The organism is Streptomyces sp. NPDC028711, assembly GCF_055565415.1.
Genome location: NZ_JBVHUJ010000003.1, coordinates 280,838 through 338,508 on the forward strand (window position 1 = coordinate 280,838; position 57,671 = coordinate 338,508).

The 57,671-nt window shown below is 72.1% G+C and carries 30 protein-coding genes and 2 pseudogenes (2 of these 32 running past the window's edge); 19 read left to right on the forward strand and 13 right to left on the reverse strand.

From position 1 onward, the window contains the following. Both pcaDC and ACZ4VK_RS12410 read right to left on the reverse strand, forming a co-directional pair. Positions 1 to 270: the beginning of a bifunctional 3-oxoadipate enol-lactonase/4-carboxymuconolactone decarboxylase PcaDC gene (pcaDC, locus tag ACZ4VK_RS12405; RefSeq protein WP_468351286.1), read on the reverse strand. It extends 981 nt beyond the left edge of the window; only the first 270 of its 1,251 coding nucleotides appear in the window; it begins with the start codon at positions 268 to 270; its stop codon lies beyond the left edge, outside the window. Positions 271 to 769: 499 nt separating this feature from the next. Beyond that, a complete protein-coding gene (locus ACZ4VK_RS12410) occupies positions 770 to 1,159 on the reverse strand; it encodes a VOC family protein (RefSeq protein ID WP_468351288.1) in 390 nt (129 codons plus the stop codon). An 82-nt stretch (positions 1,160 to 1,241) separates the two neighbouring features. Between ACZ4VK_RS12410 and ACZ4VK_RS12415 the strand changes: the two are divergent. Next, positions 1,242 to 1,517, forward strand: a pseudogene (locus ACZ4VK_RS12415) (transposase); the annotation flags it as partial. Positions 1,518 to 1,860: 343 nt separating this feature from the next. Here the strand turns inward: ACZ4VK_RS12415 and ACZ4VK_RS12420 are convergent. Continuing rightward, on the reverse strand, positions 1,861 to 2,376 hold the full coding sequence (locus tag ACZ4VK_RS12420) for a M23 family metallopeptidase (RefSeq protein ID WP_468351290.1): 516 nt from the start codon (positions 2,374 to 2,376) through the stop codon (positions 1,861 to 1,863). Between the two features lie 853 nt (positions 2,377 to 3,229). On the opposite strand from ACZ4VK_RS12420, the gene ACZ4VK_RS12425 reads away from it, so the two are divergent. From ACZ4VK_RS12425 to ACZ4VK_RS12435, 3 genes are all read left to right on the forward strand, one after another. After that, on the forward strand, positions 3,230 to 4,603 hold the full coding sequence (locus ACZ4VK_RS12425) for a TrkH family potassium uptake protein (RefSeq protein ID WP_468351292.1): 1,374 nt from the start codon (positions 3,230 to 3,232) through the stop codon (positions 4,601 to 4,603). Then, complete coding sequence (locus tag ACZ4VK_RS12430; protein WP_468351293.1) at positions 4,596 to 5,315, forward strand: potassium channel family protein; 720 nt, start codon at positions 4,596 to 4,598, stop codon at positions 5,313 to 5,315. Before ACZ4VK_RS12425 ends, ACZ4VK_RS12430 begins: the two co-directional genes overlap by 8 nt. Positions 5,316 to 5,479: 164 nt before the next feature. Next, positions 5,480 to 7,339: an FG-GAP-like repeat-containing protein gene (locus ACZ4VK_RS12435; protein WP_468351295.1), complete on the forward strand. Its 1,860-nt coding sequence runs from the start codon at positions 5,480 to 5,482 to the stop codon at positions 7,337 to 7,339. Positions 7,340 to 7,400: 61 nt separating this feature from the next. Here ACZ4VK_RS12435 and ACZ4VK_RS12440 read toward each other — a convergent pair whose 3' ends face one another. Then, complete coding sequence (locus tag ACZ4VK_RS12440; protein WP_468351297.1) at positions 7,401 to 9,818, reverse strand: RICIN domain-containing protein; 2,418 nt, start codon at positions 9,816 to 9,818, stop codon at positions 7,401 to 7,403. A 508-nt stretch (positions 9,819 to 10,326) separates the two neighbouring features. Next, positions 10,327 to 11,325 carry a LacI family DNA-binding transcriptional regulator gene (locus ACZ4VK_RS12445; protein ID WP_468352026.1) on the reverse strand — a complete coding sequence of 333 codons (999 nt, stop codon included), beginning with the start codon at positions 11,323 to 11,325 and terminating at the stop codon, positions 10,327 to 10,329. A gap of 275 nt (positions 11,326 to 11,600) precedes the next feature. Between ACZ4VK_RS12445 and ACZ4VK_RS12450 the strand changes: the two genes are divergently transcribed. The 5 genes from ACZ4VK_RS12450 (at position 11,601) to ACZ4VK_RS12470 (ending at position 18,087) form a co-directional block, all read left to right on the forward strand. Then, positions 11,601 to 12,527 carry a carbohydrate ABC transporter permease gene (locus ACZ4VK_RS12450; protein ID WP_468351299.1) on the forward strand — a complete coding sequence of 309 codons (927 nt, stop codon included), beginning with the start codon at positions 11,601 to 11,603 and terminating at the stop codon, positions 12,525 to 12,527. Positions 12,528 to 12,530: 3 nt separating this feature from the next. Next, complete coding sequence (locus ACZ4VK_RS12455) at positions 12,531 to 13,511, forward strand: carbohydrate ABC transporter permease (protein ID WP_468351301.1); 981 nt, start codon at positions 12,531 to 12,533, stop codon at positions 13,509 to 13,511. Between the two features lie 119 nt (positions 13,512 to 13,630). Next, entirely contained in the window at positions 13,631 to 14,968 is a 1,338-nt protein-coding gene (locus ACZ4VK_RS12460) for an ABC transporter substrate-binding protein (protein WP_468351303.1), read from the forward strand. A gap of 88 nt (positions 14,969 to 15,056) precedes the next feature. Then, a complete protein-coding gene (locus tag ACZ4VK_RS12465) occupies positions 15,057 to 16,808 on the forward strand; it encodes a glycoside hydrolase family 35 protein (RefSeq protein ID WP_468351305.1) in 1,752 nt (583 codons plus the stop codon). Between the two features lie 247 nt (positions 16,809 to 17,055). After that, positions 17,056 to 18,087: a terpene synthase family protein gene (locus tag ACZ4VK_RS12470; RefSeq protein ID WP_468351307.1), complete on the forward strand. Its 1,032-nt coding sequence runs from the start codon at positions 17,056 to 17,058 to the stop codon at positions 18,085 to 18,087. Between the two features lie 53 nt (positions 18,088 to 18,140). Here ACZ4VK_RS12470 and ACZ4VK_RS12475 read toward each other — a convergent pair whose 3' ends face one another. The 5 genes from ACZ4VK_RS12475 to ACZ4VK_RS12495 are packed head-to-tail and all read right to left on the reverse strand — an operon-like array spanning position 18,141 to position 22,466. Continuing rightward, a complete protein-coding gene (locus ACZ4VK_RS12475) occupies positions 18,141 to 19,577 on the reverse strand; it encodes a cytochrome P450 (protein WP_468351309.1) in 1,437 nt (478 codons plus the stop codon). Then, a complete protein-coding gene (locus tag ACZ4VK_RS12480) occupies positions 19,574 to 20,197 on the reverse strand; it encodes a GTP-binding protein (protein WP_468351311.1) in 624 nt (207 codons plus the stop codon). The genes ACZ4VK_RS12475 and ACZ4VK_RS12480 overlap by 4 nt, the downstream gene beginning before the upstream one ends. Continuing rightward, positions 20,178 to 20,534 (reverse strand): DUF742 domain-containing protein, encoded by a 357-nt coding sequence (locus ACZ4VK_RS12485; protein WP_468351312.1) that lies wholly within the window; start codon positions 20,532 to 20,534, stop codon positions 20,178 to 20,180. Before ACZ4VK_RS12485 ends, ACZ4VK_RS12480 begins: the two co-directional genes overlap by 20 nt. Continuing rightward, entirely contained in the window at positions 20,531 to 20,938 is a 408-nt protein-coding gene (locus ACZ4VK_RS12490) for a roadblock/LC7 domain-containing protein (RefSeq protein ID WP_468351314.1), read from the reverse strand. Before ACZ4VK_RS12490 ends, ACZ4VK_RS12485 begins: the two co-directional genes overlap by 4 nt. Position 20,939: 1 nt before the next feature. Continuing rightward, positions 20,940 to 22,466, reverse strand: a complete 1,527-nt coding sequence (locus ACZ4VK_RS12495; protein ID WP_468351316.1) for a sensor histidine kinase — start codon at positions 22,464 to 22,466, stop codon at positions 20,940 to 20,942. A 707-nt stretch (positions 22,467 to 23,173) separates the two neighbouring features. Between ACZ4VK_RS12495 and ACZ4VK_RS12500 the strand changes: the two genes are divergently transcribed. From ACZ4VK_RS12500 to ACZ4VK_RS12525, 6 genes and pseudogenes are all read left to right on the forward strand, one after another. Then, a complete protein-coding gene (locus ACZ4VK_RS12500) occupies positions 23,174 to 23,773 on the forward strand; it encodes an RNA polymerase sigma factor (RefSeq protein ID WP_389679628.1) in 600 nt (199 codons plus the stop codon). Further along, a complete protein-coding gene (locus ACZ4VK_RS12505) occupies positions 23,770 to 24,132 on the forward strand; it encodes a hypothetical protein (RefSeq protein WP_468351318.1) in 363 nt (120 codons plus the stop codon). The genes ACZ4VK_RS12500 and ACZ4VK_RS12505 overlap by 4 nt, the downstream gene beginning before the upstream one ends. 276 nt (positions 24,133 to 24,408) lie before the next feature. Further along, entirely contained in the window at positions 24,409 to 33,942 is a 9,534-nt protein-coding gene (locus ACZ4VK_RS12510) for a type I polyketide synthase (RefSeq protein WP_468351320.1), read from the forward strand. A 206-nt stretch (positions 33,943 to 34,148) separates the two neighbouring features. Continuing rightward, positions 34,149 to 47,375: pseudogene (locus ACZ4VK_RS12515) on the forward strand (amino acid adenylation domain-containing protein); the annotation flags it as partial. Positions 47,376 to 47,558: 183 nt separating this feature from the next. Beyond that, positions 47,559 to 48,680 (forward strand): flavin-containing monooxygenase, encoded by a 1,122-nt coding sequence (locus tag ACZ4VK_RS12520; protein WP_468351322.1) that lies wholly within the window; start codon positions 47,559 to 47,561, stop codon positions 48,678 to 48,680. Further along, complete coding sequence (locus ACZ4VK_RS12525) at positions 48,677 to 49,123, forward strand: hypothetical protein (RefSeq protein ID WP_468351324.1); 447 nt, start codon at positions 48,677 to 48,679, stop codon at positions 49,121 to 49,123. Before ACZ4VK_RS12520 ends, ACZ4VK_RS12525 begins: the two co-directional genes overlap by 4 nt. A 48-nt stretch (positions 49,124 to 49,171) precedes the next feature. Here the strand turns inward: ACZ4VK_RS12525 and ACZ4VK_RS12530 are convergent, their stop codons facing one another. After that, positions 49,172 to 50,884, reverse strand: coding sequence for a long-chain fatty acid--CoA ligase (locus ACZ4VK_RS12530; RefSeq protein ID WP_468351326.1), 1,713 nt, complete (start codon positions 50,882 to 50,884; stop codon positions 49,172 to 49,174). A gap of 193 nt (positions 50,885 to 51,077) precedes the next feature. Beyond that, the gene (locus ACZ4VK_RS12535) at positions 51,078 to 51,632 is read right to left on the reverse strand and encodes a hypothetical protein (RefSeq protein ID WP_468351328.1); all 555 of its coding nucleotides are present in this window, start codon (positions 51,630 to 51,632) and stop codon (positions 51,078 to 51,080) included. 297 nt (positions 51,633 to 51,929) lie between these two features. Between ACZ4VK_RS12535 and ACZ4VK_RS12540 the strand changes: the two genes are divergently transcribed. Both ACZ4VK_RS12540 and ACZ4VK_RS12545 read left to right on the forward strand, forming a co-directional pair. Further along, the gene (locus ACZ4VK_RS12540) at positions 51,930 to 53,372 is read left to right on the forward strand and encodes a Gfo/Idh/MocA family protein (protein WP_468351330.1); all 1,443 of its coding nucleotides are present in this window, start codon (positions 51,930 to 51,932) and stop codon (positions 53,370 to 53,372) included. A 34-nt stretch (positions 53,373 to 53,406) separates the two neighbouring features. Continuing rightward, positions 53,407 to 54,411, forward strand: a complete 1,005-nt coding sequence (locus tag ACZ4VK_RS12545; RefSeq protein ID WP_468351332.1) for an NEW3 domain-containing protein — start codon at positions 53,407 to 53,409, stop codon at positions 54,409 to 54,411. 85 nt (positions 54,412 to 54,496) lie between these two features. On the opposite strand, the gene ACZ4VK_RS12550 is transcribed toward ACZ4VK_RS12545, so the two are convergent. Further along, positions 54,497 to 55,294, reverse strand: coding sequence for a DeoR/GlpR family DNA-binding transcription regulator (locus tag ACZ4VK_RS12550; protein ID WP_468351334.1), 798 nt, complete (start codon positions 55,292 to 55,294; stop codon positions 54,497 to 54,499). A gap of 311 nt (positions 55,295 to 55,605) precedes the next feature. Here ACZ4VK_RS12550 and ACZ4VK_RS12555 point away from each other — a divergent pair, with 311 nt between their 5' ends. Further along, complete coding sequence (locus ACZ4VK_RS12555) at positions 55,606 to 56,556, forward strand: SIS domain-containing protein (protein WP_468351336.1); 951 nt, start codon at positions 55,606 to 55,608, stop codon at positions 56,554 to 56,556. Further along, positions 56,549 to 57,671: the 5' portion of an ROK family protein gene (locus ACZ4VK_RS12560; protein ID WP_468351338.1), read on the forward strand. 47 nt of this gene lie beyond the right edge of the window; only the first 1,123 of its 1,170 coding nucleotides appear in the window; the start codon lies at positions 56,549 to 56,551; the stop codon falls past the right edge of the window. Before ACZ4VK_RS12555 ends, ACZ4VK_RS12560 begins: the two co-directional genes overlap by 8 nt.

Genomic DNA, 57,671 nt, shown 5'->3' on the forward strand with positions numbered 1-57,671 from the left:
TCCGGCGTAGCCGAAGCGCTGGACGCCGATCGCGTCGAGGGTGGCGAGGAGCCGGTCGCCGAGCTCAGCCACGGAGGTGAAGGGGACGGCGGGCGCGCCGCCATGGCCGGGAAGGTCGAATCGCACGACCCGCCAGTCCCGGGAGAGCTCGGGTATCTGCCGGTCCCACATGTGCCATGTGGTACCCAGGGAGGGCCCCATGACCAGGACGGGTGCCTGCTCCGGCCCGTCAACGCGGTACTGCAGCGTATCGATCTTGGTCTCGCTCACCGGTTCACACCTTCGTCTGTCACGATCTGTCACACGCCCCCTGCGAGACCTCCCCATGCCTCCGCTGCCGGGAGCAGGTCCGCCACGTCCGGATTCACGTACCACTTCTTGGTCGTCTTCACGTTCGTGTGCCCGGCCCGCATCGCAAGCAGGTGATCCGGCACCCCCGCTGTTCGCCAGGAAGGTCAAGCATGACGCCCGAGCATCGTACAGACGGACCCTGCGAAGGCCACTTTCGTCCATGATCTCGCAGGCCCGCACCCGAGCTGCCGGCCGTTCAGCGCGGCGCCGAATTCATCCACAAGCACGTACCCGCTGCTCTCCCACCCTTCGCCTGCTGGCGGGCGCTCCGTCGCCTGAGAAGCCGTTTCCTTTGGTGTTGATGGTGCCCGCCGGGCGGCGGAGGCAGGTAGGGCAGGGTGCCGGCCGCGGTTCACATGGGCACAAGCAGCGGTGAGGGCCGCACTCCCCGCTGGGGTGCGGCCCTCGGTGTGGGTGGTTACGAGGTCCAGCCGCCGTAGGGCACGGTGATGAGTTCCATGGCGTGGCCCGCCGGGTCCATGAAGTACACGCCGCGGCCACCGTCGTTGTGGTTGATCGTGCCGGGCCGCTTCCGGTGGGGGTCGGCGTAGTGCTCGATGCCCCGCTGCCTGATCTGCGCGTACGCCGCGTCGAACTCCTCCTCGGAGACCAGGAAGGCGTAGTGCTGGGGGGTGATGCTGCCGGCGGGGATCGCGGCGAAGTCCAGCGTGACACCGTTGCTCAGGTCGACCGCGATGAACGGGCCCCGCTCGGCGCTGATCTCAAGGCCGAGCAGGTTCGCGAAGAATTCTGCGGACTCCCGGTTGTCCCGGGCGTGGACGATCGTGTGGTTCAACTCGACTGACAAGGAATGCCTCCGAAGGCATGTCCCGACACCTCCATGTCTCACCCGGCCGGTGACCGACACGCGATGTCGCCGTAGATCCTAGGGCCTGCGTGAGTCCACCGAGTCATGGGCCGCCCTGCTACGCGTCTGCCGCCGCCGCGACGGCATGCGCAACCCCGAGCTGGTCATCGGAGACGGTGCCATGGGCCTGTGGCGGACGCTCGCCGAGGTGTTCCCGGCAGCCAGGCTGCCAAGGTGCTGGGTTCGCGAAGCTCGCAACGTCACCAACTGCCTGCCCAAGTCCGCGCAGCCCGGCGCGACGAAGGCGTTGCAGGAGATCCGCGACGCCGAGGACCGCACCCACGCGAAGATGGGAGTCGACCTTCTCCACGGTCAAGCTCGGCACCAAGGTCACGCGAGCACGAGCCGCCGTGAGAGAACGCACCAGGTGAACAGGATGCCCGCGATAACGGTCGCGGCAGCAAGACCATCCGCGCTTCTGGAGGGGTTCCCGGAAATGCGCAGCGTAGGGCGAATGCCGCGGCGGCTCGCGCGAGTACGCCGACGGCCGCGTATCCGGTCCCCGACGCCGCCGAGGGCGATGCGACCACCTGTCGTACGCGCTGTCGATCGGGGAACGGTCGCTCTTCTCCGGCTCGCCACGCCCTCGCCACTCCCGGCGCACAGCGCGTGCGCCGGGAGTGGCGAGGGGACGTGCGCGATCAGGCGCGCGTGTTGACGCTCACGGGCCGCGATCCGGTGGGCGGCGTCCAGCCCTGGAGCGTGGCCGGGATGCCGACGCGGGTGTTGCAGTTGATGACCTGGAAGTGGAGGTGCGCGCCGCTCGCCGCCCCGGTGGCGCCCGACCAGCCGATGATCCGGCCCTGCGGGACCCAGTCTCCCGTGTTGAAGATCGCCCGGTTGAGGTGCGCGTAGTGGGTGCACTGGCCGTTCGAGTGGCGGATGATGACCTCGATGCCGTTCTGCCAGTACGGCGACCAGTCCGAGACGAGAACCGTGCCGCCCTGCGCGGCGGAGACCTCGTAGTTCGCGGGCAGTCCGAAATCCCAGGCGTACTCGTTGTACGGGCCGGTGTGCGAGTACGTGCCCTCGGGGCCCTGGGTGACGAGGTAGGACTCACCCGCCGGGTAGGGAAGTTCGTAGTAGTAGTCGACGGCCGAGGCGGGAGGGGCCGCGATGAGGCCGATCCCTGCGACGGTGAGTGCCGAGCTCGTCATGGCGCCGAGTCTGAGGAGAAGTCGTCTCGCTTTGCGCACTGCACGCCTCCTGTGAAGAGTCTGCATCAGCCCGGGCAACACTGGCATCAACTGACCCGTCGGACAAGGCTGTTGCAAGAACTTGCAGAAAGTCGATGAAGGCCGGATCAGGACGCGGGCGCGCGGACCGACCTCGGCCAGGCGAGCAGCGGCACGCCACGGACCGCGTCGACGGCACCGCCCCGTCCGTCCCGAAGGGCGACCGTCAGGGGCGCGGCCCCGACGGCGAACATACAGAGGTCGGAAGGAGGGAGCGGCCCGGGAGTACCCCGCGATGGGAACGGAGTCCGGCCCCGTCGGCCAGCGGATCCACCCGGACACCACGACCCCCGTCGGGGCCGCCTTCGCCGATACGGCCGTCGGCCGCAAAACCGGTGGCAGGCCCGGTCGGCCCAGGTGAGGATCGCGGCATGTCCGGGGCGATCGCGGGCTCCGAACACGGTGAGGTCGCGTACGAACTCACCCGGACCGAGTGGGAACAGCGGTAGGCGTCAACCGCCGTCCATGGTGGGGGCGGCCGGTTCATGGCGTGGCCGTGATCGTCCCGGATCGACCGAGCCCCGGACGTCCGGGCGTCGTCACGACCACCAGCCCACACCGACCGCCCGCGAAGCCCGGGGAGACAGCCGCGTTCGATTTCGTCCCGGGTCATAGGACGATCGCCGTCCGCCCGCGGCATGACCGCGGCGCAGGCGGCGGCATGCGGCCCTGGCACGGGAGGCGCGGGTAACGTGACGGTCGTCCATCGGTGCGTCGCCGGTACGCCGCCGGTACGAGAGGCATGGCGCATCCGGGAGAAGGAGGCAGGGGAGCCGTGGTCATCACCACGCGTCACCGCGCGCGCTCGTTCTTCTCCACGCATCCCGCCCGGACCGTCGTCCTCGCCTTCGCCGGCGTCGTGGCGCTCGGCACGGTCCTGCTCATGCTGCCCCTCGCGGCCGAGGACGGTGACGGCCCCGGTCTCCTGACCGCCCTGTTCACCTCGACCTCCGCCGTCTGCGTGACGGGTCTCGCGGTCGTGGACACGGGTACGTACTGGAGCGGCTTCGGCGAAGGCGTCATCCTGGCGCTGATCCAGGTCGGCGGCTTCGGCATCATGACGATGGCCTCGCTCCTCGCCCTGCTTGTCTCCGGCCGGCTGCGGCTGCGGATGCAGCTGACGGCGCAGGCCGAGACGAAGAGCCTGGGCATCGGGGACGTACGCCGCGTCCTGCTCGGCGTCGCCGGCACCACGCTGATGGTCGAGCTCGCCGTGGGCGCCTTCCTGGCGCTGCGGTTCCGCTTCGGGTACGGAAACGGTGTCGGCGAGGCCGCCTATCTCGGCTTCTTCCACTCCGTGTCGGCGTTCAACAACGCGGGCTTCGGCCTCCACGCGGACAGCCTCACCCGCTACGCCCAGGACGCGTGGGTCACCCTGCCGATCGCCGTCGCCGTCATCCTCGGCGGCATCGGCTTCCCCGTGCTCCTCGAGATGCTGCGCCACCGCAACCGCGCCCGCACCACCGGCCGGAAGAACTGGACGCTGCACACCAAGCTCACGGTCATCACCTCGGTCGTGCTGCTGGTGATCGGCACGGTGCTCACGGGCCTGCTGGAGTGGACCAACCCGGGCACGCTCGGCGCGCACGACTTCTGGGGCAAGCTCCTCAACAGCTTCTTCCACTCGTCGATGAGCCGCACGGCGGGCTTCAACTCCCTCGACATCGGCGCCATGCACGCGTCCACCCTCCTGCTGACGTGCATGCTGATGTTCATCGGCGGCGGCAGCGCGGGCACCGCGGGCGGTATCAAGGTCACCACCTTCGCCGTCCTGGCCGCCGCGATCCTCGCCGAGGTGCGTGGCGAGCCGAACTCCGTCGTCCTCGGCCGCCGCCTCGCCCCGCACGTGCTGCGCCAGGCCCTGACGGTGGCGCTCCTCGGTGTGGGAATGGTCATGAGCGCCACGCTCGCGCTGCTCTCGGTGAGCGAGGCGCCGTTCGAATCCGTCCTGTTCGAGGTCGTGTCCGCCTTCGCGACCGTGGGCCTGTCCACGGGCATCACCGCCGACCTGCCCGCGTTCGGGCAGCTCATCCTCGTCGTCCTGATGTTCATCGGACGCATCGGTCCCATCACCCTGGTCTCCGCGCTCGCGCTGCGCGAACGCACGCGACGGTACGAACTGCCCGAGGAGCGACCCGTCATTGGCTGACTACCTCCACAACCTGCGCAAGCGGCGCGGCAAGCGGCTCACCGACAAACACCGGCCCACCGGCGACCAGCGGGTCGCCGTCATCGGTCTCGGCCGCTTCGGCAGCTCGCTGGCCAACGAGCTGATGCGCCGCGGCTGGGACGTCCTGGGCATCGACACCGACGCCCGCCTGGTCCAGAAGTACAGCGACGGCCTCACCCACGCGGCCGTCGCGGACTCCACCGACCCGGACGTACTGAACCAGCTCGGCGTCCACGAGTTCTCCAGCGCCGTCGTCGGCATCGGAAGCGACATCGAGGCGAGCATCCTCGTCAGCTCCAACCTCCTCGAAGCCGGCGTCCCCAACATCTGGGCCAAGGCCATCAGCCGCCAGCACGGCAAGATCCTCGAACGCCTCGGCGTGCACCATGTCGTCCTTCCCGAGCACGAGATGGGCGAACGCGTCGCCCATCTCGTCACCGGCCGCATGCTCGACTTCATCGAGTTCGACGACGACTACGCGCTCGTCAAGACCGTCGCCCCCAAGGTGGCCACCGGACAGCCGCTCGGCCGGTCCAGGGTGCGCAGCGAGTACGGCGTGACCGTCGTCGGCATCAAGCGCCCCGGCGAGGACTTCACCTACGCCACCGCCGACACGGTCGTCGAGGAGGGCGACATCATCGTCGTCACCGGCAAGACGGGCGCGGTGGAGACCTTCACCGAACTGGCCTGACGCGCAGGCCGCCATGAGCCCCACCGCCTGCCGGTCGCGGGCGGTGGCATGCGAGTATCCGGCAGGTACATCGACAAGACGGTGCGCCCGGGACGTGAACACCGCACACCGTGAACAGCCGCGTGCCGGCGGGCGCGTTCCGTGCGCCTGACGGACGGACAGAGATGAGATTCACGCGGCTCGTGACGGGAGCCCTGGTCAGCGCCATAGCACTGGTCGGCCTCCCCGCGACGGCAGCGGCGGTCGCGCCCAGCACCGCACCACCGGCTGTGACGGTCGTTTCCTGGAACATCTGCGGTGAGGCCGGTTCCCCCAGGGGAAGTGCCGGTTTCTGTCCCTACCGCCGGCTCATCAAGGACGAGTCGGGGACGGTCATCGGGGACGAGAACGTTCTCAAGGCCCGGGAGATCGCGAAGCTGATCAAGGAGCGGAACGCGGACGCCGTCGTGCTCCAGGAGGTATGCGGCACACCGGCGGGGCTCCCCGCGAACCTCGGCCCGGGAACCCACCAGGCCGAACTCGAGAAGGCCCTCCAGGAGACCGGGACGACATGGAGCTTCTTCTTCACGTCGGCCAGGCGGGGGGACGACACGGCCGACCCCTCCGCTGATCAGTGGGGCAGCGCCTGCAGGGGCGAAGCGTTCGGCAACGGCACGAAAGGCAGGCTCGGCAATCTGATCGCCGTCAAGGGCACGATCAGCGCGGCCGACGCCGAGAACGCCGTCCCGGAGACCATCCCGGCCCAGGACAAGCTGTCGCTGCCGGTCCAGTGCGTGGCACTGGGGGGGAAGTCGGTCGGCGTGTGCAACACGCACATCATCGCGGCCACGAACACGGCCGACCCCCGGGTCCGGGGCCAGATCGCGAACGTCAAGGAGTTCGTCGAGAACTTCCGGGCCCAGCACCAGCTGGAGTACGTCGCTCTGGGCGGTGACTTCAACCGGCCCACCGAACGGGCCTACATCGGCGGAGGCGTCTACGAGCAGGAGCTCAAGCCCCTGACCGACATCTACGAGAACTGCGTCGACGGCACCACCCACCACGGGTGGAACACGAGCGATGAGCACACCTGGCACGAGTACGACCACCTCTTCGTCACCCGGCGGGACGAAGGCAGCGCGTTCTCCTCGTGCGCCATCGACGAGAGCCGGATGGACACCTCGCCGAACGAGGTGGGCGAGCCCGTGACCGGCTTCTCCGACCACGCCCCGGTGGTCGCGCGTCTGGGCGGCGAGCGCGTGGCCGGCGACCTGAGCGGTGACGGCAGGCCGGACCTGGTCGCCATCGACAGCGCGGGACACCTGCGCCTCTACCACGGTGACGGAAAGGGCGGCACGGCGGTCCACCGGCTGAACGGCGTCGCCTCCGGCTACGAGGAGATCGGCACGAGCGGCTGGCTCGGGGCGGCGATCACCCATCGCGGGGACTGGACCGGCGACGGTCTCGAAGACGTCGTGGCACGCGTCGGCACCCAGCTGCGCGTCTACCCGAGCCGTTTCATCGGCACCCGTCTCGCACCTCCCACCGTCGTCGCCGACGGCCTCCCGACCGATGCCCAGGTCGTCAGCGCCGGGGACATGACCGGCGACGGTCACCCGGACCTCGTGGTCTCCGCCGGCGGCAAGCTGTGGCTCTACGAGAACGACTGGGGCGCGGCCGTCCTGCCCGCCGTATGGGGCCCGCAGGAGATCGGAAGCAGCGGCTGGTCGCCCATGACGATCACCGCGCCCGGTGACGTCGACAAGGACGGCCATCCCGACCTGCTCGTCCGCGACACCCGTGACGGCAACCTCTACCGCTACGACGGAAGCACCAGGTTCGGCACGCGTACCAAGATCGGCTGGGCGTTCACCACGACCAACCGGCCACTGATCGCCGGCGCCGCCGACGCGAATCTCGACGGTACGGCCGACATGTGGACCACCACCGGGACCGGCACCCTCACCTTCTACGCCGACGTCGCCGCCGGCACGAACACCGTCGTGGGCACCAGCGGCTGGAACACCATCACCGCCGTGAGCTGACCCGCCGTGGGGGGCGCGGCCGGTCCGGGAGCCTGGTTGCCGCCGGACCGGCCACGGCCCCTCAGGAGGTGGTGAGCTGCTGGTTGGCGGCTGTGCCGCAGCGGTACTGGACGACATCGGCGCCGTCCGCCGTGGAGACGCCGCTCACGTCCAGGCACTTGCCGCTGTGGCGGGCGAGCAGGGTGAGGAAGCCGTCGGACGACCTGTGCACCGACCACTGCTGGTTGGCGCCGCCGTTGCAGCCGTACTGGAAGACGATCGCGCCGTCGGCGGTCGACTCGTTGGTGACGTCGAGGCACCTGCCGCTGTGCCGGGCGACGACGTTGACGTACCCACCGCCCGCCGGACGCAGGGACCACTGCTGGTTCGTCCCGCCGCCGCAGGTGTACTGGACGACCTGCGCGCCGTCCGAGGTGGAGGCGCCGGCCACGTCGAGGCACTTGCCGCTGTGCCGCACGCGCAGCGGCGTCCACGTGTCCGCGGCGACGGAGCGGAGGGTCCAGGACTGGTTGGACCCGGTCGTCGGACGGTAGACGCCGACGGGCGCGCCGTCGCCGGTGGACCGGCCGCTGACGTCGAGCAGTGTGCCGCCGGCACTGTTGACGAGGGTGTGGTGTCCGTCGCCCGTGGTGGACAGCATCCACTTCTGTTCGGCGGAGGTGCCCGGGGTCACCAGCGTGAGGGCGTCGCCCTGGGCCGCGAGCGCCCTGCCGTCGGCGGCGCTGGTGATGCGGTAGGCCGCGGTGTTGCCCCAGTCGGTCGAGGAGAGCTTGGTGAACGTCCACCGCTGCGCCGCGCTGCCGGGGCTCGAGGTGCGCTGGACCAGGGTGCTCCGGCCGTTGCTCGTGTCGACGGTCAGGGCCTTGCCGCTGTTGTCGTTGAGCAGCTGCCGCGGGGCGCCGGTGGGAGCCGTGGTGTCGGAGACGTTCACGCCCGTCGCGGAGGGCAGGACGAACGTCGTGACGGAGCCCGCGCCCACGGTGGCGGTGAGCGTCCTGCCCGCGGTGCTGAGGTCGCTCTCGCGGTGGAGGTTCCTGGTGCCGTCGGTGGTGTAGCGCTGGACGGCGCCGGTGCCCACGTTCTGGAACCCGGCGAGGTTCAGGGTGAGCCGCTGGGGCTCACCCGTGGGGTTGGTGTGGACGACGACCGCGCCCTGGCCGGACGGCCGCAGGGCGGCGAAGGTGTCGGCGTTGTCGGTGTTGATGACGCGGGCGCCCGGTCGGACGAACCTGGTGTAGTTCGCCATCGCCCAGTACTTCTTGTTCTTGCGGAGGGGTTCGGTGGCGGCGTCGGCCGGGGTGAAGTCGGTCTGGATGAGGCCCCAGTTGGAGTTCTCGCGGCCCGGCGTCATGTTCTCGTAGTCCTCGACGGCCTGCCACAGGACCCAGGCGCGGGGCTCCAGCTCGCGGAAGTCGTCGTTGACGCGCCGGGTGAGGTCGAGGGCGGGGCTCATGTCGGTGAAGCTCTGCCCGACGCTGCCGCCGATGTCCACCTCGGACATCCACAGCGGGATGGACGTGCCCTTGGCGATGTCACGGGCTCCGGTACGGCCGCCGGTGCCGTACGTGTGGGTGTTGAGCCTGCCGACGGCGGACTTGACCGCCGGGTCGTAGGTGTCCCAGTCGGTGCGGAAGATGTTCGGGTTGGTCTCGTCCATGGCGGCGAGCGGGGTGGTGACGCCGTCGGCGTTCAGCCGGGCGCGCATGGTGGTGATCATGCGCGCCTGGGATGCGGGATCCCAGTGGGAGCCTTCCTGCCGCCCGCCGGCGCGCCAGTAGTCGGTGTTCGGTTCGTTGAGGGGCGAGAGGGAGTCGAAGGTGACGCCGGTGGCGCTCTGCGCGCGCTTCATGGCGCCGGAGAGGTACGCGGCGAACCGCTCGTACTGGTCGGAGCGGAGGTTGTCGCGGTTCGGGTCCTGCGCTCCGGAGACGAGACCGCTGTTCGTCATGAAGTACGGCGCGGAGTTGGAGAAGGCCTCGAAGGTGTCGGCGCCCCGCGCCTTCGCGGCGGTGACCCACCAGCGCTGGTTGGCGTCGGCGTTCGGGTTCCAGTGGGCGGGGTTGCCCGGGTCCCACCAGTCGGGGGCCTCAGGCCCGGGGCGGTTCCACCAGCCGGGGACGGCGGCGCCGGGCCGCATGTAGGGAGTGGTCTCGGGGCTGTCGCCGCCGCCGATGTTGTAGCGGGCGATGGTGAAGCCGAGGCCGTCCGCGCCGTAGAGGGCGTCGGCGAGCGCGTTGCGCTGGGCGTCCGGCCAGCCTCCGGTCACGTTGGCGAACCAGGCGAGCGCGGTCCCCCACCCCTCGAACGGCTGCTGCTGGTAGCTGGGGTCGGGGCGGACGGTCACCGCCTGCCCGGTCTCGGCCGCCACGGAGGTCACGGGTGTGAGGCCGGTCGCGAGGAGCGCGGCCACGGCGGCGGCGCCCAGGACCGCGCCGCTCCTGCGCACACGGGTCGGGGGTCGTTCACGGGTGGGGCGCATGGTCGGTCTCCCTGAGTCGGGGGTTGCTCGCTGATTGCCGAGGGTGCGCGGCCGGGTGAGGGGTACGGCGGTCAGACGGCCGAGCACAGAGCGCGGTGACCGTCCCCGAGGATGTGCGTCGCATGATCGCGTACCTCGTGGTCTGGGGGGTGTCGGTGGGCCGGCGTCACCGACCGGGGTGTCGGGAGGACCGGCGTGACCGACCGGGGTTGATGTGGCGTCACCGACCGTGGGTGATCGGGCAGTTGGGGCCGACGTGTCCGACCGGAGGCGATCGCCGCGCCTTGCCATGTTCGCGTAAACACGAGCACTTCGGACCAGAGTGTGGAAGCGGTCGCGGGGGCTGTCAAGGACTCGGACGAGATCCCCCCGAAGTGTGACCGGCCGGCATGTTTACGCGAACATGCCGAGCCCACGAACAGCCCGGGCAGGAGAGGCGTTCAGGCCGTCGCCGCGCGGCGCCCGACCCGCGTACCCCCGCCGCCGACAGCCCAGCCGCTCCCCCGGCTCAGTCCAACCGTCCCCGCGCGCCCGGGCCCGCCGTACTGCTCCGCTCCACAAGCGTGGTCGCCACCAGCCGTACCCCCGTCACCTCCTCGCCCGCCAGCTCCCGCAGGACCGCGTCGACGCACCACGCTCCGACCTGGGCGAAGTCCTGGTGGACCGTGGTCAGGGGCGGGATGAAGGAGGCCGCCTCCGGGATGTCGTCGAAGCCGACGACGCTGACGTCGTCGGGGACCCGTACGCCGCGGTCGTGGAGGGCGCGCAGCACCCCGAGGGCCATCTGGTCGTTGGCCACGAACACCGCCGTGCAGTCGGCCTCGTCGGCGATCCGCAGCCCGGCCTCGTACCCCGACTCGGGGGTCCAGTCCCCGCGCAGCACGGGGGGCACCGTGCGCCCCTCCTCGCGCAGTGCCGCCTCCCACGCGTCCGCACGACGGCCCGCCGCGAAGGACTCCTCGGGTCCCGCGACGTGCCACACCGTGCCGTGGCCGAGGCCGAGCAGATGCCGCACCGCGGCGCGGGCGCCCTGCCGCTGGTCCGTGTCCACCACGGGGAAGCGTCCCGTGGCGTCGGAGTCCACCACGACCACCTTGACGTGCGGCGGCAGGGTGAGGGCGGCGGCGTCGAGCAGGTGCACCTCCATGATCAGCACGACCGCGTCGACCGCCAGCTCGTCGAGGCGGGTGAACGCCCCCTTGACGTTGTCCTGCGTGGGCGCGTCGAGCGGGATCAGCGTCACCGCGTAGCCGGCGCGGGACGCCGAGCCGGCGATGGCGTCCAGGGTCCGGACGTTGCCCGTGCTGGTGAGCCCCATCGTGATGACGCCGATGGCCCGGAACTCACCCCTCTTGAGGGCGCGGGCCGCGCTGTTGGGCCGGTAGCCCAGCTCCTTCATCGCGTCGAGGACCTTCTGCCGGGTGGCCTCGACGACGGCCGCGTCGCCGTTGGAGACGCGGGACACCGTCTGCGACGACACCCCCGCCCGCTGGGCGACGTCCGCCATGGAGACGCGGCGCGGTGCCTTTCGCACCCCCCGCCGGCCCTCGTTCGCGGCTGCCGCCGACCGACCGGTCGCGTTCTGCTCGGTCACCCGATGTCCCTCTCCTTCGCTGTCACTTCGTGCTTGACGCCCCTCAGCGGGAATGTCACCATCACGCTACCGATGATTACGTAAACATTTCTCATCGGCCAGCCCTCCCGCCGGGTCGGATCTCGGCCACAGGGCCACCTCGCTCCCCGTCTCCGGACCGCTCGGTCACCGACGCTAGGACCCACGCCATGACGCTTCTGTCGACGCGCGCTACGGCAGCCCCACCGCCCCGCCCACAAGCCCGCCGCCGCCTCCGCAAGGAGGCCCTCGTGGGCTGGGGCTTCGCCGGCCCGTTCGTCGCGGTCTTCGGTCTCGTCTTCCTCGCGCCGATCGGGTACGCCGGATACCTGAGCCTGTTCCGGGACCGGCTCATCGGCGGCACCTCCTTCGTCGGTCTCGACAACTACGGCGAGGCCCTGACGGACCCGCGCTTCTGGGACGGCCTGATGCGGGTCGGTCTCTTCCTGCTGATCCAGGTACCGGTCATGCTGGGCATCGCGCTGTTCGCCGCCCTCGCGATCGACAGCGGCCGCCTCTACGGCAAGACCTTCTTCCGCGTCTCGATCTTCCTCCCGTACGCCGTCCCCGCCGTCGTCGCCAGCCTCATCTGGGGCTTCATGTACGGCAACCAGTTCGGCCTGGTCGGCAACATCAACGACACGTTCGGCGTGACCCTGCCCGACCCGCTCTCGCCCTCCCTGGTCCTGGCCTCGATCGGCAACATCGTCACCTGGGAGTTCGTCGGTTACAACATGCTGATCTTCTACTCGGCCCTGAAGGTCGTCCCCCGCTCGCTCTACGAGGCGGCGGCGATCGACGGCGCCGGGGAGTGGCGGGTCGTGACCTCGGTCAAGCTGCCGGCCATCCGCAGCGCACTGGTCATCGCCACGATCTTCTCGATCATCGGCAGCTTCCAGCTCTTCAACGAGCCGAGCATCCTGCAGAAGCTCGCCCCGAACGCCATCACCAGCGACTTCACCCCCAACCTCTACACGTACTCGCTGTCCTTCGCGGGCCGGCAGCACAACTACGCGGCGACCGTGGCGATCGTGATGGGCGTGATCACCGCGATCATCGCCTACGCGGTCCAGCTGCGCGGCATGCGGAAGGGCTGAGCCATGACCACCCCCATGACCACCTCGGCGGCCGAGCCCACTCCCTCCGCCACGGAGCCCCGGACCGGCGGCGCCCCCTCCACGCACCGCACACGCCCCGCCACGGGCAGGCGCCGCAAGCGGCTCCCGCACACTCCGCTCCACCCGCGCCCCAGCATCCCGCTGACCCTCGTCACCGGCCTCGTCCTCGTCTACACCCTGCTCCCGCTCGCCTGGCTGGTCATCAACGCCACCAAGAGCCAGCGGGGACTACTCGACTCGTTCGGCCTGTGGTTCGCCGAGGACTTCAACCTGTGGGACAACATCACCCGCACCGTCACCTACGACGACGGCGTCTTCGTCCGCTGGCTGCTCAACACGATGCTGTACGTCGCCGCCGGCGCGGGCGGCGCCACCGTCCTCGCCGTCCTCGGCGGCTACGCCCTCGCGAAGTACGACTTCCCCGGCCGCAAGGCGGTCTTCGCGGTCGTCATCGGAGCCGTGGCCGTCCCCGGCACCGCCCTCGCGGTGCCCACCTTCCTGATGTTCAGCAACATGGGCCTGACGAACACCCCCTGGGCCGTCATCATCCCCTCCCTGATCTCCCCCTTCGGGCTCTACCTCATGTGGGTCTTCGCCGCCGAGGCCGTCCCCACCGAGCTCCTGGAGGCCGCGCGCATCGACGGCTCGGGCGAGCTGCGCACCTTCTTCACGATCGCGCTGCCCCTGCTCGTGCCGGGCACCGTCACCGTGCTGCTGTTCTCCATGGTCGCCACCTGGAACAACTACTTCCTGCCGCTGATCATGATCAAGGACCCCGACTGGTACCCCCTGACCCTCGGCCTCAACGCCTGGAACGCCCAGGCCCAGACGGCCGGCGGCGAGGCCGTCTTCGACCTCATCGTCACCGGTTCCCTGCTGACGATCGTCCCGATCGTGGCCGTCTTCCTGCTGCTCCAGCGGTACTGGCAGTCCGGCCTGGCCGCGGGCAGCGTCAAGGAATGACAGCCCGCCCCGTGCACCGGCCACGGCGCCACTCCGTCGTACCCCCAAGGGAAGCCTGACCCGTCCCGTCCCCTTCCGGAAGTCCCTCCCCACCCGCACCACCGACCAGGAGCACCTCCATGCGTACGCACACCACCCGCAGACTGCTCGGCGCACTCGCCGTTCTCGCCACGCTCTCGCTGACCGCCACGGCCTGCGGCTCCGACAGCGAGGACACCGGCGCCGGCGGCTCCCCGAAGGACATCAACGCCGCGCTGGAGAAGGGCGGAAAGGTGACGGTGTGGGCCTGGGAGCCCACGCTCGAGAAGGTGGTGGAGGACTTCGAGAAGAAGTACCCCAAGGTCGACGTCGAGCTGGTCAACGCGGGCACCGGCGACAAGCAGTACACCGCCCTGCAGAACGCGATGGCGGCCGGCTCCGGCGCCCCCGACGTGGCGCAGGTCGAGTACTACGCCCTGGGCCAGTTCTCCATCGGCAAGGCCGTCGAGGACCTCGCCCCCTACGGCGCCCAGAAGTACGGCACGACCTTCACCCCCGGCCCGTGGAACGCGGTCACCGACGACAAGGCGATCCACGCCCTGCCCATGGACTCGGGCCCGATGGCGTTCTTCTACAACAAGAAGGTCTTCGACAAGCACGGCATCGAGGTGCCGGCCACCTGGGACGAGTACGTGGAGGCGGCCCGCACCCTCCACAAGGCCGACCCGAAGATCTTCATCACCAACGACACCGGTGACGCCGGCGCCACGACCAGCCTCATCTGGCAGGCCGGCGGCCGCCCGTACCGGACCGACGGCACCGACGTCACCGTGAACTTCGACGACGAGGGCACCCGGAAGTACGCCGCCACCTGGCAGAAGCTGCTCGACGAGAAGCTGGTCTCGCCGGTCAGCTCGTGGAGCGACGCCTGGTACAAGGGACTGGCCGACGGCTCCATCGCCACCCTCTCCATCGGCGCCTGGATGCCGGCCAACCTCACCTCCGGTGTCGCCTCCGCCTCCGGTGACTGGCGGGTCGCCCCGCTGCCGCAGTGGACGAAGGGCGAGAAGACGACCGCCGAGAACGGCGGCAGCTCGCTCGCCGTGCCGAAGGCCGCCAAGAACAAGGAACTGGCGTACGCCTTCACCGAGTTCGCCACCACCGGCGCCGGCGCGAGCGCCCGCGTCGCCGAGGGCGCCTTCCCCGCCACCCGCGCCGACCTGGAGTCGAAGGCCTTCCTCGACACGAAGTTCCCGTACTTCGGCGGCCAGCAGGCCAACCGGATCTTCGCCGAGTCCGCCCGCAACGTCGGCGCCGACTGGTCCTACCTGCCCTTCCAGGTGTACGCGAACTCCGTCTTCAACGACACCGTCGGCAAGGCGTACGTCTCCTCGACGAAGCTCACCGACGGCCTGCGGGCCTGGCAGGAGACCAGCGTCAAGTACGGCAGGGACCAGGGCTTCACCGTCAACAAGTAGCCCCGCGGAGGCGGTGCGCGCCCCGCGACACGCCTCCGCCCCCACACCCTTCCCCGCACGACCCCTCACGTACAGGAGCAAGCAGCGCATGCCCGTTCTCCAGACCGACACGGCCGGATTCCTGCTCGACGGCCGGCCCTTCCGGTTCCTGTCCGGCGGGCTGCACTACTTCCGGGTCCACCCCGAGCAGTGGCAGGACCGGCTCCGCAAGGCCCGGCTCATGGGACTCAACACCGTCGAGACGTACGTCCCCTGGAACCTCCACCAGCCGCGACCCGACCGGTTCGTCCTCGACGGCGGGCTCGACCTCCCCCGCTTCCTCGAACTCGCCGCCGCCGAGGGGCTGCACGTCCTCCTGCGCCCCGGTCCGTACATCTGCGCCGAGTGGGAGGGCGGCGGGCTGCCCTCGTGGCTCCTCGCCGAGCCGGACATACGGCTGCGCTCCCGCGACCCCCGGTTCCTGGCGGCGGTGGACGACTTCTTCCACCGCCTGCTCACCCCGCTCCAGCCGTACCTCGCCTCGCGGGGCGGCCCGGTCCTCGCCGTGCAGGTGGAGAACGAGTACGGGGCCTACGGCGACGACACCGCCTATATGGAGCACATCGCCGACTCACTGCGCGCCTGCGGGGTCGACGTCCCCCTGTTCACCTGCGACCAGCCCGTCGACCTGGAGCGGGGCGCCCTGCCCGGCGTCCTCGCCACCGCCAACTTCGGCAGCCGCTCGGCCCACCACCTGGCCGCCCTGCGCGCCCAGCGGCCCGAGGGGCCGCTGATGACCACGGAGTTCTGGATCGGCTGGTTCGACCGCTGGGGCGCCCGGCACGTGGTCCGCGATCCCGAAGACGCCGCCCGCGAGCTCGACGAGGCCCTCGCCGCCGGCGCCTCGGTCAACCTCTACATGTTCCACGGCGGCACCAACTTCGGCTTCACCAACGGCGCCAACGACAAGCACACCTACCGGCCCACCGTCACCTCCTACGACTACGACTCGCCGCTCGACGAGGCCGGGGACCCGACGGAGAAGTACACCGCCTTCCGTGACGTCATCGCCAAGTACGCACCCGTGCCGGACGGCCCCGTCCCGGCCCCCGGTCCCAAACTGGGCGTCCCCGCCGTCGAGTTGACGGAGAGTGCCGCGCTGCTGCCGAGCGCGGCCGTGCTCGCGCCGGGGATCGACTCCCGGCGGCCGCTGACCATGGAGGAGCTGGAGCAGGACTTCGGCTTCGTCCTCTACGAGACCGCCCTGCCCGTGCGCGGCCCCGCCCTGCTCGAGATCGAGCACGTCCGCGACCGCGCCCAGGTCTTCGTCGACGGGCAGCCGGTGGGCGTCCTGGAGCGCGAGAACCACGAGCACTCCCTGGCCTTCACGGTCCCCCGGGCCGGCAGTGTGCTGTCGATCCTGGTGGAGAACCAGGGCCGGGTGAACTACGGCCAGGGCATCCACGACCGCAAGGGACTGCTCGGCGCGGTCCTCCTCGACGGCGTCGAGCCGGTGGCCTGGACGAACCGTCCGCTGCCGCTCGCCTCACCGGAGGACATCCCCTTCGCGGCCACCACGACGACTCCCGTGGGCCCGGCCTTCCACCGGGGCGCCTTCGAGCTGACCGAGGCGGCCGACACGTACCTGCACCTCGACGGCTGGACCAAGGGCAACGCCTGGGTGAACGGGTTCCCGCTCGGCCGGTACTGGTCCCGCGGCCCGCAGCAGTCGCTGTACGTCCCCGCTCCCGTCCTGCGCGCCGGCACGAACGAGATCGTCGTCCTGGAGCTCCACGCCGGCCCCCGGGCCCGTACGGTCGCCTTCCGCGAGACGCCCGATCTGGGCCCCACCGAGGAGTAGCGGCGCGCGAGAGGAGACCGGAGGCCGATGCCGGGGGCATGGGCGGGATTGCCGTACTTCCCCGGTGGGCAGGTTTGGAGAGCCGCAGGGCGGGCATCGTCCGGCCTCGGGGCAGCGACGGCTGTCACCTCGTCCGGGAGCACCCACAGCACAACTCGCCCTTGCGGCTTGCGGTTTGAGCCGGAGAGGCCACTCGCATGGTGGTCCGCACACGATGCGGACCGAGCAGAGAAGGAGGTCGGTCCCCATGACCGTGCGTGCCGTCGAGCTGCCCCGGCTGTGGATGCCCTATCCGCTGCGGGTGAACCCCTGGCTTTCGGCCCTGCACGAGGAGAGCGAGGCCTGGGCGCGCGCGATGGGCATGCTGGACGACCACGGGGGGCCCTCGGCCGGCCGGGCGATCTGGACCCGGTCCGCGTTCCGCGACATGACCGTCGACCAGCTCACCGCCTGGACTCTGCCCGACGCCTCGCTCGACGACCTCCGGCTCAACCACCGGTTCAACATCTGGGCCCTCGCGTGGGACGACTACTTCGCCGCCGCCTTCAAGCAGACCGGTGACCTCTCGGGAGCGGTGGCCTTCACCGCCCGGCTGCACGCCTTTCTGCGACCGGAGCACGGCGCCCGGCTCCCGGAGCCGACGAATGCCGTCGAGAGGGGAATCGCGGATCTGCAGCACGATCTCTTCCCTCCGCGACTCGCGCACTGGCGGCATGAATTCAACCGGGCCCTCGCGAGATACATCGACGCGGGAGTCGAGGAACTGGCCAACAGCCGCAGCGGCCGCATTCCCCACCTGATCGACTACGCCCCTTTCCGACGGGAGAGTTTCGCGGCCTATACCGCGCCCTATTCCGTAGAACTGGCGACCGGCGCGCGAATACCCGAGCAGATTCGGCACAGCAGGACCGTCCGGGCGCTGCTCGACGCCTTCATGGACTTCATGGGACTGGCGAACGACATCGCCTCCTACGAAAGGGAAGTGCATGAGGAACACGACGTCAACAACCTGGTTCTCGTCGTCGGAACCTCGCTGGGCATCACCCTGCACGGGGCCGTGCCCGCCGCCCTGCATCTCGTGAACGCCCGGCTGCGTGACTTCGAGCACCTCCGCCAGAGCGAACTGCCGCAGCTCGTCCGGCGGTCCGGGCTCGACCGCGACGAGCGGGCCGAGCTGGAGACCTGGCTCCAGGGAGCCTGCGGATTCCTCTCCGGACTCCACGCCTGGTACACCGGGGCCCCCCGCTACGCCTCCGCGGACCTCTCCCTCCAGGAGTAGCGGCATGGGCCGGGGCGCCGACGGAACTCGTCGACGCCCCGGCCGCTGCGGGCCTACCGCCCTCGCAGGAAACGCGCGACGCGCGCCCACCACGAGGGGCGGGGCTCGGTCCGCCGGGCCGTGTCGGAGACGGGCACGGGCCGTGGGGCCGGCGTCGCCTCGCTCCGGGCGGGCGGCGCCGGAAGCGGGGCGAGGGAGTCGAAGCCCTGGGGAGCGCGGGGGCCGAAGGCCACGGGCAGCGCCGTGAGATGCCGGGCCCACGTGGAGGAGCGCCAGCTGAGGCTCTCCTCCGGGACGGACAGGTCGATGTCGGGCAGCCGGGTGAGCAGGATGTCGATGCCGGTGTCGGCGATGATGCGGCCGATGTCCTGGCCGGGGCACTCGTGCGTACCGGCGCTGAAGGACAGATGGGCGCGGTTGTGGTGCACGGATTCGCCGTCCGGGCGGATCGTCTTGTCGACGTTCCCTGCGGCGAGGCCCAGGAGGAGCATGTCCCCCGCCTTGATCTGCTGTCCCCCGAGGGTGGTGTCCCCGTTGGCCCAGCGGCCCGGGCACACCATCAGCGGCGGCTCGTCCCAGAGGACCTGTTCCACGGCCTCGGGCACGGTCATCTGGCCGCCCGCGAGCGAACCGCGGAACCGGGGGTCGGTGACGACCATGCGCAGGACGTTGGACATCAGGTTGGCGGTCGTCTCGTAGCCGGCGAGCAGGATGAGCCGGAGGTGGTGCTGGACCTCCTCGTCCGTGAGTCCCGCCGGGTGGGCCAGCAGGGCGGAGGCGATGTCGTGCCCCGGTTCGGCCGCCTTGGCGACGACGAGCTTCCTGAGGCTCTCAAGGACATAGGCGTTGCTGGCGAGCGACGTCTCGGTGGCCTTGAAGAGGTCACGGGCGGCGTGGACGAGTTCCGGGCTGTCCTCGTCCGTCATCCCGAGCAGATGGATGAGGACGAGCATGGGCAGGTGCTCGGTGAACCGGCTGACCAGTTCGACCTCGCCGTCCTCGCAGAACCCGTCGATCAGCTGGTGGGAGAAGCGGGTGATGAGGCGGCGCAGTCCCCGGTGGTCGAACTGGCCGAGGCCGGCGGTGACCGCGCCGCGCAGTCGCTGGTGCTCCTCGCCGTCCGCGCAGACGCAGTCGGGACGCCAGCCGATCATCGGAACCAGCGGGGAGGTCTCGGGGTCGATCTCCCCGCTCGTCCAGCCGTGCCAGACGCGGGGGTCGCGGGAGAACTGGGTCGGGCGGCTGGCCACGTCCCGGTTCTCCAGGTACCCCAGGACGAGCCAGGCGCGTACGTCGCCGTCGAGCAGCACGGGCGCCACAGGGCCGTGGGCGGCGCGCAGCTCCTCGTACAGGCCCATGGGGTCCGTCGACGCGGCGGGGCCGTAGAGCCGGGTGGCCCCGCCGGGTCCCGTGGCGATGTGGGCCGGGCAGCCCGGGGGCGGGATCGGCCCCGGTGTCGCGGTGGCGTGCTCGGCGGGTGGGACGGTCATGCGTTCTCCTGGGCGGCGGCGAGGGTGCACAGGTAGGTCATCAGCTCGAGCAGGGCGTCGCGGCAGGACGCCCGGTCCCGTGCGTCACAGGTGACGATGGGCACGGAGTCGCTGAGGGCCAGCGCGGTGCGCAGATCTGGCAGGGGGTACTGCGGAGCCTCCGGGAAGGCGTTGACGGCCACGACGAAGGGGACACGGCGGTCCTCCAGGCGGGTGATGACCTCGAAGCAGACTTCGACCCTGCGGGTGTCGACGAGGACCACGGCACCGAGCGCCCCCTCGAAGATGCCGTTCCACAGGAACCAGAAGCGCTCCTGTCCGGGGGTGCCGAACAGATAGAGGATCAGCTCCTCGTTGATGCTGATCCGGCCGAAGTCCATCGCGACGGTCGTCGTGTTCTTGCCCGAGGCGCCGGGGTTGTCGTCGATCCCGACGCCCGCCTGGGTCATGGTCTCCTCGGTGGTCAGGGGCGGGATCTCGCTCACCGCCCCGACCATGGTCGTCTTGCCGACCCCGAAGCCGCCGACGACCACCACCTTGACGCCCCTGGCGCCGTGAGGCAGCAGCACGTCGGTGTCGTGCCGGGTGATGTCGAGTACGTCAGAGCTTGCGTAGTCCATGGATCACCGCCTCCAGCAGGCCGCGTTCGGGATAGGCCGCCACCGGCACGGGAGCGATGGCCTCGACCCGCTCCTCGTCGACGAGCTGGGACAGCAGCACGGTGACGACGCTGAACGGAAGACTGAGGTACGCGGAGAGCTCGGCCACCGACAGCGGGTAGGTGCACATGGTGAGGATGGCCGCGGGCTCGGGCTGCATTTCGGCCTCGGGTTCGGACCTCGTCGCGATGAGGGTGACCAGGTTGAAGGACTTGGCCACGGGTCCCTGATCACCGGTGATGACGTAGAGCGGGACGGGAGTGTTCTCACTCCAGTTGTCCTGGTTCTCCGATGTCACATCGCCTGCCCGACGTCCAAACGGGGAGGACTGGTGATGTGCTGGCCGATCCGGACCACCAGTGTCCGCATCCGGTTGCCGAGGAGTCCCGCGTCCACCTCCGCGTCGGCGAGGACCGCGAGATAGGCCCCGGGGCCGGCCGCCATCAGACAGAAGTAGCCGCCGTCGGCCTCGATCCCGACCATGCGGGTCGATCCGTCCCCGTCCGGGAACCTCTGCGCGATGGCCCTGGCCAGGCTCTGGATGCCGGAGCAGGCGGCCGCGATCGCGTCGGCGGTGTCGGGCGCCGTGTTCGCCTGCCCGATGCACAGGCCGTCCGCCGACAGGACGACCACGTGTCGCACGTACGGGACGCTGCTCACGATGTCCGTGAGCATCCAGTCCATGTTGGGCAGTGGCTGCATGTTACTCGTCCTCATCTGACGGCTCGTCGGGGGAAGGGTGGGGCTCGGCGTCCGGACTCCTGGTGCCGTTGAACGCCTCCCACATCAGGCCCGGCGGGCGGGAGTCGCCCCGTGAGGCGGTCGTCGCGGCGGGAGGCGTGGGGGTCGTCGTGACGACCGGTGTCGGAACGGGCGACTCACGTCGCCGCTGCGGGAGTGCGGGCGAATCGCGTCGGCGCTGCGGGAGGCCGTTGGCGGTCGTCGGGACCTCGGCGGGTGTGGGTGCGGGGACGGTGGCGGCCGCCGGTGCCGGCCGCGGCACGACCGGGCCGCCCGGCGGACGCCTCATGAGGTGCGGGGGGAGCTTCATGGTGGACGGCGGCATGGTGGTGATCAGGTCCCGGGGGACGAGGACCACGGCCCGGACTCCGCCGTAGGCGGACGTGCGCAGGTCGACCTCGCACTTGTGCTCGCGGGCGAGCCGGCTGACGACGGGCAGGCCGAGCTGGGTCACCTCGCCGAGGCCCGCGAGGTTGACGTACCTCCGCGACTGCGCCATGACGCGTTCGACGCGCGCCCGGACCTCTTCGGTGAGTCCGACCCCGCGGTCCTCGATCTCGATCGCGATGCCGGAGGGCACCTCGCTCGCGGTCACCACCACCGGGGCGTGCGGCGGCGAGAACGTCGTCGCGTTGTCGAGGAGTTCGGCGAGCAGATGCATCAGCGGTTCGGCTCCGGGGCCGACCACGGCCACCGACGCCACCGAGTGCAGCTTCACGCGGGGGAAGTCCACGATGCGTGACATGGCTCCGCGCAGGACGTCGTAGAGCGGAATCGGCTTCCGCCACTGGCGGCCCGGCCGGGCGTCGCCGAGGACCGCGATGTTGGCGGCGAGGCGGCCGATCAGGGCGTTCCGGTGGTCGACGCCCTGCAGACCGCGGGAGACCACGAGGTCGTTGCCGTGCTGGATCTGCATGGCGTGGAGGTCCTTGGCGAGCTGGTGCACGATCGCCTGCATCCTGCGGGCGATCGCCACGAGGGCCCGCTGGGAGGCGTCCCGGGTGTTCTCCTCCGCCTCCACGGCTTCCAGGAGCGTCCGCAGGGCGCCCTTGAGCGCGGCGGCGAAGTCGTCGTCGATGTGCTCCCCGAAGCTGACCGCGCGCAGGATCTCGCCGGAGGGGTCGCCCCTGCGCAGCCGTGCCACGGTCGCGGGGAGGAGCTCCTCGGCGAGCCAGACGGTGGCGGTCCGCTGGTCTTCCAGACGCGTGAGCAGCGCGGCCTCGCGCTGCGCGTGGTGCTTCTCCGCCTCGGCGACCACCCGCGCGTGGCGGACCGCTTCCGCAGCCCGCAGCCGGCGCGCGGTCGCGACGGAGGTGATGACCGTCAGGACGACCGCGGCGACTCCGCACCAGGCGACCGGCGCCCGTATCCCCGCCGGACAGAAGAACAGCGCTATCGCGGACGCCAGGGCCAGAACTCCTGGCGGGAGAAGCCATTCCCGGGCGACCGCAGCCGGCCGGGATCTGGAAATCGAACCTGCACGAACCATCAAGGGGTCCCTAAACACTCTGGAATGAGCGGACTGGAAGGGTGCGGTGCGCCGAAGGGAACGGATCGGCCGGATTTCACCCGGGCACGTGCGCGTGTTCCCGATGAGGCCCCGACGGGTCGCTTCGAGATCGTGCCGATGATCGCTCCCCTTAACGGCCACGCTCCGTTCCGCGCACACCACAGCGTCCATGACTCGCTGTGAGCGCGGCGCAACACATCGGGGAGCATAGTCAGTTCGGGTTCGCCATGTGACTTTGCTGGAAGGACAGCCTCCAGCGGTCATTCCGGCCCCATAAAACGACCAATCACCGAACCGAAGGCGCAATGAACCGATCACAAGCGGGCGCCACTCGCCGCCCTGCCCTCGCCGCCCGACCTGACACACCCGGGGACCGACGCACCCTCCCGGCGTCACGGCCCGGCAGGGCCGGCGGCCCGTCTCCGTGCCCCCGCGCGAGCGGGGCCGTGCGCGGTCCGGAAAAAAGTCGGGCCGGAGCCGAATCCTTTCCGGACCTCGCCGTCTCTTATCCGTGTACCGGCTGAACGGGCCGGTGGAACCAGGAGGAAACGCACATGTTGGTCACCACCCTCGTCGTCGTCGGCGTCCTGCTCGTGGGCGCGTGCAGCTGGCACCTGATGCGGCGCTACAAGAGCCGTAGCTGACCGGCGCCTGCGCGCGGGGCGCCCTACGGGTATGAGTAGCACATGAACCAACGTTTCCCCTGGCCGGACGAGCGGCTCATCAAGGCCGCTCAGGACGGCGACGTCACTTCGCTCACGACCGTCGTCATGGAATCGCAGCCTCATGTGCGCAAGTTCGCCATCTCGCTGTGCGCCTCGCCGCAGGACGCGGAGGACGCGGCGCAGGAGGCGCTGATCATCCTCTACCGGAAGATCGGCACCCTGCGGGCCACCGGCGCGCTTGCCTCATGGATGTTCCGGATCGTGCGCAACGAATGCCTCCGGCAGGTCCGGCTGCTCGTCTCGCGGAGCGACGAGGCGTCGGCCGGACCGGAGGCTTCCGCGGAGCCGTCCGCCGAGGAGGCGGTGCTGCACCGGCTGGAGGTGGAGCGGATCGCCGCCGCGGTCAGCGCTCTTCCCCGTGACCAGCGGCAGGTCCTGATCATGCGGGACGTACAAGGCCTGCCGGGCAGGACCGTGGCGAGTTCGCTCGGTCTGAGCACCGCCGCGATGAAGTCGCGGCTGCACAGAGCACGCGCGTCACTGCGTCAGTCCCTCGCGGTGACCGACCCCATACCGGATCAAGCCATCGACCCACCAGTCGAAGGAGACTCGCGACCGTGAACACCGTGAACATCGTGAAGCCCGCACAGGACGTGAAGGACCCGGCCGCCACTCGGGCCCCCGACATGAACTTCGCCAGCAAGTCCGTCCCGCGCCATCTGGCGCGCGGCGCCATCGGCTTCGGGCTCATCATCGGCTCGATCGCCATGGTGCCCGTCGCCGGCCCGGCCACCCTGCTCGCGGCCCCGCTGGCCCTGATCGCCTTCCGGGGCTGCCCCACCTGCTGGATGGTCGGCCTGGCGCAGACCATCTCGCGCGGGCGCCTGGAGCGCCAGTGCGTGGACGGCGTCTGCACCCTCACCAAGGCGGACCCGGCCGCGAAGGGCGCGACGGGCGACACCCCGGCCGCTTCCCGGTGACCCGGTCACGGCCCGTCCGCTGAACTCGTGAAAGCGGCGGGCCGGCCGTTGTCAACCGCTTTTCCGCGTGTCGACGGTGTTTCCGTTGGTTGGCGAGAAGGTGACGAGAGACGCCCTCCCCCGATTACCCGGGCGTATTGATTTCGTTAACCAACTCACAGCCATGGCCATTGGTTTACGGAGAGCCGACTCGGTGCTAGGGTCCGAATCGAATGTGGCTGGGCCGCCGAGTCGGCTGCGCCGTTGATTGTGCTTCACGGGGGGAGCAACAACACCATGATCCGCCATGCCCGGAATCAGGCTGCAGGCACGCCGCCGGACAGTGACGACCGGACCGTTGCCGTCGTCGGACTTTCCTGCCGATTTCCCGGCGGGGCAAGCCCCGCCGAATTCTGGGATCTCCTCAGGAACGGCCGCGACGCGATAGCACAGCCACCCGCTGATCGCGCGCATCTCGGCGCATTAGGCGACGGGTCGTCGCGCCCCGGTGGTTTTCTGCCCCGGGTCGACACCTTCGACGCCGAGTTCTTCGGAATATCCCCGCGTGAAGCCGCCGCGATGGATCCGCAGCAGCGGCTCGTGCTCGAGCTCGCCTGGGAGGCGCTCGAGGACGCCGGCATCGTCCCGGCCGCGCTCGCCGACACCGACACCGGTGTCTTCGTCGGCGCGATCGCCGACGACTACGCGACCCTCACCCACGCGGCCGGCCCCGGCGCGACCTCCGCGCACACGGTGACCGGCCTGCACCGCGGCATCATCGCCAACCGGGTCTCGTACGTCCTGGGCCTGCGGGGCCCCAGCATGGTGGTCGACACCGCGCAGTCATCGTCCCTCGTCGCGGTGCATCTGGCCTGCGAGAGCCTGCGGCGCGGCGAGTCCACCGTGGCCCTGGCCGGCGGCGTCAACCTCAATCTGGCACCGGAGAGCACCGAGGCCCTCGCGGCCTTCGGCAGCCTCTCGCCCGACGGCCGATGTCACACGCTCGACGCCCGGGCGAACGGCTACGTGCGGGGCGAGGGCGGCGGCGTGGTCGCGCTGAAACTGCTCAGCCGGGCCGTGGCCGACGGGGACCGCATCCACTGCCTGCTGCACGGTGGCGCCATCGGCAGCGACGGTGCGAGCGACACCCTTCCCACGCCGAGCGGAAGGGCCCAGGAACGTGTCATACGTGACGCCTGGGAAAACGCGCGAATACCGCTGGAACAAGCACAGTACGTAGAAATACACGGATCGGGCACCCGGGTCGGCGACCCCATTGAAGCATCGGCTCTGGGCTCTGTTTTCGCCTCGTCCCGCACTCCGGATAATCCGCTCAGGCTCGGCTCCGTCAAGACGAACATCGGCCATCTCGAAGGGGCCGCGGGCATAGCGGGGCTCGTCAAGACCATTCTCTGTCTCAAAGAGCGAGAACTCGTTCCCACGCTCAACTACCGCACCCCCCATCCGCAGATACCTTTCGCCGATCTGCGGATCGCCGCCGTCACCGGGACCGGACAGTGGCCGAATCCCGATGGGCCGCTCGTCGCGGGTGTGACATCGGTCGGAATGGGCGGAACCAACTGTCATCTGGTGCTCGGAGAGTGGTCGGGCGAGGCCGCCTCGACCGTAGAGAACAAGCCAGAACAGTCAAAGGACGCGGACGCGCCGAAGGGATACGGTTCCATTCCCTGGGTGCTGTCCGGACGCGGGGAGAAGGCGCTGCGCGCCCAGGCGGCACGGCTGCGCGACCACCTCGCCGCCCACCAGGATCTCGACGCCGTCGAGGTCGCCCGGACCCTCGCCCACGCCCGCACCGCCTTCACCCACCGGGCCGTCCTGGTCGGCGCCGGCCGCGAGGACCTGCTGACCGCCCTGGACGCCGTCGCCGACGCCCGGGTCACCCCGGCCGCGGTCGAGGGAACCAGCCGGGCGACCGTCCGCGAGGCCGTGTTCGTCTTCCCCGGCCAGGGCTCGCAGTGGGCCGGCATGGCCGCCGATCTCCTGGACAGCGCCCCCGTCTTCGCCCAGGTCGTCGAGGAGTGCGAGCGCGCCCTGCGGCCGTACCGCGACTGGTCGCTCACCGATGTGCTGCGCGGCCGCCCCGGCGCGCCGGCCCTCGACCGCGACGACGTCGTGCAACCCGCCCTGTGGGCCGTGATGGTCGGCCTCGCCGCGCTGTGGCGGGCGGCGGGTGTCGAACCGGCCGCCGTCGTCGGCCACTCGCAGGGCGAGATCGCCGCCGCCACCGTGAGCGGCGCCCTCACCGTGGACGACGCGGCCCGGCTGATCGCCGTGCGCAGCACCGCCCTCGGCGCGCTCGCCGGGCGCGGAGGCGGCATGCTCACCGTGTCGCTGCCCGCCGACCGGGTGCGCGAGGACCTCGCCGCCCACCCGCAGCTCAGCGTCGCGGCCGTCAACTCCCCCGGCATGACCGTGGTGGCCGGTGACGGGGCCGCCCTGGACGCGCTGGCCGCGCACTACGGCGAGAGCGACGTCCGCACCCGGCGCGTCCCGGTCGCCTACGCCTCGCACAGCCCGCACGTCGACGCCGTACGCGACACGCTGCCGGCCGACCTCGCCGGGATCGCACCGCGCACCGGAAGCGTGCCGCTGCACTCCACCGTGACCGCCGGGGCCCTTGACGGCTCCGAGCTCGACGTCGACTACTGGTACCGCAACCTGCGGGAACCCGTGCGGTTCGAGCCCACCGTGCGGGCGCTCCTCGACGCGGGACACGAGCTGTTCATCGAGATGAGCCCGCACCCGGTGCTCTCGCTCGCCGTCCAGCAGACGGCGGAGGCCGCGGACCTGCCGGTCGCCGCGCTCGGCACGCTGCGCCGCGAGGAGGGCGGCACGCAGCGGCTGCTGCTCGCGTTCGGCGAGGCGTTCTGCCACGGCGCGGAGGTGGACTGGTCCGCCGTCCTGCCCGCCGGCACCGCCCGCGCCGAGCTCCCGACGTACGCCTTCCAGCGGCGCCGCCACTGGATCTCCGCACAGCCCGGCACGGCCCGCGCCCTGCCGTCGCCGACCACCGCGCAGGCAGCACCGGCCCCCGAGCCGTGGCAGGACACCGCGGACGGCCACGAGTCCGAGCCGGACCGCTCGCTGACCGGCCCCGCCGCGCTGGAACTCGTACGGGCGCACACCGCCGCCGTCCTCGGGTACGAGTCCGCCGCCGAGATCGAGCCGCGGCGCACGTTCAAGGAGCTGGGCATCGACTCGGCGATGGTCGTCGAGCTGCGCAACCGGCTCGTCACCGCCACCGGGCGCAGGCTCCCCACCACGGTCGTGTACGACCACCCCAGCCCCGCCCGGCTTGCCGCGCTGCTCGCCGACGCGCCGCACGACGCGGCGGCCCCCGAGGCCCGTACCGATCAGGACGACCCCGTCGTGATCGTCGGCATCGGCTGCCGCTTCCCCGGCGGGGTGGACTCGCCCGAGGCGCTGTGGCGGGTCGTCGCCGAGCGGCGCGACGTGATCTCGGGCTTCCCGGCGGATCGGGGCTGGGACCTCGACGGCCTCTACCACCCGGACCCCGCGCACGTGGGGACCACGTACGTACGCAACGGTGGCTTCCTCGACGGTGCCGCCGACTTCGACGCCGAGCTGTTCGGGATCTCGCCGCGCGAGGCGCTGGCGATGGACCCGCAGCAGCGCGCCTTCCTCGAAGTGTGCTGGGAGGCCCTGGAGCGGGCGGGCATCGCCCCCGACTCCCTGCGCGGCACTCAGGCGGGCGTCTTCGCCGGTGTCATGGCCCAGGAGTACGGCCCCCGTCTCGGTGAGGCGGGCGTGGGGGCCGCCGGGTTCGGTCTGACGGGGACGACATCGAGCGTGGCGTCCGGACGTGTCGCCTACACGCTCGGACTGCAGGGGCCTGCGCTGACGGTGGACACGGCGTGCTCGTCCTCGCTCGTCGCCCTGCACCTGGCCGTACGCGCTGTCCGGTCCGGCGAGTGCTCGCTGGCCCTCGCGGGCGGTGTGACCGTGATGTCGACGCCCGGGATCTTCGTGGAGTTCTCGCGTCAGCGGGGGCTCGCGGCGGACGGCCGCTGCAAGTCGTTCTCGGCGGACGCCGACGGCACCGCATGGGCCGAAGGCGTGGGCGTGCTCGTGGTCGAGCGGCTCTCGGACGCCCGACGGCTCGGACACGAGGTCCTCGCCGTGGTGGCCGGTACGGCCGTGAACCAGGACGGGGCCTCCAACGGACTCACCGCACCCAGCGGCCCGGCACAGGAGCGGGTGATCCGCGCCGCCGTCCAGGACGCCGGAGTGACCTTCGCCGGAATCGACGCGGTCGAAGCACACGGCACCGGAACCGTCCTCGGCGACCCCATCGAGGCCCAGGCCCTGCTCGCGACCTACGGCAAGGAGCGTGACGGCCGGCCGCTGTACCTCGGCTCGCTGAAGTCCAACCTCGGACACGCACAGGCGGCCGCCGGAGTCGGCGGCATCATCAAGATGGTCATGGCACTGCGCCACGGCGAACTCCCCGCCTCCCTGAACGTGAGCAAGCCCAGCGAGCTCGTCGACTGGGACACCGGCGGCGTCGAAGTACTCACCGAACCCCGCCCCTGGCCCGCCACCGAGGACAAGGTCCGCCGGGCCGGAGTCTCCTCCTTCGGCATCAGCGGAACCAACGCCCACGTCGTCCTCGCCGAAGCACCGGCCGACGACGAGACGGCACAGGAGCCCGGTGACGACCACTCCGCACCGTTCTGGGTGCTGTCCGGCCGTACCGAACCGGCGCTGCGCGCGCAGGCCGCCGCACTGGTCGACGCACTGGACGCCCACGAGGACCTGTCGACGCGTGATCTGGGGCGCGCCCTGGCCACCACCCGTACCGCCCTCGACCACCGCGCGGCCGTCACCGCCGAGGACCGGGCCGAGGCCGTCGCGGCGCTTGCCGCGCTCGGTCGCGGCGAGGCGCACTCCGCGCTGGCCCTCGGCACGGCACGCCCCGACGACGGTCTCGCTTACCTCTTCACCGGGCAGGGCAGCCAACGAGTCGGCATGGGCGCCGAGTTGTACGCGGCGGAGCCGGTCTTCGCCGCGGCGCTCGACGCGGTGTGCGCCGAGCTCGACGCCTGCCGCGGCTCCGTGCCGGGTACGCCGCCGATCCGCGACGTGATGTTCCACGACGCCGAGGCACTCGACCGGACCGAGAACACCCAGGGGGCCCTCTTCGCCCTCCAGGTCGCGCTGTTCCGGCTGCTCGAACACCGGGGCCTGGCGCCGGACGCCGTACTCGGCCACTCCATCGGCGAGTTCGCCGCCGCCCATGTCGCCGGGATCCTCACCCTGCCCGACGCCTGCGCCCTGGTCACCGCGCGCGGCCGGCTCATGCAGGCCCTGCCTGCCGGCGGGGCGATGATGGCCGTACAGGCGTCGTACGACGAGGTCCGGGCGCTCCTCGACGGCCGCGAGCACGAGGTGAGCATCGCCGCCGTCAACGGCCCCACGGCCGTCGTCGTCTCCGGCGACGTCGAGGCCGTCGAGCAGGTCGCCGCCACGTTCGCCGCCACCGGCCGCAAGACGCGCCGGCTCGTCGTCAGTCACGCCTTCCACTCCCACCGCATGGACGGGATGCTCGACGCGTTCGCCGCCGTCACGGCGGGGATCCGCTACGCGGAGCCGCGCATCACCATGGTGTCCACCGTCACCGGTCAGCCCGTCGAGGTCACCGCCGACTACTGGGTCCGGCAGGTGCGCCGCGAAGTACGGATGTCCGACGGTCTCGCCGCACTCCACGACCTCGGGATGCGGACGTTCGTCGAACTCGGCCCCGACGGTGTGCTGTCGGCGCTGGGCCAGAGCTGTCTGGACGACGACGCGCTCGCTTTCGTCCCCGTGCTGCGCCGTGGCCGGTCCGAGCTCCGGACCCTGGCCGGCGCGCTCGGCACGCTGCACGTCCGCGGCCGGAGCCCGGAGTGGCACGCCGTGTTCGGCCCGGGCCGGACGCCCGGCCTGCCCACGTACGCCTTCCAGCGGGAGCGCTACTGGCTGACCGCGCACGGCGCGGAGGGACCGGCCGGCCATCCGCTGCTCAGCTCCGCCGTGGAGCTCGCCGAATCCGGGCAGACCGCGCTGACGGCCCGGCTCGGCCGCCGTACCCACCCGTGGCTCGCCGACCACGCCGTCCTCGGCTCGGTCCTGCTGCCCGGCACCGCCTTCCTCGAACTCGCCGCCCACGCGGGAGCACGGACGGGTACGCCCCGTGTCGCCGAACTCACCCTGGTCGCCCCGCTGGTGATCCCCGAGGAGGGCCGCAGCGAGGTGCAGGTCGTCGTGGCCGCGCCCGGCGACGACGGTCAGCGGACGCTGACCGTGCACGCCCGCACCGAGTCGCCGGACGGCGCCGCCGAGCCGTGGACCCTCCACGCCACCGGTACCCTCTCGCCGCACGCCGGGGCGCCCGCGAGCGCGGCGGGCCGGAACGTCGCGGCGGCCGAGCCGCTGCCCGTCGAGGGCTGTTACGACGGACTGGCCACGGCCGGATACGCCTACGGCCCCGCCTTCCAGGGCCTGCGCGCCGCGTGGCGGGACGGCACGGACCTGCTCGCCGACGTCGCCCTGCCGACGACCGTCACCGACGCCGGCTCCTACGGGCTGCACCCGGCGCTGCTCGACGCGGCCCTGCACCCGATCGTCCTGGCCGCCCTCGAGGACGGCGACCGCAGGCTGCTGCCCTTCTCGTGGCGCGGGGTGACCGTCCACAAGGCCGGGGCGCGTGCCGCCCGGGTCCTGATCACCACCGCCGGTCCCGACGCGGTGTCGCTGACGCTCGTCGACGAGTCCCAGGCGGTGATCGCCGAGGTCGAGGAGCTGCTCCTGCGGCCGGTGAGCGAGAACGTGGCCGTTCCCCGGTCGCTCCACCGCCTGGACTGGCGGCCGGCCACGGCGGACGGGGCGACGTCCCCGTCGGCCGCCGTGCTCGGCTCCGCCGACCTGGGCGTCGGCCCGCGGTACGCCGACCTCGCGGACCTCGGCCGGGCCCTCGACACGGGGGTTCCCGCCCCCGCGGTGGTCTTCGCACCGCTCGCGGACCTGGCGGGTCTCGTGGACCTCGCGGACCGGGCGGACCTCGCGGGCCATGCCGGCCCGGCGGGTCTCGGGGGCCATGGGGACCCCGTACGCCTCGAAGACGGCCCGGCGGCCGCTGCCCGGCCCGCCGTGCACCGTGCGCTCGCGCTGCTCCAGGCCTGGCTGGCCGACGAACGGCTCGCCGACTCCCGGCTCGTGCTCGTCACCAGGGCCGCTGTGGCCACGGCGCCCGATGCCGACGTGGACCCCGACGGCGCGGCCGTCTGGGGTCTGGCACGCTCGGCGCAGACCGAGAACCCGGGCCGTGTCGCGCTCCTCGACGTGGACTCCGCGGCCGACTGCCGTACCGCACTGCCGCTGATCGACGCGGAACCGCAGCTCGCCGTACGGGACGGAGCCCCGCTGGTGCCCCGGCTCGGCCGGGCCACGGCCGGCGGCGCCCTGGTTCCCCCCGCGGGGGCGGCCGCCTGGCGGCTCGCCGTGCGCGAGCGCGGGACCCTGGACAAGCTGCTGCTCGAACCCTGCCCGGAGTCCGTCGCCCCGCTGGGCGACGGCGAGGTACGCATCGCGGTACGCGCCGCCGGCGTCAACTTCCGGGACGTCCTGAACACCCTCGGTCTCTACCCCGGCGACCCCGGTCTCCTCGGCCTCGAAGGAGCCGGTGTGGTCACCGAGGTCGGGCCGGGAGTCACCGGTCTCGCCGTCGGCGACCCGGTCATGGGCCTGTTCTCCGGCGCGTTCGGCCCGGTGACCGTCGCCGACCACCGGCGGGTCGCCGTCATGCCCGCCGGCTGGACGTACGCCCAGGCCGCGTCCGCACCCATCGTGTTCCTGACCGCCTACCACGCCCTGGTCGACCTCGCCGGCCTTGCCTCGGGCGAGCGCGTCCTGATCCACGCCGCCGCGGGCGGTGTCGGTATGGCCGCCGTCCAGCTGGCCCGGCACCTGGGAGCGGAGGTCTACGGCACGGCGGGCCCCGGCAAGTGGGACGCCCTGCGTGACCTCGGCCTTGCCGGGGCGAACCTGGCGTCGTCGCGCACCCTGGACTTCGAGGCCGCGTTCGGCGCGGCCACCGGGGGCCGGGGCATGGACGTCGTACTGAACTCCCTCGCCGGTGAGTTCGTGGACGCCTCGCTGAGGCTGCTGCCGAACGGTGGCCGCTTCGTGGAGATGGGCAAGACGGATCTGCGCGACCCGGAGCTGATCGCGGCCGTCCACCCGGGCGTGGACTACCGCTTCTTCGACCTGCTCCAGGAACCGACCGAGCGGATCCACGCACTCCTCACCGACGTCCTGCGGTTGCTGTCGTCGGGGGCGCTCACCCCGCTGCCGATCAGCACGTGGGACGTCCGCCGGGCACCGGAGGCGTTCCGTCACGTCAGCCAGGCGCGGCACATCGGCAAGGTCGTCCTCACCCTGCCCCCGTCCCTCGACCCGGACGGCACGGTCCTCGTCACCGGCGCCACCGGGGCCCTCGGCGGACTCGTCGCCCGGCATCTGGTCACCGAGCACGGCGCTCGCCGGCTGCTCCTCGTCAGCCGTCGCGGCCCGGACGCCCCGGGCGCCGGGGAACTCGCCGCCGAGCTCACCGAGCTGGGCGCCGAGGTCGTCGTCGCCGCCTGCGACACCGCCGACCGCGAGGCACTCGCGCAGCTCCTCACCGGCGTACGGCTCACCGCCGTCGTCCATGCCGCGGGTGTGCTCGACGACGGCGTGATCACCGCGCTCACCCCCGAGCGCCTCGACACGGTGCTCGCGGCCAAGGCGACCGCGGCCCGTCATCTGCACGAGCTGACCGTGGACCAGGACCTCGCGGCCTTCGTCCTCTTCTCCTCCGTCATGGGCGTCATCGGTGGCGCCGGCCAGGGCAACTACGCCGCGGCCAACGCCTACCTGGACGCCCTCGCCCAGCACCGCACGGCACGGAGTCTGCCCGCGCTCTCCCTCGCCTGGGGCATGTGGGCGGACACGGCGGGCGGGCCGGGCGCCGCCGGCATGGCGGGCACGCTGTCCGAAGCCGACCGGGGACGCATCGCCAGGACCGGACTCGCCCCCATCGACCGGACGGAGGGCCTGGCCCTGCTCGACGCGGCACTCCGCATGGACACCGCCGCGCTCGTGCCCGCGCCCCTCGACCGGGCCGCGCTCGGCGCGCTGGGTGCACAGCTCCCCGCAGTGCTGCGGGACCTGGCACCCGCCGCGCCGCGACCGGCTCAGACACCGGCGACGACCGCCGCGTCCGCGACGACCGGGACCCTGCGCGACCGGCTCGCCGGGCTGAGCCGGGCCGAGCAAGAGGAACTGCTGCTCGATCTCGTACGGGTGGAGACCGCCGCCGTGCTCGGCCGGTCCTCCGCGGCCGGGGTTCCCGCCGACCGCTCCTTCAAGGACCTGGGCTGCGACTCGCTCACCCTCGTCGAACTGCGCAACAGGCTGCAGACCGGCGCCGGCCTGCGGCTGCCCGCGACCTTCCTCTTCAACTACCCGACACCTCTGGCGGTCGTGGCCCACCTCCACGCCGAACTCGCCCCGACGGAACCGGAATCCACCGGCTCCACCGCCCCCGGGGCCGTACCCGGCCTGGTCGAACTCGACCAGCTGGAAGCGGCGCTCGACGGGCTGCCGGACGACACCCAGGACGACATCAGGGCCGAGATCGTCCAACGGCTCCAGGCACTGGTGATCCGCGTACCGGCCCAGCGGTCCCCGGCCGACGACAACGATCTGACCGCGCGGGTCCAGTCCGCGTCGGTAGACGAACTCCTCGCGTTCATCGACTCCGAACTCTGACACCCCTCCGCACAGCGCGGACCTCCTCCACCCTGCTCACCCTGTCCGCCGCGCGCGGCGTGCTCCGGCACGTCGCACGGGCAGCCACGCCCGGACCGCGCGCACACGGCAGCAGAGACGCACAGGCATACGCACACGCACAGCTTCACGACGCCTACGGGGGCATCATCGCCATGACAACACCGGACAACGACAAACTGGTCGACTACCTCAAGCGCCTCACCGTCGACCTCCACCAGTCACGTCAGCGGGTCCGCGAGCTGGAGGCGGGCACCAACGATCCGATCGTGATCGTCGGCATGGGGTGCCGCTTCCCGGGCGGAGCGGATTCGCCCGAGGCGCTGTGGCAGGTCGTCGCCGAGCGGCGCGACGTGATCTCGGGTCTCCCGGCGGACCGGGGCTGGGACCTCGACGGCCTCTACCACCCGGACCCGGACCACTCCGGTACGTCGTACGTACGCAACGGTGGTTTCCTCGACGGCGCCGCCGACTTCGACCCGGCGTTCTTCGGGATCTCGCCGCGCGAGGCGCTGGCGATGGACCCGCAGCAGCGACTGCTCCTCGAAGTGTCGTGGGAGGCCCTGGAGCGGGCCGGCATCACGCCCGGATCGCTGCACGGCACGTCGACGGGCGTGTTCCTGGGCGCGATCGCCCAGGAGTACGGTCCGCGCCTCGGTGAGGCGGGTGCGGCGGCCACCGGGTTCGGTCTGACGGGGACGACGTCGAGCGTGGCGTCCGGACGTGTCGCCTACACGCTCGGGCTGCAGGGGCCTGCGCTGACGGTGGACACGGCGTGCTCGTCGTCGCTCGTCGCCCTGCACCTCGCGGTGCAGGCCCTGCGGTCCGGTGAGTGCTCGCTGGCCCTCGCGGGCGGTGTGACCGTGATGTCGACGCCCGGGATCTTCGTGGAGTTCTCGCGTCAGCGGGGGCTCGCGGCCGACGGCCGCTGCAAGTCCTTCTCCGCGGACGCCGACGGCACCGCATGGGCCGAAGGCGTGGGCGTGCTCGTCGTCGAGCGGCTCTCGGACGCCCGACGGCTCGGACACGAGGTGCTCGCCGTGGTGGCCGGTACGGCCGTGAACCAGGACGGGGCCTCCAACGGACTCACCGCACCCAGCGGCCCGGCACAGGAACGCGTGATCCGCGCCGCCGTCCAGGACGCCGGAGTGACCTTCGCCGGCGTCGACGCGGTCGAAGCACACGGCACCGGAACCGTCCTCGGGGACCCCATCGAGGCGCAGGCCCTGCTCGCGACCTACGGCAAGGAGCGTGACGGCCGGCCGCTGTACCTCGGCTCGCTGAAGTCCAACCTGGGGCACGCACAGGCGGCCGCCGGTGTCGGCGGCATCATCAAGATGGTCATGGCACTGCGCCACGGCGAACTCCCCGCCTCCCTGAACGTGAGCAAGCCCAGCGAGCTCGTCGACTGGGCCGCCGGTGGTGTCGAAGTACTCACCGAGCCGCGCCCCTGGCCCGCCACCGAGGACAAGGTCCGCCGGGCCGGTGTCTCCTCCTTCGGCATCAGCGGCACCAACGCCCACGTCGTCCTCGCCGAAGCACCGGCCGACGACGAGACCGCACAGGAGACGCCGATCGATGCGGGCCCCTTGGAAGGGGCGGCCCTGCCGTGGATGGTGTCCGCGCGTTCGGCGGACGCTCTCGCCGAGGCCGCCGGACGTCTGGCCGCGCACGTACGGGCACGGCCCGAGCTCAGCCCGGCCGACGTGGCCGTCTCCCTGGCCACCGGACGGTCCGCCTTCGAGTCACGGGCCGTGATCCCCGGAGCCGAGGGACGTGACGGGCTGCTCGCCGGCCTGGACGCGCTGGCCTCCCGCGAGATCGACGGCGAGAACGGTGTGTCCCCTTCCCGAGCGGTGTTCGTGTTCCCGGGGCAGGGGTCCCAGTGGGTCGGCATGGCGGTCGGACTGCTCGACTCCTCGCCCGAGTTCGCCCGGGTCATCGACGAGTGCGAGGCCGCTCTGGCCCCGTACGTCGACTGGAAGCTGACCGCCGTCCTCCGCGGCGAGGACGGCGCACCCGGCCTCGACCGCGTCGACGTCGTCCAGCCCGCCTCCTGGGCCATGATGCTCGGCCTCGCCACCCTCTGGCGCACCGCCGGCGTCAACCCCATCGCCGTCGTCGGCCACTCCCAGGGCGAGATCGCCGCCGCCGTCGTCGCCGGCGGACTCACCCTCGAAGACGGCGCCCGCGTCGTCGCCCTCCGCTCCAAAGCACTCCGCGTCCTCTCCGGAGGCGGCGGCATGGCCTGGCTCGGCATACCCGAACCGAAGGCCGAAGAACTCCTGGCCTCATGGCCCGGACAGATCTCCGTGGCCGCCGTCAACGGCCCCTCCTCCACCGTGGTCGCCGGAAAGCCCGAAGCCCTCGACGCACTCCTCGCCCACTGCGAGGCCACCGACGTCCACGCCCGCCGCATCCCCGTCGACTACGCCTCCCACTCCGCCCACGTCGACGAAATCCGCGACACCCTCGCGAACGAACTCAAGGACGTCACCCCGCAGTCGGGCCGCATCGCCTTCCACTCCACCGTCACCGGCAGCCTCCTCGACACCGCCGAACTCGACGCCGCCTACTGGTTCCGCAACCTCCGCAGCCGCGTCCGGCTCGCCGACGTCATCGGACAACTCGCCGCACCCGACGTCGTCTTCATCGAGGTCAGCGCACACCCGGTCCTCCTCACCGGCATCACCGAAACCCTCGCGGACACCGGCAACGCCGTCGGCAGCCTCCACCGCAACACAGGCTCCTTCGAACGCTTCGTCCAGTCCGCCGCCGAAGCCTGGTCCCACGGCCTCACCATCGACTGGCCCACCCTCCTGGCCCCCTACCGGGCCCGCACCACCGAACTCCCCTCCTACCCCTTCCAACGCCGGCACTTCTGGCTGACCCCCGAACCCGCCGCCACCGACGCGCGCGGACTCGGTCTGGCCTCGGCCGGGCACCCGCTGCTCGGCGCCGTGGTCGAACTCGTCGAGGAGGACCGGCTGGTGTACACGGGGCGGCTCGCCCTCGACACGCAGCCGTGGCTCGCCGACCACGCCGTGCTCGGCACCGTGCTGCTGCCCGGCACCGCGTTCCTCGAGCTCACGATGGCCGTGGGTGCCCGGATGGGCTGGCGACGGCTCGCCGAACTCACCCTCCAGGCCCCCCTGGTGCTGCCGCCCGGCGAAGCCGTACAGCTCCGTGTGACCGTCGAGCCGGCGGCCGCGAACGGGCAGCGGGAGCTGGCCGTGCACTCCCGGCCGCAGGACGCCGACCCGGGTGTCCCGTGGACGCGGCACGCCGCGGCGGTGCTCGACATCGACGAGGACGCCGCGGACTTCGACCTCGCCGCGTGGCCGCCGCCCGGCGCCCGTGAGATCGACGTCGAGACCCGCTACGACACCCTCGCGGAAGCGGGCTACGACTACGGACCGGCGTTCCAGGGCCTGCGGGCCGCCTGGCGTGACGGCCGTGACGTCTACGCCGAGGTGAGCCTGCCCGCCGAGCTCGACGCCACCTCGTTCGGGGTGCACCCGGCCCTGCTCGACGCGGCTCTGCACGCGGTCGGTCTGCTCCGCGAGGACTCCGGCACCGTCCTGCCCTTCTCCTGGTCCGGCGTCACCCGCCACACCGAGGGCGCCGGCTCCCTGCGCGTACGGCTGAGTCCCCGGGGTGACGACGGGGTGAGCCTGCGCGTCACCGACGGCGCGGGAAAGCCGGTGCTGTCCGCCGAGGCCGTCACGATGCGGCCGTTCACCGCCGACCTGACCGCCGGACGTGGCTCCGACGCGCTGTTCCGGCTGGAGTGGCAGCCGGTCCCGGCCACCACGGGTGACGTCGACCTGTGCCTGGTGTCGGCCCTGGCCGATGTCCCCGACCTGGTCCCGAAGGTGGTCGGCGTACGATGTCCGGTCGCCGCGCGGGACTCGGGCAGTACGGGCGCCGTTCTCGCCGACGACGCTCACGCTGCCGCGCGTTGGGCCCTCGGCCTGGTCCAGGAGTGGCTGGCCGACGTCCGTTTCTCGGGCTCCCGGCTCGTCGTCCTGACCGACGGCGCCGCCGGCCCCGAGGTGACGAACCCCGCCCAGGCCACCGTGTGGGGCCTGATCAGGGCCGCGCAGTCCGAACACCCCGACCGGTTCGTCCTGTTGGACACGGACGCCGACGTCGAGACGGATGCGGACGCGGGCACGGACGCGGGCACGGACTCGGTGTCGCACCGGTCCGGAACCGTCTCCGGTGCCGTGCTCTCCGAGCCCCAGCTCTCCCTGCGGGACGGATCGCTCCTCGCCCCCCGGCTGGTCCGGCACTCCGCCGTCGCCGGCCCGGACGGCGGCACCCGGCTCGACCCGGACGGCACCGTCCTCGTCACCGGCGGAACCGGGGTGCTCGGCGCGTCCGTGGCGCGGCACCTGGTCACCGAGCACGGCGCTCGCCGACTGCTCCTCGTCAGCCGCCGCGGCCCCGACGCCCCCGGCGCCGGGAAGCTCGCCGCCGAGCTCACCGAGCTGGGCGCCGAGGCCGTCGTCGCCGCCTGCGACACCGCCGACCGCGACGCGCTCGCCCAGCTCCTCACCGGAGTACGGCTCACCGCCGTCGTCCACACCGCCGGCCTCCTTGACGACGGCGTGGTCGAGTCGCTGACCGAGGACCGGCTCACCGCCGTCCTGCGGCCCAAGGTGGACGCCGCCGCACACCTCGACGAGCTCACCGCCGACCAGGACCTCGCGGCCTTCGTCCTGTTCTCCTCGGTGGCGGGTGTGCTCGGCAACCCGGGCCAGGCCAACTACGCCGCGGGCAACGTCTTCCTCGACGCGCTCGCCACCCGCCGCCGGGCCGCCGGCCGCCCCGCGACCTCGCTCGCCTGGGGCCTCTGGGCCGAACGCACCGGTCTCACCGGCCACTTGGGCGACGACTCCCTGTCGACCCGCGGCATCGCGCCGCTCTCCACCGAGCAGGGTCTCGAACTCCTCGACCGGGCGCTCGCCGACGACCACCCGGTGCTCGTCCCGGCCCGCCTCGACCCGGCCGCACTGCGCTCCGACGCCCTCACCGGCACTCTGTCCCCGGTGCTGCGCTCTCTCGTACGGGTCCCCCAGCGGCGCGCCGGCGAGTCCGGTCTGCGCCGCAAGCTCGGCCGGATGTCCGAGGAGGAGGGCCGCCGCCTGCTGCTCGACCTCGTCCGCGGCCAGCTCGCCGCGGTCATCGGCCAGGACTCGTCGGAGGGGATCGACCCGGACCAGCCGTTCAAGAGCTTCGGCGTCGACTCGCTCCTCGCGGTGCAGCTGCGCAACCGTCTCAACTCCACCACCGGCCTGCGGCTCCCGGCCACCCTCGTCTTCGACCACCCCACGCCGGCCGCCGTCGTCGACTTCGCGCTCGCGCTCGCACGGGAAGGCGCCGAACGTGCCGCACCCCAGGCCGTCATGGCCGCCGCGCCGCGTACGGACGACGATCCGATCGTGATCGTCGGCATGGGGTGCCGCTTCCCGGGCGGGGTCGACTCGCCCGAGGCGCTGTGGCAGGTCGTCGCCGAGCGGCGTGATGTGATCTCCGGGTTCCCGGACGGCCGCGGCTGGGACCTGGACGGCCTCTACCACCCGGACCCGGACCACTCCGGTACGTCCTACGTGCGGCACGGCGGGTTCCTCCACGAGGCCGCCGCGTTCGACCCGGCGTTCTTCGGGATCTCGCCGCGCGAGGCGCTGGCGATGGACCCGCAGCAGCGACTGCTGCTCGAAGTGTCGTGGGAGGCGCTCGAGCGGTCCGGGATCGCGCCCGGGTCGCTGCACGGCAGCGACACCGGCGTGTTCGCCGGAGTGATGTACCACGACTACGGGGGCGGCGGCCGGCTGCCGGAGGAGGCCGAGGGCCACTTCCTCACCGGCACCGCCGGCAGTGTCGCCACCGGCCGGATCGCCTACACGCTCGGGCTGCAGGGTCCGGCGCTGACCGTGGACACGGCGTGCTCGTCCTCGCTCGTCGCCCTGCACCTGGCCGTACGGGCTCTCCGGTCCGGCGAGTGCTCGCTCGCCCTCGCGGGCGGCGCCGCGGTGATGTCCACCCCGAACACCTTCATCGAGTTCTCGCGTCAGCGGGGGCTCGCGGCCGACGGCCGCTGCAAGTCCTTCTCGGCGGACGCCGACGGCACCGCATGGGCCGAAGGCGTGGGCGTGCTCGTGGTCGAGCGGCTCTCGGACGCCCGACGGCTCGGACACACAGTCCTCGCCGTGGTGGCCGGTACGGCCGTGAACCAGGACGGGGCCTCCAACGGACTCACCGCACCCAGCGGCCCAGCACAGGAGCGGGTGATCCGCGCCGCCGTCCAGGACGCCGGAGTGACGTTCGCCGGCGTCGACGCTGTCGAAGCGCACGGCACCGGAACCGTCCTCGGCGACCCCATCGAGGCCCAGGCCCTCCTGGCCACGTACGGCAGCGAACGCGACGGCCGGCCGCTGTACCTCGGCTCGCTGAAATCCAACCTCGGACACGCACAGGCCGCCGCCGGAGTCGGCGGCATCATCAAAATGGTCATGGCACTGCGCCACGGCGAACTCCCCGCCTCCCTGAACGTGAGCAAGCCCAGCGAACTCGTCGACTGGGACACCGGCGGCGTCGAAGTACTCACCGAACCCCGCCCCTGGCCCGCCACGGACAACCGAGTCCGGCGAGCCGGAGTCTCCTCCTTCGGCATCAGCGGGACCAACGCCCACGTCGTCCTCGCCGAAGCACCCGGAGAGCCGGTCGCCGAGGAGGCGCCCGTCGATGCGGCCGCCCTGGACGGTACGGCCCTGCCGTGGATGGTCTCGGCACGCTCGGCGGACGCTCTCGCCGAGGCCGCCGGACGTCTGGCCGCGCACGTACGGGCACGCCCCGAGCTCAGCCCGGCCGACGTGGCCGTCTCCCTGGCCACCGGACGGTCCGCCTTCGAGTCACGGGCCGTGATCCCCGGAGCCGACGGGCGTGACGGGCTGCTCGCCGGCCTGGACGCGCTGGCCTCCCGCGAGATCGACGGTGTGTCCGCGGCCGTCTCCGGTGCGAAGCCGGGCCGCGCGTCCGGTGCGTCTGCCGTGTTCGTGTTCCCGGGGCAGGGATCGCAGTGGGTCGGCATGGCGGTCGGACTGCTCGACTCCTCGCCCGAGTTCGCCCGCGTCATCGACGAGTGCGAGGCCGCTCTGGCCCCGTACGTCGACTGGAAGCTGACCGCCGTCCTGCGCGGCGAGGACGGCGCTCCCGGCCTCGACCGCGTCGACGTCGTCCAGCCCGCCTCCTGGGCCATGATGCTCGGCCTCGCCACCCTCTGGCGCACCGCCGGTGTCAACCCCATCGCCGTCGTCGGCCACTCCCAGGGCGAGATCGCCGCCGCCGTCGTCGCCGGCGGACTCACCCTCGAAGACGGCGCCCGCGTCGTCGCCCTCCGCTCCAAAGCACTCCGCGTCCTCTCCGGAGGCGGCGGTATGGCCTGGCTCGGCGTACCCGAGCCGAAGGCCGAAGAGCTGCTGACCTCCTGGTCCGGCCGCATATCGGTGGCGGCTGTCAACGGCCCGTCGTCGACCGTGGTCGCCGGCCGGCCCGAAGCCCTCGACGAGCTTCTCGCCCACTGCGAGGCCACCGACGTCCACGCCCGCCGCATCCCCGTCGACTACGCCTCCCACTCCGCCCACGTCGACGAGATCCGCGACACCCTCGCGAACGAACTCAAGGACGTCACCCCGCAGTCGGGCCGCATCGCCTTCCACTCCACCGTCACCGGCAGCCTCCTCGACACCGCCGAACTCGACGCCGCCTACTGGTTCCGCAACCTCCGCAGCAAGGTGCGACTGGCCGAAGTCGTGGCGCAACTGGCGGCCCCTGACGTCGTGTTCGTCGAAGTCAGCGCCCATCCCGTCCTCGTCTCCGGCATCACCGAAACGCTCGGCGACACCGGCGCGGCCGTCGGCACGCTCCTCCGCAACAGCGGCAGCCTGGAACGCTTCGTCGAATCCGCCGCCGAAGCCTGGTCCCACGGCCTCACCATCGACTGGCCCACCCTCCTGGCCCCCTACCGGGCCCGCACCACCGAACTCCCCTCCTACCCCTTCCAACGCCGGCACTTCTGGCTCACTCCCGAACCCGCCGCCTCGGACGCGCGCGGCGTTCCGCGACCGGCCGAGCAAGCCGCCGAGGCCGCAGCCCTGTTGGGCGTACGGCTGCCGTCGTCGCCGCTCGCGCAGGCGCAGTTCGCTCCGCTGCTCGACCCGGCGGCGCACGCCTGCCTCGGTGACTTCGTGGTCGGCGGACGGCCGGTGGTCAGCGCCGGGGTGTTCGTGGAGACGCTGATCGAGGCGGTCACGGAACTCGCCGGTCCCGGGCCGGTCTCCGTCGAGGACCTGGAACTGCCGGTCGACCTGGTCCTCGAACCGGTCGGCGCCGATCCGTCGGCAGCGCCCGGCGTTCGCGCCGCCCAGCTCATCGTCGACGAGGACCGGTTCCGGTACTACGCCCAGGACGCGGCCGGCGGCTGGGAGCTGCACGCCCACGGCCGCGCCCGGTCGGGCGCGTCGGCCGCTCCCACGGTGACGCTCGCACCGGTCGGCTCGGGCCGCGAGCTGACCGGGGACGAGCTGTACCGGCTGCTGTGGCAGCGCGCCCTGTATCTGGGTTCCGCCGCCCGCTGGGTGGAGCGGATCAGGCTCGGCCGGGGCGAGGCCACGGCCGAGATCAGGCCCGCCGTGCCGGGTGAGGCCGAGCCGTATCTGATGCACCCGGGGCTCGTCGACGCCATGTTCCAGACGGCGCTCGCCTGCTTCCCCACCGACGGCCCGGCCCTCGTGCCGGTCGGTCTCGACCGCTTCGTCCACTACGACCGCGGCGGGTCCCTGGACGGCCTGCGATGTCACGCCGAACTGTTCGACGGCGGCACCCGGGCGCGTATCCGGCTCGTCGCCGCGCAGGGCCGCCTTGTCGCCGAGGCCGACGGTGTGCGCTTCGCCCCGGCCGTGGCCCGGCCCGTGACGGAACCCGCGGCTGTACGGGTCCCCACGGCAGCAGCCGTACGGACGGCCGAGCAGGCGCCGGTGGCCAGGGCCAGTGAAACGGTCACGGCCACGGTCACCGCCACGGCGCAGGTTCCGGCCGGCTCCCCCGATGTCGAATCCGCGCCGGCGCCCGAGGCGGTACGGGCCTTCGTCACCCGGACCGTCGCCCAGGCGCTGGGCACCGTTCCGTCCCGGCTCGACGCCCGGCAGTCGTTGCAGGCGCTCGGCCTCGACTCGCTGATCGCGATGAAGATCCGGACGACGCTGAACCGCGAGTTCGACGTCCTGCTTCCGATGACGGCGTTCCTCGACGGCCGCCGCACCGAGGACATCGCGGAGGACGTGCTCGCCGCCCTCGGCGCCGGAACCGAGGCGGAAGCCCAGCAGGCGGACGCCGGACCCGACGCGGACACCCCGCAGGCGGACGCCGGACCCGACGCGGACACCCCGCAGGCCGACGCAGGCACCGACTCCGACTCCGGCGCCCACGGAGACGACGCCGACCGCTACGAGCCGTTCGGTCTCACCGACCTCCAGCAGGCGTATCTCGTGGGCCGGGGTGAGGCCTTCGAGCTCGGGAACACCTCCACCTACTTCCAGATCGAGATCGACCTGGAGAACGTGGACCTGGACCGGCTCGGCGCCTCCCTCCGGGCGATGATCGAGCGCCACGACATGCTGCGGGCGGTGTTCACTCCCGAGGGCGAGCAGCGCGTGCGGCGCGATGTCCCGGCGTACACGATCCGTGAGACCGACGTCTCCGCCCTGGACCCGGCCGGTCGCGAGGCCGCCCTTGCCGCCGTCCACGAGGAGATGCGGCACCAGGTCTTCGACACGGCCCGCTGGCCGCTGTTCGACGTGCGGGTGACCCGGATCGACGACCGGACGATCCGGCTGCACGCCGGCTTCGACGCCCTGATCATCGACGGTTTCAGCACGTCGATCCTGTTCAAGGAGTGGGCCGCGCACTACCGCGGCGAGACGCTGCCCGAACTCGACCTGCGCTACCGGGACTACGTCCGTCAGGCGCGCGACCTGGAGAGCGGGCCCGACTACGAGCGGGCGCTGTCCTACTGGCGGGACCGGCTCGACACGCTGCCGCCGGCGCCCCAGCTTCCGCTGGCCGTCGACCCGTCGAGTCTGGACCGGCCGGTGTTCAACCACCGTGGCGCGACCCTCTCGCAGGAGGACTGGGCCCGTTTCAAGGAGCACGCGGCGGCGGCCGGGGTCAGTGCCTCGGCGGCCCTGTGCACGGCGTACGCGCAGGTGATCGCGGAGTGGAGCGCCACTCCCGACTTCTCGCTCAACCTGCTGTACTTCAACCGGCTGCCGCTGCATCCGCAGGTCGGCGACGTCATCGGCAACTTCTCCACGACGCTGATGCTGGAGATCCGCGACTCGGCGGAGGACACGTTCGCCGCCCGCGCCGCCGAGGTCCAGCGCCGGCTGTGGAGCGACATGGAGCACAGCCAGGTCAGTGGTGTGCAGGTGCTCAGGGAGCTGAACCGGGCCCGGGGCGCCTCGGTGCGGGCGGCCGCGCCGGTCGTCTTCACGAGTCTGGTGAACTTCGCGGGTCAGCAGGACACCGAGCAGCGCGGGGTCGTGCAGTACCTGGCGGGGATCGGTGACAACGGCCGCCAGGTGAGCAGCTCGGTCCGCACCCCGCAGGTGTGGCTGGACCACCAGGCGGTCGAGGAGGCTGGTGAACTCGTCCTGAACTGGGACGTGATCGAGGAGCTGTTCCCGGCGGGCTGTATCGACGCCATGTTCGCGGCGTATCTGCGGATGCTGCACGAGCTTTCGGGTGACCCGGCGGCCTGGCAGCGGCCGAGGCCCGCTCTGACGCCGGCCGCCGACCTGGACGTACGGGCCGCGGCCAATGCCACGGAGGGACCCCTGCCCGACGGGCTGCTGCACGAAGCGGTCCTCGACCGCGCCGCGGCCACGCCCGACGCGCCGGCGGTCATCTCGCGGGCCCTGACCCTGACGTACGCGGAGCTCGACCTCAGGTCCAACCAGGTGGGGCACCGGCTGCGCGCCCAGGGGGCCGGGCCCGGCGACCTCGTGGGGATCGTCATGGACAAGGGCTGGGAGCAGGTCGTCGCGGCGCTCGGCATCCTGCGGGCGGGGGCGGCGTACGTCCCGATCGACGCCCGGGTGCCCGCCGAGCGGCTGCACGTGCTCCTGGAGAGCGCCGGAATCAGCCGCGTCGTCACCCAGCCGTGGGTGGACGACACGGCCGACTGGCCGCAGGGCGTGCACAGGACGGTGGTGCGGGCCGACGACGAGGGTGAGGAGCGCCCGCTGGGCCCGTCCGGTGCCAAGGCGAACGACCTCGCGTACGTGATCTTCACGTCGGGCTCCACGGGCCTGCCCAAGGGCGTGATGATCGAGCACGGCGCGGCCCTGAACACGGTGGTCGACGTCAACGAGCGGTACGGCGTCACGGCGGCGGACCGGGCCCTCGGGCTGTCCGCGATGCACTTCGACCTGTCGGTCTACGACGTGTTCGGGCTGCTCTCCGCGGGTGGCGCCCTCGTCCTGCCCGAGCCGGCCGCGCACCGCGAGCCCGCCCGCTGGGCGGAGCTCGTCACCGAGCACGGGGTGACCCTCTGGAACAGCGTGCCCGCGCTGATGGAGATGTTCACCGAGCACGCCCTCGCGAACGGGATCACGGGGCTGCCGCTGCGGCTCGTCATGATGAGCGGCGACTGGATCCCCGTCACGCTGCCCGGCCGGATCCGGCTGCTGCTCCCGGACGCCGAGCTGTGGAGCCTCGGCGGCGCCACCGAGGCGTCGATCTGGTCGATCCTGCACCCCATCGGGGACGTCCAGGACGACTGCGTGAGCATTCCGTACGGCAAGGCGATGCGTAACCAGCGTTTCCACGTGCTGGACGGTGCGCTGCGGCCCTGCCCCGTGTGGGTGCCGGGCGACCTGTACATCGCCGGGGTCGGTCTGGCCCGGGGTTATCTGAACGACGAGACGAAGACCCGGGCCGCGTTCCTGCACCACCCGGTCACCGGTGAACGGCTCTACCGCACCGGCGACCTGGGGCGCTTCCTGCCGGACGGCAGCATCGAGTTCCTCGGCCGGCAGGACTCCCAGGTGAAGATCCAGGGCTACCGCATCGAACTGGGCGAGGTGGAGGCCGCTCTCACCCAGTGCGAGGGCGTGCGGCGCGCGGCGGTCGTCGCGGCGGGCGAGCAGCACGGGCCCAAGCGGCTGGTCGCGTACGTCGTCCTCGACGAGGGCCGCGACGACACCGAGCGGCAGATCACCGAGGAGCTGCGCCGGATGGTCCCGCAGCATCTGGTGCCGCAGCGCGTCCTCGTCCTGGACGAACTGCCGCTCAGCGACAACGGGAAGGTCAACCGGGCGGCGCTGCCCGCGCCCGACGACGTCGCGGTCGAGGGCGCCGGGTTCGTCGCGCCCCGCGACGACGTGGAGCGGCGGCTCGCGGAGATCTGGGCGGAGTTCTTCGGCGTGACCGAGATCGGGGTGACCGCGAGCTTCTTCGAGCTCGGCGGGGACTCGCTGCTCGCGGTGCGCCTCATGGCCAGGATCGCCCGCGGTCTGGGCGTCAGCCTGCCGCTGTCCAGCCTCTTCGCCCGGCCGACCATCGAGCTGCTCGCCCAGGCGGTCAGGGAGTCCGGCGGCGGCGAGGGCCGCGGGGCGCTGGTGCCGGTGCGCACGACGGGTTCGCGGACTCCGCTGGTGTTCGTCCACCCGGTCGGCGGTGACGTGCTCTGTTACGCGGAACTCGCCGAACTCCTCGGTGAGGAGCAGCCGTTCTACGCGCTCCAGCTGCCTGACACGGAGCTGACGAGCGTCGAGGACATGGCCGCCCACTATGTCGCGGCGGTCCGGGAGGCGCTGCCCGACGGCCCGTACCGGGTCGGCGGCTGGTCGATGGGCGGGGTGATCGCCCTGGAGATGGCGGCCCAGCTCACCGCGGCGGGTGCCGAGGTGGACCTGCTCGCCGTGATCGACCTGATGGAGCAGCCTGGTCCCGCCGGGGGCGCGCCCGTCTCCGACGAGGTGCTGCTCTCCTGGTTCGCCAGGGACCTGGCCGGTCTGGCCGGGGTGGCCTGGGAGCTGCCGCCGGAGGCGTTCGACGGGCGTCCGCCGGTGCGGGTGCTGCACGAGGAGGCCCGTGCGGCGGGGGCGCTGTCCGAGGACATCGACCTCGACACGCTGAGCCGTATCGTCGGCCGGTTCCAGAGCAACTACCGGGCGCTCCTGCGGTACGCGCCCAGCGGCTTCGCCGGGCGGGTGGTGTCGCTGCGGGCCGCGGACGGCGGTGCGTCGGTCGAGACGGCGTCCCGCTGGATGGAGTACTTCTCCGGCGACGCCGTCCTGGTGGACGTCCCCGGCGACCACTACACGGTGATGCGCGGCGAGCGGCTGCGTGTCCTCGCCGGTGAGCTGCGGCGGGCGCTCGACGCCGGCTGATCCGAACCGGCCGGGCCGCCCGCGCGGGCGGCCCGGCCGGGCCCACCCCTGACCGGTCACGCCGGGCCGTATCGGGCCGGTCGTGCCGGTCACTCCGTCCGAGAGAGAACAGTCGTATGCGAAGCAGTGAGGACATTCTGTATGCGAATTGATCAGGCCGACCCGAGCCGGCGGCCGACGAGCGCGTTGCCGGCCACCGTGCCGGTCGCCGTCATCGGAGCGGGCCAGTCCGGACTGGCCGCCGGGTACTACCTGCGGAAGGCCGGCGTGCGGTGCGTGCTGCTCGACGCGGGCAGCGAGGTCGGCGAGAGCTGGCAGCGGCGCTGGGACTCGCTGACCCTGTTCACGTCCGCGCAGTTCTCCGGGCTGCCCGGCCTGCCGTTCCCCGGCGACGGTGCCCACTACCCCGGCAAGGACGAGGTGGTGGCGTACCTGCGGGAGTACGCCGAGCGGTTCGACCTGCCGGTGCTGACCGACCACCCGGTGCTCTCGCTGCGCGGGGACGGTGACGGCTATCTGCTGACCACCCCGCACGGCGACTGCCGGGCCGAGCAGGTCGTGATCGCGACGGGAGCGTTCGGAGCTCCCCGGGTTCCGGAGTTCGCCGCGGGGCTGAGCCCCGACGTGTCCACCCTGCACACCAGCGAGTACCGGAGTCCCGCCCAGGTGCCGCCGGGCACGGTGGTGGTCGTCGGCGACGGCAACTCCGGCCGGCAGATAGCCGGGGAGCTGGCGGGGACCCACACCGTGGTGCTCAGTTGCAGCGAGAAGGTCTCACCGCCCCTGCCGCAGACCGTCCTCGGGCGGGACATGTTCTGGTGGATGAGCGTCCTCGGCGTGATGAGCCTGCCGGTGAACATGCAGGCACCCGACCCGGTCGTCGGCGACCGGGTGCCCGGGCTCGTCGCGGAGGGCCGGATCCGTACGGTGGGCCGGATCACGGCGGCCGAGGGCGCCGAGCTCCTCGTCGCGGACGGCGAGCGCGTGAAGCCGTCCGCGGTGATCTGGGCGACCGGCTACGAGACGGACTGGAGCTGGCTCGACCCGGAGATGCTCGGCGACGACGGGCAGCCCCGGCAGTCCGAGGGCGTGGGGGCGCTGCCCGGCAGCCACTACCTGGGGCTCTACCGGATGCGTACCCGCGGCTCCGCGCTGATCGGCTTCGTCGGCAGGGACGCCGAGCGCGTCGTGGCGGCGGTCACCGGCTCCGCCGCCCAGGACACCACGACCGTATCCTCCCCGGCAGAAGGCGAGCCGTCATGACGACCGACACCTCCGCGTCCCCCTCCGCCGAACTCGACGTGCTGGGCGCGCTGTTGGCGTTCGACTTCATCGGGTTCGCGCAGAAGTCCGCCGCCCTCGACCCCGCAGAGCCGCGGTACGGGCAGGTGGTCGGGGCCGCCTTCGGGATCGCGGCCCGTCGCCGCTTCCCGGACGGCGGGACGCCGGAGGGGATCGGCGCGTACGTGGCGGACTTCCTCGGCTCGCTGGAGGCGGGCGCCGAGGACTTCGACCCGGTGTTCCTGGAGGGTCTGTTCGCCGCCGCCCTGAGCGGTGGTGCGGTGCCCGGCGGTGAGGGCCCGGGGCCCGAGGCGACGATCCAGGCCCGGCTCGTGCTGACGCTGCGGCTCGTACGGGAGCTCGGCCTCGGCCCCGACGAGCAGCGGGAGCTGCTGGCCGAGGCCGCGGCCCTGGCGACGGCCTGAGGCGTACGGGAAGCGGCGCTCCGGTGTTCCGGGGCGCCGCACCGTCTGTCAGTCCCCGGACGGCCCGGATTCCGTGGGCCGCGTGGCCTCAGTGGGCTCCGTAGGCCCTGTGGGCTCCCGCGCGTCCGGGGTACGCGGGGTCCAGACGTCCAGCGCCCCTTCCGCGTACAGCGTCCGCACCGACCGCTTGTCGTACTTGCCGACGCTGGTCTTGGGCACCGCTTCCACGAAGGACCAGCGCTCCGGTATCCACCAGCGCGCCACCCGCCCGGACAGGAACTCCCGCAGCTCGTCCCCGCCGGTCCCGGCGCCCGGGACCAACGAGACGCAGGCCAGGGGGCGTTCCTCCCAGCGCGGGTCGGGCACGCCGACCACGACCGCCTCCAGGACCGCGGGGTGCTCGATGATCGCGTTCTCCAGCTCGATGGTGGAGATCCACTCGCCGCCGCTCTTGATGCCGTCCTTGAGCCGGTCGCTGACCACCACCCAGCCGCCCGGCTCGATGACTCCCAGGTCGCCGGTGCGCAGCCAGCCGTCGTGGAACTTCTCCGGGGACTCCTCGGTGTTGTAGTACGAGCCGGTGACCCATGGTCCGCGCAGTTCCAGTTCGCCCACCGAGGTTCCGTCCCAGGGCTGTTCGGTGCCGTCCTCCGCGATCAGCCGTACCTCGACGTAGGGCATCACCCGGCCGCTCTTGGCGAGCCAGTCGACCTCGTCCTCGTCCGGGGTGCCGTGCGGCGGGACCGCGAAGGTGGCCAGGGGGCTGGTCTCGGTCAGTCCCCAGCCCTGCTTCAGGCGGACGCCGTAGCGCTCGTTGAGCTCCTTGAGCAGCGCGCGGGGCGGGGTCGCTCCGCCGCAGCCCGCGAGCCGTACGGCGCTCAGGTCCAGCGGGTGCTCGGCGCCGTGGTGGACGAGGCTGTTCCAGATCGTGCAGATCGCCGCGACGGCGGTGGGGCGCTCCTCGTTGATGATCCGGGCCAGGTCGGGGGTGTGCAGCAGCCGTCCGTTCATGATCAGGTCGGATCCGGCCAGCCAGGCGGCGTACGGCCAGCCCCAGGCGTTGGCGTGGAACATCGGGACGATCGGCAGGACGCGGTCGCCGTCGTGCATGGCGAAGCCGGCGCCGGCCGAGACGCCGAGCGTGTGCAGGGAGATGGAGCGGTGGCTGTAGGCCACGCCCTTGGGGTCGCCGGTGGTGCCGGTCGTGTAGCAGAGCGCGGCCGCCTCGCGCTCGTCCAGGTCGGGCCAGACGAAGCCGGGCCGCTCGGCGGCGAGCAGCTCGTCCCAGCGGTGCACGGCGATGTGGCCGGGCAGGTCGGCCTCCGGCGCGTCGCCGATGACGACGACGTGGCGTACGGTGCCGAGCCGCTCCCGCAGGGGCGGGAGCATGTACAGCAGGGTCACGTCGACCAGCAGGACCGCGTCCTCGGCGTGCTCGACGATGTACCCCAACTGGTCGGGGTGGAGCCGGAGGTTGAGGGTGTGGAGGACGGCGCCCATGCTCGGTACGGCGAGGTACGCCACGAGGTGTTCGGGCGTGTTCCAGGCCAGTGTGGCGACCCGCTCACCGGCCTGTACGCCGAGCCGGGTCAGCGCCGCGGCCAGTTGCTCGGCCTGGCCCGCGATGTCGGCGAAGGTCTGCGAGGAGCGCGGGGTCGGACCGTCGGCGCAGCGCACCACGCGGCTGTCCGCGTAGACGCGCTGCCCGTGCGCGAGAAGGTCGCGGACCAGTAACTCGCGGTCCTGCATCGTGCTCTTCATGGTGCGGCCCCTTTGGAGGTGCGCAGTCAGAAGGTGCCCGGAGTCGAAACGGGGGCCGCACCGCGTGCGGCGGCGTGGCCCTCGGAAGCAACGGAGGCGGCGGACCCGCTCCCGTTCCGCGCCCGAACCTACGAGGGCCGGAACACCCGGTCAAGGGGGAGGGGGCGGGGCCGCCGTCGTGCCGTGGATCGGATCAGCCCAGGTACTGGATCTCGCCGATCAGGGAGGAGCTGACGTGATCGTGGTCGAGGAGGTTGACCCGGGCGTTCATCTTGCCGCTGCCGGTGGCGAACTGGTAGTTGCCGACGCCGCCGGTGATCTTGAACGTGCCGCTCGGGTAGACCATGGTGTCCGAGGTCAGCGGCGCGGTGAGCGCGTAGCTGATGGTGAGCTTGTCACCGTCGGCCTCGGTCATCGTCGCCGTCCCCTTGATGTCGTACTTGCCGGGGATGGTGGCGGTGCACGCCACCTCGTCCTGCGACCAGGTGCTGCTGGTTATGGGTCTGCCGGTGGCGGTCCCGGTCCCCTTCACCACGTAGCCGTTGCACCCCGCGACGTCGGGGTGCGTGGTGGCGACCACCGCGAAGTTGGCGGTGATCTCGACCGTGGGATAGTACGTCGCGGCAGCCGCGGCCGTATTTTCGGTCTCGACGGCGAACGCGGCGCCGCCCGTGCCACCGACGATCAGTAACGCCGCTGCCGCCACGCCTGCCGTGCGCGTGGACCAGCGGTGTGCGAATCCTGCCATGTCATCCCCCGTGTCGGTGATGCGGAAGTTTCCCAACGTGGCCTGAGTACAGGCCTGTTGGGGACAGCTTCCCTGATCGGCAGCCTTCCCGTCGAGGTATTCAGCCTTTTTTCGTATTTACGGTTTGAGCCGGGTTCGCCGCTGTCCGGACGCTTGCGCTCCACGCAGGGAATCCCGCCGAGGATGCGCGGCCATGCTTGGAACTGCGCCGCAATGAACACCTATTGACATGGATCCGATCGCCCCGTCACAGTCGTCACGCGCTTGCCGCCGTCCGCACAGAGGAGCGATGTATTCATGACAGAAACCCCCGCAGTCTCGCGCCGCCTGATCCTGGGAGGCGCCGTGGCCGCCACCGGGGCACTGGCCACCGGAGCGGGAGCGGCCACCGCCGCGGCCGCGACGGGAACGGCGGACACGGCGGCGGCGACCCCGCGCCGGCAGGCGGGCCAGCGGTCGATGGTCGACGTGCCGTACGACGTCCACCGCACGGTCCGCGTCGGCGTCATCGGCCTCGGCAACCGCGGCTCCGGCATGACCACCGGCTGGTCCGTGGTCCCCGGCTGCACCGTCACCGCCGTCTGCGACATCCGCGCCGACCGCGCCAAGAGGGTCGCCGACCGGCTGGCCGCCGACGGCAGGCCCCGTCCCGTCGAGTTCGGCGGCTCCGCCGACGCGTACGCCCAGATGCTGCGGCGCGACGACATCGACCTCGTCTACATCGCCACGCCGTGGGAGTTCCACTACGAGCAGGGCAAGGCGGCGCTGCTCGCCGGCAAGCACGTCATCGTCGAACTGCCCATCGCCACCGGGCTCGACGAGCTCTGGGACCTGGTCGACACCTCGGAGCTCACCCGGCGCCATCTGATGCTGGCGGAGAACTGCAGCTACGGCCGCAACGAGCTGGCCATGCTCAAGATGGCGCACGAGGGCCTCTTCGGCGACATCACCAACGGGCACGGCGGCTACCTCCACGACCTCCGCGCGCTGCTGTTCTCCGACACGTACTACACCGACTCCTGGCGCCGGCTCTGGCACACCCGCAGCACCGCCTCCTTCTACGCCATGCACGGCCTCGCGCCGATCGCCGCGGCCATGGACATCAACCGGGGCGACCGCATGACCACGCTGCGCGCCACCGCGACCGCACCCAAGGGTCTCGCCGACTACCGGGAGCGGTTCGTGCCCCGGAACCACCCGTCCTGGAACGAGACGTACGTCAACGGCGACCTGGTCACGTGTCTGATCGACACGGCCAAGGGACGGGTCATCCGCGCGGAGCACGACGTCAGCTCGCCCCGTCCGTACAGCAGGATCAACACGCTCGCCGGCAGCCGGGGCATCTTCGAGGACTACGCCGGAGTGCTTTCGGCCGGAGGCGGGCGCGTCTACGTCGAGCCCGACCACAGCGGGCACGCCTGGCGGGACTTCGGCTCCTACCGCAAGGAGTTCGACCACTGGCTGTGGAAGAAGATCGGCGACGACGCGGCGAACAACGGCGGCCACGGCGGCATGGACTACGTCCTGCAGTGGCGGACGATCCAGCTGATGAGGGCGGGCCTCGTGCCCGACATCGACGTCTACGACTCGGCGGCCTGGTGCGCCCCCGTACCCCTGAGTGTCATGTCCCTGGCAGCGAAGGGCCGGCCCGTGCAGGTTCCGGACTTCACCCGGGGCGCCTGGGTCAACCTCCGCATGGGGCTCGACTCGCGCACCACCGAGATGCCGCCCGTCGCCTGACGTCCCCCGCACCCCTCCCCAGAAGGAGCAGCACGTGAGATCAGCAGGACTGCTCGGATCACTCAGAGCGGTGGCCGTGGCCGGTGTGCTCACCCTCCTCCCGGCGGCGGCCGGGACGGCGGTCGCGGCGGCACAGGAGCCGGCGCCCGGCGCGGAACGGACGGCGGTGACGATCTCCCCCGTCGACCTGGCCGGCCCGGCCATCTCCACGGTGAAGGTGACCGTCAAGAACGCGGGACCGGAGCGGCTGCGCTCGCTGACGGTGACCTTCGGCGGTCCGGCCGGCTGGGCCGTACAGCCCTCGGCCGTCCGCGTGGACGGTTCCCTCACCGAGGGAGCCTCCGCCGACGCCACCTTCCGCATCCAGGTGCCGGAGCAGCGCGCCGGCTTCACCGTCCGTACCTTCACCGCGACCGCGACCTACCAGGGCGGTGACGGCTTCGGCTCGGCGACGGGCACCCGGACGCAGCGCAGCGGAACGCCGCTGGCCGGCCTCGCCGCCGCGTACAACAACGTGGCCGTGACCGACGAGAGCAACACAGGGCCCGGCGACTACGACGGCGAGGGCAACAGCTTCTCCGCGCAGAAGCTCGCGGACGTCGGACTGCGCCCCGGCGCGCCCGTCAGCGCCCTGGGCGCGGAACTGCGCTGGCCGAACGTGCCGAGCGGCACCAGGAACAACGTCTCCGCCGCGGGCCAGGCCGTCACCCTGAGCGGCACCGGCAGCAGGCTCGTCTTCCTCGGGTCCGGCGTCACGAGCGGGGCGTCGGGAACGGCCACCGTGTACTACACGGACGGGACGAGCAGCAGCGGCTCGTTCGGCTTCCCGAACTGGTCGTTCGACCCGGCGAACGCCCACGGGGCGACCCTCGTGGCGTCGAGCGACGGACGCAACCGGCCGAGCGGGTACGGGAACGCGGGCATCAAGTACCGGGTCTTCGCCCACTCCATCCCGCTCGACGGCGGCAAGCAGATCGACTTCGTGGTGCTGCCGAGCAACGGCAACATCCACCTCTTCGACATGGCCGTCGCCCCCTGATCCCCGTCTGCCCTTCCCTGACGGCAGGCGGCCGCCCCGGACCTCTCCCGAGGTCCGGGGCGGACCCGTTCCCGCCGACTGCCCTTCAGACCGCGATCACCTTGATGCCGAGGTCCTGGAGGCGGCCGACCATGTCGGCCGGGACCGCGGAGTCGGTGACGATGACGTCGACGGCGTCGAGCCCGCAGATCCGGGCGAAGGCGCGCTTCCCCATCTTCGACGAGTCGGTGACCACGACGACGCGCTGGGCGCGCTCGGCGAACAGCCTGCTGATGCTGGCCTCGTCCTCCTGATGGGTCATCACACCGAGCTGGGGGTCGAGTCCGTCCACGCCGAGCACGGCGACGTCGAGGACGACCTCCTTCAGGACGCCGGCCGTCAGGGGCCCCACCAGCTCGTACGTCTGGGGGCGGGCCACCCCTCCGGTCACCACGATCTTGATCTGGGGCCGTACGGCGAGCTCGCCGGCGATGTTGAGGGCGTTGGTGACGACGGTGAAGGCGGGCGCCGTGGCCTCGTTGGTGTGACGCCGTCCGCCGCCCACCCGAAGCGCGAGCGCGCGGGCCACCTCGGTGGTGGTCGTCCCCCCGTTGAGCCCCACCACGTCTCCGTCGCCGACGAGTTCGACGACCGCGGCGGCGATGCGCTGCTTCTCTGAGGCGTGCCGGGAGGACTTGTAGCGCAGGGGCAGTTCGTAGGAGACACCGTGGGCGATGGCTCCGCCGCGCGTCCGTACGAGCATCTGCTGCTCGGCGAGCTCGTCGAGGTCACGCCGGATCGTCGCGGACGAGACCTGGAGGGACGCGGCGGTCTCGTCGACCTCCAGCCTGCCCTCGGCGGCCAGCAGCTCGAGGAGCGCGTTCCACCGCTCGTGTTTGGACATGCTTCGGAGCTCCTTAGACCTCGTTGGACCTCGATCCACGCACGCGAGTGTCGCGAGGTGCGCCGCCGGTGGCCCGCGGCCCGGCCGTGTCGCCGACGGAGGGGGAGCGTAACGCGTGCCCGGAAGAGGCCGCAGCTCCGGGGTGCCGGCCTCCGCGGCGGCGCGCGGCCTGCCCTCTGGACCCCGCGCTGCCGTTCCGCCATACTTCTCGCACCAAATATGCTTGTTACTGCTCGAAGCAAGCCGTTATCGTGCGCTTTCACGCACCGAGCCCGGGTGTGCGGGCCTGTCCCTTCAAGGAGCCGTCCTCTATGACCACCACAGCGTCGTCCCGTACCGCGGCCGAGATCGCCTCGCAGCCGGACACCTGGCGGCAGGCGAAGGAGTCGCTCGCCCTCCACGCCGACGTCCTGCCCCGCCGCGGCGAGCGCGTCGCCGTCGTCGGCTGCGGAACCTCCTGGTTCATGGCCCTGGCCTACGCCGAGCTCCGCGAGCGCGGCGGACACGGCGAGACGGACGCCTTCGCGGCCTCGGAGTTCCCGCACGGACGCCGCTACGACCGTGTGCTCGCGATCAGCCGCTCCGGCACCACGACCGAGGTCCTCGACCTGCTGGCCCGGCTGAAGGGCTCCACGCCGACCGGGGCGATCACCGCCGACCCCGAGACCCCCGTCATGCGGCTGGCCGACGGCGTCGCCGTGCTCGGCTTCGCCGACGAGGAGTCGGTGGTGCAGACCCGGTTCGCCACGACCGTCCTCGCGCTGCTGCGCGCGCACCTGGAGGCGGAGGACGCGCTGCCGGCCGGCGTACGGCCGCTCGACCTCGCGATCGACGACGCACGGCGGGCGATCGCGCGGGACCTGGACGCCGAGGTGTGCGCCGCCGACCAGTTCACCTTCCTCGGCACCCACTGGACCTACGGTCTCGCCCTGGAGGCCGGCCTCAAGATGCGCGAGGCCGCGGGGGCGTGGACCGAGGCCTACCCGGCCATGGAGTACCGGCACGGGCCGATCAGCATCACCGGCCCCGGTCGCGTGGCCTGGGTCTTCGGTACCACCCCGGCGGGCCTCGCCGACGACGTCGCCCGCGTCGGCGGCACGATGGTCGCGGGATCCGGCGAAGACTCCGACGCGCTCGACCCGCTGGCCGACCTCATCCTGGCCCAGCGCCTCGCCGTCCGGCTCGCCGAGGCCCAGGGCTTCGACCCCGACCGCCCGCGCAACCTCACCCGCTCGGTGATCCTCGGGAGCCCCCATGCCTGAGGGGACCGACGCACACCCCGGCGTCGCCGCACCGGACGACGGCGGGCACGAACGCGTCGCGACGACGAACGGCGGGCACGAACGCGTCACGGCGGCGGACGCCGGGCACGAACGCGTCACAGCGGCGGACGCCGGACAGGACTGCGTCATCGCCCTCGATGTCGGGGGAACCGGTGTGAAGGCGGCGCTACTCGGCGGCGACCTGACGTCCCGGCACACCCTGCGCAGGGCGACCCCCCGGCACTGGGGCCCCGACCCGGTGATCGCCGAGATCACCGCCGCTCTGATCGAGCTGGACAGGAAGGCCGCCGCCCGCGGTCTCACCGTCCGCGGTGCCGGAGTCGTGGTCCCGGGCATCGTCGACGAGGCGACCGGGACGGCCGTCTACTCGGCCGACATCGGCTGGCGCGACCTGCCCCTCGCGGCCTTCCTCGCGGAGGCCTCGGGGCTGCCCGTCACCCTCGGGCACGACGTACGGGCCGCCGGGGCCGCCGAGTGCCGCCTCGGCGCGGCCCGGGGCGCCGGGGACGCGTGGTTCGTGCCCCTCGGGACCGGCATCGCCGCGGCCGTCCTGTGCGACGGGCGGCCCGTCCGTGCCGGGGGCTTCGCGGGTGAGCTCGGCCATGTCGTCGTCGAGCCGGGCGGGGATCCGTGCGTCTGCGGTGCCCGGGGCTGCCTGGAGACGGTGGCCTCCGCCACGGCGGTCGCCGCCGCCTACGGCACGCGGACCGGACGCCGGGTCGACGGCGCCGCCCAGGTGGCGGCGCTGCTCGCCCAGGGGGATCCCGATGCCCGGGCGGTCTGGGACCGGGCCGTCGACGCCCTCGCCACGGCGCTCGCCACCGTCACGACGCTGTTCGCGCCGGAGATCGTGGTGCTCGGCGGAGGTCTCGCGCAGGCGGGTGGTCTGCTGCTCGACCCACTGCGCACGGATCTCGACCGGCGGCTGACGTTCCAGCGGCGGCCCGAGCTGGCCCTCGCGGCGCTCGGGGACCTGGCCGGCTGTCTCGGCGCCGGCCTCGCCGCGTGGGACGCGGCGGGCGTCGCGGCCGGCACCGTGCCCGTACCGGCGGTTCCCGCTCCCCTCCCGGCCCGAGGCGAGCACGGCACCGCGC

Bases quoted from the DNA above. Each gene is read 5' to 3' on its own strand.
- ACZ4VK_RS12420 (WP_468351290.1), bottom strand. From the start codon at position 2,376: ATGACGAGCTCGGCACTCACCGTCGCAGGGATCGGCCTCATCGCGGCC.
- ACZ4VK_RS12435 (WP_468351295.1), top strand. From the start codon at position 5,480: ATGAGATTCACGCGGCTCGTGACGGGAGCCCTGGTCAGCGCCATAGCA.
- ACZ4VK_RS12440 (WP_468351297.1), bottom strand. From the start codon at position 9,818: ATGCGCCCCACCCGTGAACGACCCCCGACCCGTGTGCGCAGGAGCGGC.
- ACZ4VK_RS12445 (WP_468352026.1), bottom strand. From the start codon at position 11,325: ATGGCGGACGTCGCCCAGCGGGCGGGGGTGTCGTCGCAGACGGTGTCC.
- ACZ4VK_RS12450 (WP_468351299.1), top strand. From the start codon at position 11,601: ATGACGCTTCTGTCGACGCGCGCTACGGCAGCCCCACCGCCCCGCCCA.
- ACZ4VK_RS12455 (WP_468351301.1), top strand. From the start codon at position 12,531: ATGACCACCCCCATGACCACCTCGGCGGCCGAGCCCACTCCCTCCGCC.
- ACZ4VK_RS12460 (WP_468351303.1), top strand. From the start codon at position 13,631: ATGCGTACGCACACCACCCGCAGACTGCTCGGCGCACTCGCCGTTCTC.
- ACZ4VK_RS12465 (WP_468351305.1), top strand. From the start codon at position 15,057: ATGCCCGTTCTCCAGACCGACACGGCCGGATTCCTGCTCGACGGCCGG.
- ACZ4VK_RS12470 (WP_468351307.1), top strand. From the start codon at position 17,056: ATGACCGTGCGTGCCGTCGAGCTGCCCCGGCTGTGGATGCCCTATCCG.
- ACZ4VK_RS12475 (WP_468351309.1), bottom strand. From the start codon at position 19,577: ATGACCGTCCCACCCGCCGAGCACGCCACCGCGACACCGGGGCCGATC.
- ACZ4VK_RS12480 (WP_468351311.1), bottom strand. From the start codon at position 20,197: ATGGACTACGCAAGCTCTGACGTACTCGACATCACCCGGCACGACACC.
- ACZ4VK_RS12490 (WP_468351314.1), bottom strand. From the start codon at position 20,938: ATGCAGCCACTGCCCAACATGGACTGGATGCTCACGGACATCGTGAGC.
- ACZ4VK_RS12495 (WP_468351316.1), bottom strand. From the start codon at position 22,466: ATGGTTCGTGCAGGTTCGATTTCCAGATCCCGGCCGGCTGCGGTCGCC.
- ACZ4VK_RS12500 (WP_389679628.1), top strand. From the start codon at position 23,174: ATGAACCAACGTTTCCCCTGGCCGGACGAGCGGCTCATCAAGGCCGCT.
- ACZ4VK_RS12510 (WP_468351320.1), top strand. From the start codon at position 24,409: ATGATCCGCCATGCCCGGAATCAGGCTGCAGGCACGCCGCCGGACAGT.
- ACZ4VK_RS12520 (WP_468351322.1), top strand. From the start codon at position 47,559: ATGCGAATTGATCAGGCCGACCCGAGCCGGCGGCCGACGAGCGCGTTG.
- ACZ4VK_RS12525 (WP_468351324.1), top strand. From the start codon at position 48,677: ATGACGACCGACACCTCCGCGTCCCCCTCCGCCGAACTCGACGTGCTG.
- ACZ4VK_RS12530 (WP_468351326.1), bottom strand. From the start codon at position 50,884: ATGAAGAGCACGATGCAGGACCGCGAGTTACTGGTCCGCGACCTTCTC.
- ACZ4VK_RS12535 (WP_468351328.1), bottom strand. From the start codon at position 51,632: ATGGCAGGATTCGCACACCGCTGGTCCACGCGCACGGCAGGCGTGGCG.
- ACZ4VK_RS12540 (WP_468351330.1), top strand. From the start codon at position 51,930: ATGACAGAAACCCCCGCAGTCTCGCGCCGCCTGATCCTGGGAGGCGCC.
- ACZ4VK_RS12550 (WP_468351334.1), bottom strand. From the start codon at position 55,294: ATGTCCAAACACGAGCGGTGGAACGCGCTCCTCGAGCTGCTGGCCGCC.
- ACZ4VK_RS12555 (WP_468351336.1), top strand. From the start codon at position 55,606: ATGACCACCACAGCGTCGTCCCGTACCGCGGCCGAGATCGCCTCGCAG.